Here is a 48,587-nt window from a genome sequence, read left to right as displayed (position 1 = left end):
ACTTCATAAGCAAGGAGCTGAGCTCCTATTTCAAGTGCTTAATTTGTGTTACGAACGGCGAAGTGTAATCGTTACGACAAATCTTCAGTTCGGACAGTGGAATCATATATTCGGAGATCCGATCTTGACGGAAGCGTTTATTGATCGCTTAATTCATTACTCACATTTACTGGTGTTCAATCGAGAAAGTTTTCGACACAAAGAATCATTACTCAATCATTAAAAAAGGGATGTTGGCAAGTAGCTACAATTTTAACTGCCAAATCATACATATTCTACTTGCCAAATACATTGGAATATTATAGGAGTTTGGGTAAATAGATACTTGAATAAACCCTGGAATTCCTCCAAAACCACAATAACCTTTTTGTAATTCGAGCTTCTTCGGGTCAGCTATATACATACCAAATCTCAATTCATCAGCATTAATATTTATATTATTTTTTTCAATAAAATTAATACAATGATTTAAAGTGCTATGTGCTGTTTGAAGAGCCTGAATTTCTTTTAAACTTTCTAATGCTTGTCTTCCAATTTGAGTATCTGATACATTAAGATAACCAAGCATATTTGTAGCCATTATTACATCATACCCATTAGGTTGCTTAGCCTTTAATGGAACATTAATCATATTCCACATCTTTTCAAAGGGCTTCATCATTGAGTACCGATAAAAATTTTCTTTATCTTCTTCCATTGAAAACAATTTTTCGTATTGTTCAATGGTATCCTCAATTATTATTTTCATTGCTACCACCTCTTATTTGATTATTCGTAAAGACCTTCATCGCCTCAATCATGAGTTTTGCTAAACCCTCACCATACTGATCTATATTTTTTGTGAAACGTTCATCATTAATATAGAGTTGACCTAATCCATAAAAGGTATCAAGGGAGTAGTTACTAAAGTTTTTATTTAAAAAGTCATACCATTCTTTAATTGTTGGTTGTACCTTTTAGGATTTGGGGCATTGATCACGAAGCCATGCAAGTTTATTGAAGATCATATCCCATCTATAAGGTAAATCATTTTGTTCATCTTGGACAATCCTTTAGTTTTGTGTATATCTCATCGATAGATTTATTTCCCCAACGGCAACGAGCCTCTTTTTCAAATTTGTTGAATCCAACATTAATTCCCTCAAACCTCTCTTCATTCGTCATTTGTATTTCTCCCGCCATATGTTTAATCGTCTTATCAATGGTTTCAATCATTTTATCGACTTTATGATACGCAATTTATTTAAACATTGTAGTGTTAATGATGTGCTACGAGAAAAAGGATACGTTGTCATTGATAACAGTGACTTAAAACCGTTTAAAAACTATAGTAGCCCTCTTTCAAACGACAATGACGTAAGTTTTTATACACTCGCTAAAAAATATATGGATGAGGACTATTTTGAACGATTCATAAATGGAGAAGGAACTGCAACGGAATCGGGGAAGTTTCTCATGCAGCTTAAAAATAATAAAGAAAAATATAGTAAAGAGATTATAGATGAGTTTGAAATAAACGAACAGCAAGTTGAAGAGCAAATTACAGCAGTAAAATCAATACTTGAATCATTTGTGTGGGAAAACGGACTCGTTACTGGAACAAGTGAAGAACAACCAAATTATTTGGATAAAATATTAAAGTGGAATAAAAACATGTTGAATTTATTTCTATAGGTATCCTTATTCCATTTGATGAATTAAAAGTGAAATTTATAATCAACACGTCTGGCCATATTGAATTGTTAAATAGAACCCCAGGTGGTATTAGTATGACCCCTTAATGCTTATAAAAGGTCAGTTTGATTCTGAAGAAAAGATAAAGAACTTTATGTTGAATCGGGCGTGATTGTTGAAATCAATACTTGATCCCTTAATGCCAGTAGTAAAAGATGAACAATTTGTCAGACCTATTATTCCTACTAGACCTTAAAACAGTTGAACCCCCACAAGAAAATAAAACCGATATGATGTTTAAAGTGGAGGCAATCAAAACACTGAACGTTGTCCCGAATGCGGATTTGACAAATTGTACAAACACAGTTTACGAAAACAACTAATCATGGACTTGCCTATTCGTTTAAAGCGAGTGGGCTTACAAGTAAACCGTAGACGTTACAAGTGTCGTGAGTGTGGTTCCACATTTTGGGAACGCCTTATATCCATTGACGAAAAGCGTAATATGACTAAAAGGTTGGTAGACTCCATTGAAGAACAATCCATGTCTAAGACCTTTGTGGAAGTAGCCGAAAGCGTTGGTGTAGATGAAAAGCCCGTTAGAAACGTTTTTTAAGGATCACGTGGCATTCAGTGCTTTCAACAAAGCTATGTTATACGATACTTTCAATTGGGATGAAGTAACAGACCACTTTTAACAGGAAACTATGGTGTCGATTTTTTCACACTTATTAAGAAATTGGAAAAGGGAGACTTATAAGCCCTTTTCCACCACAAAATCCGAATACCCATTGTTTTTTTGAAATATATCCATTCCCCTACATACGCCTAAACTGATTAATATTAATCAGCCCCAAATTAGCCCCAAAATTAGCCCCAAATACGTTCATTTTCATGCATTATCTTGCAATGCCAAGAAAAACAAAAAAGCCCTAAACCTTTGATGTAACAAGGTTTCTAAGGCTTTTAATACCATGCTTTGCAAAGCGAATTTCCTAACGTGAGTAGAACTCAACGATGAATGCTTCGTTAATTTCTGCTGGAAGCTCTGAACGCTCAGGAAGGCGAGTCAAAGATCCTTCAAGCTTATCTGCATCGAAAGAAACGTAGTCAGGAACAAAGTTTGTTGCTTCTACTGATTCTTTGATGATAGCAAGATTTCTTGATTTTTCACGTACACTCACTGTTTGACCAGGAGTTACTTTGTAAGATGGAATGTCTACACGACGTCCATCAACAAGGATATGACCGTGGTTGACAAGCTGACGAGCTTGACGGCGAGTACGTGCTAAGCCGAGGCGGTAAACGATGTTGTCAAGGCGTTGTTCAAGAAGAATCATGAAGTTAACACCGTGTTTACCTTGCATTTTGCCGGCTTTAAGGAATGTGTTCTTGAATTGGCGCTCAGTCACACCGTACATATGACGGAGTTTTTGTTTTTCTTGCAACTGAAGACCATATTCAGAATGCTTTTTACGTTGGTTAGGACCATGTTGTCCTGGCGCATAAGGGCGCTTCTCTAATTCTTTACCAGTTCCGCTTAGTGAGATTCCGAGACGGCGGGAAATTTTCCAGCTTGGACCAGTATAACGAGCCATAGAAGACTCCTCCTTAGGTTTTATTTTGTTGTAAAATAAAAACCATTGCGAGAATACAATGCTGGGTATTTTGTTTTCATGTACCTTCGCCCTAGCAGCAGCGGGTTACGCGATACACCTCATGGCTCGAGGAACAAAATACGGTCAACAGAATATTCATCAAGGCTGCAATTATTTTACACACAAAGAACATTATAGGGCCGGCCAAAAGAAAAGTCAAGAATGTCTTGAAATCTCGATGATTGCACACTGATTTTAGCAAAATAGGCAAAAATCTGTCGAGTTATTTTCGCAGGAAATCAACCATTTGAAGCTGAATTTATTTATATAAAGAACGAGTCGTGTGCCTATTAATCATAAGGGATTGATCTATGTTTCAAAAGGGAGGGCCCACAATGTCTGGTCAAGGAGGAAAAACGAAGGAGTCCATTATCGAAGCGGCCATAGAACTATTTACAACAAAAGGTTTCAATGGAACGACAATACGCGATATTGCAGCAAGGGCAAAATTGAATCCGGCTAACATTTCATATTATTTCCATGGGAAGCAAGGTCTGTTGGAGGCATGCCTGGTAAGTTTTTTCGAAGCCTATTTATCGTTACTGGACGAAGAAAAAAGGAAGATCGAGTGGGAAGATCCAGAAATTTGCCTGCACAGAGCCATCAGGAAGATCCTTGTATTCCAAAGTGATAATCATTTGCTTACCCGGCTCGTTTGGAGGGAAATCACGATTGACTCGCAAGTGTCGCGGGAGATCATTTCTTCTTATTTGATGAAAGAGAGATATTACCTGAAGGCGTTAACATCCGCGGCGTTAGGGAAAAACTATTCAGCTTTGCCTGTCAGCATGATGATCATCCAATTGAAGGGAATGCTGTCCACACCTTTTCTGAACAGCCATTATGTCAGTGAGGTTTGGGGGATGCATCCGAAAGACCCTTATTTTATAGAAAAATATTATGAATCGGTCATAGACTGGATTCAAGCTACCGTGAATGTTCAAAAGAGCGCTTTGTTTATGGAGCATCTTTCTTCTCCGGTTATTAAGACTGTTTAATAAATGCTGTCCTCCATAAATTAGGGCGGCTTTTTCTATTTATAGCCTAAATTATTTTTTCCTGAGAAATAAAAGAAAAAAACGATAGAAAAATTGCATTTATGCGTCAAAAATTGTCGTTGTCATGGTATCATAGAGGGACATAACTAGACTAATAAAACCGTTTGATATACATATGTTTCGGCTGAATGATGGAAGGAGCAGGGGACAGATAATGAAATATGGTGTTGAACTCGTCATCAGTGCAATCATTTTTATCATAATAATATTCATTATTGGATATATGATGAGGAAAAAATATTATAAAGAAATAGACCAGCTGGAAGCTAAGAAAATGGAAACGATGAACCAGCCTGTTGTTGAGGCGCTGGCTAAAGTAAAACAGTTGAACATGACAGGGAAAACAGAGGAGATGTTCGAAAAGTGGCGACAAGTGTGGGACGATGTTATCACCGTCCAACTTCCACATATCGATGAACTTCTTTTCGAGGCTGAAGAGTATACGGATAAGTTCAATTTTAAAAAAGTAAAAGAGATCCGTATGAAGATTGAAAATGATCTGGCCCGTATCAATGAACAGATTCAAAAAATCCTCGATGAGTTAAAAGAATTAACGGAAAGTGAAGAAAAAAGCAGGACTGATATCGAAAGCTTGAAAGAAAAATACGGTTCGGCCAAAAAACGCCTGCTTACAGAGTCTCATACCTTTGGTGAAGCGGCAAAGAAACTGGAAGAACAGTTGAACTCAGCAGCTGAAAAAATCTCGAAATATGAAACGTTAACTGAAGATGGCGATTATATTGCGGCACGCAGGGAAGTTGTCTCGCTTTCCGAGGAACTGGAAAGCCTGGTTTACAGGATGGAAAAAATCCCTGATTTGCTCACGGACTGCCAAACAATCATTCCTTCACAAAAAGACGAACTTTTCCTAGGTTATAAAGAAATGCTGGAACAGGGATACGTTTTGGACCATATCCAAATGGAAACCTTGATGGAAAAAATGGATAAGGAACTGAAGACGTACAGGGATTTCCTGATCCAGACAGAAGTCGATGAAGTTGCTGAGGGATTGGAAGAGTTGAAGGTACAGATTGAACTCCTTTATGACCTTCTGGAAAAGGAAGTCTACGCAAGACATGATGTCCTTCAGAAGAACGAAAAGACCGAAGCCTATTTGAACAGATTGAAAGAAGCGAACGAACAACTTAAATCTGAGACTGAACTGGTTCAGGAGAGCTATCAACTGTTTGATAACGACCTGAACATACCGCATGATCTCGAAAAAAGCTTAAGCCAGCTTACGAGACGGTATGAATTGATTGAAGGGAAGATCCAAGAGGACCAATCAGCTTTTACTTCCTTAAGTGAGGAATTAAATGAAATCGAAAGCGGGCTGGAGAAATTGGAAACTAAACAGCAATTGTTTGCGGAACGCCTGCAAAGCTTGCGAAAGGATGAGTTGGAGGCAAGGGAGAAGATTGCACTTTTAAAAAAGAAAGTCAGCGAGATCGCCCGGATTGTTCAAAAAAGCAGAATGCCTGGGCTTCCAAGCGATGTCGAATCTTTGTATGAGCAAGCTTCCGAGCAAATTGAGGATGTCTTTAAAAGCCTTCTGGAAAAGCCGCTTAATATGAAATCTGTCCAAAGTCATTTGTTTGAAGCAACTGATACAGTCGACCATTTGTACAGCCGAACGGAGGAACATATTGAAAATGCCCGCCTTGCTGAACGGGTCATCCAATATGGAAACAGGTACAGAGGCCAAGATCCTCATTTAAGAGCGGACCTTGAGAAGGCCGAAAGAGCATTCCGCAATTACGAATACCGTTCATCCCTTGAACAAGCCGCTGCTGCGGTTGAAAAAGTAGAACCAGGAGCTTTGAAAAAGATCGAAGAGATGTTTAATGAAGAAATTCATGTTTAAAAATATTGATAAAAGAGCGCTTCGAAATGAAGGGCTCTTTTTTCTTGCGGAACATATCACCAACGCCTTGATAGTAGACGGAGTCTGATCTTTACGGGAGTAAGTCGCTGGCCCCATAGATAGCACTGGCATGTAGCATCGGTGGTCTGGAAACATCCTGTCCGTCGGCAGGCTCAACCAGCGACGTCCTGCCGCTTCGCTTGCACTAGGACATCCTGTCCGTCGGCAGGCTCAATCGGCGACGTCCTGTCGCTTCGCCTGCACTAGGACATCCTGTCCGTCGAAGCACCCATAAAATAGGGATTCCATCATTTCCTCAACAAGGGTTGAGGTTGGAACAAGCCAAGTCCCTTTTCAAGAAATTTTACGGTCACCAATTATTTAAATTAGAGTCTTCATGTGTTATTATGTATGATTGATTATATTAATGAAACAGGTTAGTGGGTGACCTTATAATGATATATTTTGACAACAGTGCAACAACTAAACCATATGAAGAAGTCCTTCAGGCGTTTGTTCAAGTGAATAAGGAATTTTTTGGAAATCCATCTTCCCTCCATGCTCTTGGTGGAAAGTCGGAGCAGTTGCTGACAACTGCCCGGGAGCAAATTGCCCAATTGGCCGGTGTCCACTCAAATGAAATTATTTTTACATCGGGCGGTTCGGAAGGCAATAATCTTGCGATTAAGGGAACTGCCCTCATGCATCGCAGCAGGGGCAATCATATTATTACAACAAGTGTAGAGCATCCGGCTGTCACGGAAGCATGCGAACAGCTTCGTATGCTCGGATTTGATATCACTTATATTGATGTAGATAAAGATGGACGCGTGTCTTCGGATGATATGATTCGTGCAGTAACAGATAAAACGATTCTTGTGTCCATGATCCATGTGAATAACGAAGTTGGAACGATTCAGCCCGTCGAAGAGGTAGGGCGCCGGTTAAAAGATTTTCCAAAAGTGCTTTTTCATGTTGACAATGTTCAGGGAGCGAGTAAGGTTCCCCTTGATATATACAGATCTAATATTGACTTATGCACCTTTTCCGCACATAAATTTCACGGCTTGAAGGGCAGCGGTTTTCTTTTTGTAAAGAAAGGTGTAAAAATCGCTCCGCTGATTTCAGGAGGAAACCAAGAGAAAAGTCTAAGGAGCGGTACAGAAAATACAGGCGGTATTGTAGCAATGGCCAAGGCTTTCCGGATAGCAGAGAATAAAAGGAAGTCCAACATGGAAAGTTTGTTGGAAATAAAAAAATATATCATCCATCAGCTGGAAGAAGTCCCCGGTCTTGTAATCAATACACCTAGGGATCATGCCGCACCGCATATTGTAAATGTTTCAGCTGTGGGGTTAAAAGGTGAAGTCATTGTTCACGCGCTTGCAGAACAAGGGATTTTTATTTCAACAACAAGCGCATGTTCATCAAAGGACAAAACCCCAAGCGGCACCTTGAGAGCAATGGGAGTCCCAGAGGAAGAAGCAACTGGTGCCATCAGAATCAGCCTTTCCTACGAAAATACGCTGGAAGAAGCCGAGAAGATGGTCCATGCATTCAAACAAGTTTTAGACCGATTAAATAAAGTAATGAGGCGAAACAAATGAAATATGACAGAATTTTAATCAGATATGGAGAGCTGACATTAAAGGGAAGGAACCGTAAATTTTTTGTCAGAAAGCTTAAAAACAACATCCAGATGATGCTTCGCAGGTTCCCGAAGACAAAAATTGAGACATTACATGACAGGATGTATATTCTGTTGAATGGTGAGCCGTATGATCAGGTTAAGGAAAAACTAGCCAAAGTGTTTGGTATTCAATCCTTCAGCCCTGCTATCAGGACTGAAAAAGACCTCGATCAAATCAAAGCTGCAGCCCTTCATGTTGTGGAACAATCCCACATTCCGGGACGAACTTTTAAAATATCAGCCCGAAGGTCTGATAAATCATTTGAATATGATACTCAGCAACTGAATTATGAAATTGGTTCACATATTTTAATCAATGTAGAAGATATTACAGTTGATGTAAAAAAACCTGATATCAATGTTATTGTCGAAGTAAGACGAGAGGGAACGTTTGTTTCGGGGGAAGTTGTTCAAGGACAGGGCGGTTTTCCTGCAAGATCATCAGGTAAAGGGGTGTTGATGCTGTCCGGTGGGATAGACAGCCCTGTTGCAGGGTACTTGGCAATGAAACGGGGAGTGGACATTGAGGCAGTACATTTTCACAGCCCTCCATATACAAGTGAAAGAGCGAAACAAAAGGTGCTCGATATTGCTGCGAAGCTCGCAGAATTTTCCGGTCGGATCAAAGTCCACATTGTCCCTTTTACCGAGATCCAAGAAAAGATCCACGAGAAAATTCCTGAAGGATATACGATGACTTCCACCCGAAGAATGATGCTTCGGATTGCGGATGAAATAAGAAAGAAAAATGATGCGCTTGCCATTTTTAACGGCGAAAGCCTTGGACAGGTGGCGAGCCAAACGATGGAAAGCATGCTGGCAATCAATGAAGTGACAAACACTCCGATTCTTCGCCCTGTAATTGCAATGGACAAAGTGGAGATTATTAAAATCGCTACAGAAATAGATACTTTGGATATTTCCAACAGGCCCTATGAAGACTGCTGTACTATTTTTACACCGCCGGCTCCAAAAACCCGGCCAAAAACGGATAAAATTGTTTCTTTTGAAAGCAAGTTTGATTGGGGACCGCTTCTGGCAAAAGCTGTGGAAGAAACGGAGACACTCGTCATAAAACTTGGCGAAAATGACCCAGTAAATGATAAAAATCTTGATCTTTTTTAAACAAATTTACTAGCTTCCATAAATTAGGAAGAATTACCAACTTTTTATTGAATGATGCCATGTGTTTTCGCACAATATAGGCTTACAAGGAGGTGAAAACACATGGCAAACAACAACAGCAATCAAATCCTTGTTCCTGGTGCAGAGCAAGCGATCGACCAAATGAAAGTTGAAATTGCACAAGAGTTTGGAGTTAATCTTGGAGCAGACACTACTTCACGCGCTAACGGATCTGTAGGTGGTGAAATCACCAAGCGCCTTGTATCAATGGCTCAACAACAAATGGGTGGACAAGTAAGATAACAAATTTAATATGAATGGCTTTAAAGCGGGGACAGATTCCCCGCTTCTTTGATTTTTGAAAGTAAAAAAATTTTTCCATCTATATAGATATTAAGTTTTCTTATAATTTTGTATAATGGTTTGTACTATAGTCATACAAGGGGAGGATGAAAATAAATGAAACGGGAAGATTTAATCGCACCGGATGATTATAACATCATCGACGAGTTTGAAAAATATACTGTTCATTCCGAACGGCCGGCAATCATTTGGGAAGGTGAAAATGGGGAAACGAAAAAGATTACATATAAGGCGCTCATAAAGCAGGCGAATAAAATTGGGAATATATTCCACGATTTTGGTTTGGAAAAAGGCGATACTATACTCATTATGATTCCGCGGCTGATTGAAGCCTATGCAGTTTATATCGCTGCGTTGAAAACAGGGATCATTGTCATTCCAAGTTCCGAAATGCTCAAAACAAAGGATTTGGAATACCGGATCAGTCATGGCGATGCCAAGGCTGTTATCACCTATTATCCTTATGTGGAACAGGTCGACCTGGCAGACAATGCAAAAGATTTGATTAAGTTTTCGGTTGGAGGAGAGGCTGAGGGCTGGACCTGTTTGGAGAAGTTGATGGAAAAGGCCGCTGATACTTTGATAACGGCTGAAACGAAAAGTACGGATACGGCATTTTTATCCTATACATCTGGAACAACTGGCAATCCGAAAGGCGTCGTTCATACGCATGGCTGGGGTTACGCCCATCTAAGGACTGCCGCTGCAAAATGGTTATGCATCGAAGAGAACGATATAGTTTGGGCGACTGCTGGTCCAGGGTGGCAAAAATGGATCTGGAGTCCGTTTCTTTCAGTTCTTGGCATGGGCGCAACAGGGTTTGTATATAATGGAAAATTTGATGCACAAAAGTACCTGTCTTTAATGGATAAATACAAGGTGAACGTATTATGCTGTACGCCAACAGAATACAGACTGATGGCAAAAGTTAATAATCTTGATGATTTTAAACTTGATCATCTGCACAGCGCCGTTTCAGCCGGCGAGCCATTAAACAGAGAGGTCATCGATGTTTTCAAACACCATTTTGGAATCAACGTACGGGATGGATACGGCCAGACAGAAAATACATTGCTCGTCGGTATTACGAAGGAAATGGAATTGAGGCCCGGCTCCATGGGGAAACCAACGCCTGGAAACACGGTTGAAATTGTTAATGAGCAAGGGGGTATTTGCGGTGTCGGAGAGGTTGGCGATATCGCTGTCCATAAAAATACTCCTTCACTGTTTAAAAAATATTACAAAGACCTTGAAAGGACTTCAATGCAATTTAGAGGCGACTACTATATAACGGGCGACAAAGCCAAAAAGGACGAAGACGGTTACTTCTGGTTCGAAGGGCGGCGTGATGACATTATCATCAGTTCAGGATATACCATCGGCCCATTCGAAGTCGAAGATGCCCTGGTTAAGCATCCGGCCGTACAGGAATGTGCAGTTATCGCCGCTCCCGATGAAATTAGAGGGAATATTGTTAAAGCCTTTGTTGTATTGAAGGAAAGTACCGATAATGAAGAATCCTTAAAGAGAGAACTTCAGGGCCATGTCAAACAAATGACTGCGCCATATAAATACCCCCGTGAAATCGAATTTGTATCTGATCTGCCGAAAACAGCATCGGGTAAAATCCGTCGCGTTGAACTTAGGAAACTGGAACAGGAAAGAAAAATGGGTTTAAATAAATAATGGCTAAATAACTCCCCGAATTTCAATTTCGGGGAGTTTTATTTTTTGTAACCTTTTATCCGCTTTAAAGCTTTAATGAACTGTCTACCTTGGTGTTGGTGTGGAACTGTGTTTATAAACAAACAAAGCACTTCTTTTTTTGTGTAGTAACTTCCGTTTATTTTTTATATAATGGAATTATTTCGGGAATCTAAATAGTAGGAGGCAGTTGCAATGAAAAATAAATATGAAGGGGTTATGAATGGCGCTTCCGCTTATTTGCTATGGGGCTTCTTACCGATATATTGGAAAGCTCTTGATCATGTACCACCTGGTGAAGTATTGGCACACCGGATTTTCTGGTCATTCTGGTTTATGTTGGCCCTTATCATCATCGGAAAAAAGACAATCTCCTTCAAAAGCAGCTTAAGGCAAATGGCTGAAAACCCAAGGGCAAGGTTTGCCCTAATTGCAGTCTCCATTCTGATTAGTATCAATTGGCTTATTTTTATTTGGTCCGTGCACGCAGGAAAAATAATTGAGACAAGTCTTGGGTATTATATCAATCCACTGATCAGTATCGTGCTGGGAGTGTTTGTTCTAAAAGAAAAGCTGATGCGCACTCATATCATCGGATTTTTTCTCGCTTTGACCGGTGTGCTTTTTCTTACGGTTTCCTATGGGCAATTTCCGTGGATTTCATTTGCACTTGCTTTGTCGTTCGGTTTATACGGCCTGATCAAAAAAGTGCTCCCGTTTGATTCTTCCATCGGATTAACTTTGGAGACAATGGTTGTCACACCAATTGCTCTTATTTATATCATTATCATTACGATAAAGGGTACCCATGTTTCTTTTTCGGGAGACTTGAAAACAGATGTTCTCGTGATTGCTTCGGGAGTGGCAACTGCCTTGCCTCTGCTGTTCTTTGCCAAGGGAGTCCAAAAGGTGCCACTTTATTTAATAGGGTTTTTACAATATATTGCACCGACAATCATGCTGTTGCTCGGAATATTTTTATACCACGAGCCATTTGGGACCACCAGACTCATTGCATTCACCTTTATATGGGGAGCACTGTTGGTTGTTTCCCTTTCCACAATCAAGTGGTCCAGTTTACATTCCAAACAGCGGGATAAGATTGCTTAAACGGTGTATTGGGAAGAGCCCTTTTATAGTTAAGAAGATAGAATGCCTAAGTGATAGGATGTCCTAGTGCAGCTGAGGCGACAGAACTGCATGCGTCGGCCGACTCCCAACAAAGAATGTTATTGAAGTCACACCTAACATTCTTTAACGCTTGGCTAGTTTTGAGCAGGAATGCTGGACTCTTAAGCTAACTTCCACTCTCTCATTGAAAGTACTTTGTTTAATTTCATGCCCAGTCTTCAAGGTTAATTAGCTCAGTTCCCTTGATGTCTCAAGGAGCTGGGCTCCTTAGGACATCAAGGTGTTTCGTTTTTTGGATGGCCTGTACATTGAAGGCCCTCGATTAGTTCTCAAAGAAATGTTCTTTTCACTTTTTCCCAAAAAGAATTATTTTTAAGTTTGACGGTCTTGATTATTTTATCGCTCAGTTGAATATTCACTTCTTTGACATGCTGGATGCTCAAGGCTTCGTTATCCATTCCCATTGTGGGGAAAACGTTGCCTTCTTGGGCAACCTTCAGTGTAAGCGTCCGTTCTTTGCTTAATAAAAATGGAGCCCCCAATGTCCGGAAGCGGTTGCTGTTCAAGGAGGCCATTTCACTTACCTGGAGACATGGAAGGAGTGGGTCGACGACAGCTCCCCGAACCGACTTATTATAAGCTGTACTGCCTGTTGGTGTGGCAATGACTAAGCCGTCTCCGCGAAATGTCTCAAAATGGAGGTTGTCAATGAATACATCAAGCACCAGTGTTTTGATAATGGCGGAGCGGATAGTGAATTCATTCAGACAATAGAAGGAGGTCTCGTTGTCAATATCGACTTGAATGACAGGGTATTTTCTCACTTCTACTTGATCCATTTTCATGGCTTCGATCATTTCCGGCAAATTGTCGATTTGGAAATCGCAATATAGACCACGGAATTGATCATCATCTATGCCCAAATAAACAACATCCTGGCGGAAACCTGTCCTTCTCACTGCTTGAAGGAAAGTACCGTCCCCTCCAATACTCGCAATGATATCCGCATTTTCCGCATGCTTTACAATAGAAAATCCATAATTTCTGGCGGCTTCATGCAACGCTTCGACTTTCTCTGATAATTTTTTATCATTTTGAAAAAAGATGTGTTTATAGAAAAAGTAGATGTTTTTGCTGTAGTTGTTCATTTTTTCATGCCTCCCGCAAATGGAAACGGTGTACTTTCTTAGTTTTCCTCTTTTTGTTACAATGTTGATTATGTTTTTCAAGTTTAACATGAATATGAAACTCTTTGTAATGTCATCCGTATGAAAAAAGGAAAGGAGGAGTTTATTGTGAATGGAAAGAGATGGGCAGCACTAGGTATAGCAGCAGGTGTATTTTTCTTTTCAATCATCATCAACATGGCGAGCGCGCTCATGTTTGGTGATTTCTCAAAGATGTTCAAGGAAAATATGATAACCGGAGAAACTTTCGGCGAAGAAGTGATTGACTCAGGAAATGCTTTAAAAAGGATTGCAGTTCTTGAGGTGGACGGGGTAATACAGGATACGGGAGATGCAAAGTCTTATCTTACTTCACCCGGGTACTCCCACAGGGATTTCATGAAGCAGTTGAATCAGGTGAAAGAGGACACCAGCATCAAGGGAATTGTTTTACGTGTCAATTCTCCAGGAGGGGGCACGAATGAATCAGCTGAAATTCGCCATAAGCTCGTAGAAATCCAAAAAGAAACGAAAAAGCCAGTATATATTTCCATGGGGTCCATGGCAGCATCAGGCGGTTATTACATATCCGCACCCGCTAATAAAATTTTTGCCAGTCCCGAAACATTGACAGGGTCATTGGGTGTAATCATGCAAGGTGTAAACTACAGCGATTTGACTGATAAGATCGGAATAGACTTTATGACGATTAAAAGCGGAAAGTATAAAGATATCATGAGTGGACATCGGAAAATGACGCCTGAAGAAGTGGAGATTCTTGAAAGCATGCTGACGAATTCCTATGATGAATTTGTCAGGATCATTGCCGAGGGGCGCGATATGAAGGAAGACCAGGTCCGTAAAATTGCTGATGGACGGGTCTATGATGGGCGTCAGGCCAAAGATCTGAACTTGATTGATGATTTCGGTTATACGGAAGATGTCATCGAAGCAATGAAAAAAGACTTTAAGTTACAGGATGCCGAAGTGTTCAAATATTCCTCCTCCGCCGGTCTGGGATCGCTCTTTTCCATGACAGCCCAAAAATTATCCGGTGGCTCCGAGATGGGTGAACTGGTGAATATGTTATCAAAACCGAATTCACCCAGAATGATGTATTTATATGCCCAATGATGGAGGTGTCAAATAATGGATGAAATACAAACGAATGAAACCCGCAGGACAGATCCGCGGCCTCCTTTCCATTACGGCGGTTTTTGGATGAGATTCTGGGCTTATTTACTTGACCTTGCTGTCATAGGAGGAGTGAGCGGAATTTTAGTAAAACCGTTGTTCCGGGCACTGGATCTTCAACTTTCTGCCTCCGGAATATTTACACCTATCAACATTGCCAGTGCACTGATTTTCTACTTGTACTTTGTTCTGATGACAAAGTTTTTTAGACAGACACTTGGTAAAATGGTCTTCGGATTAAAAGTCATTCCGTTGAATGATGATAAGCTGAGCTGGAGCACAGTCCTTTTCAGAGAGTGGATTGGCCGATACATTTCCGCGACCATATGGATTTTATATATCATTGCCGCATTCACTCCCAAGAAGCAGGCATTGCACGATATGTTTGCAGACACTGCTGTTGTTCATGAACGCCGGGAGACGGCCGAACCCGCTTATTCTTAAGCGGGTTTATTTTTTTATCGCTTCGGTGAAACTGATAACCGGAGGCGTGAAATGGATTGGAACATTATTATAATTGTTTTGGCCACCTTCTTATTGGCTATTGCTGCAATACTCATTTCTAAAATCATATTGAAATTTTCTTTTAGAATGAAAAATTTATCTGAATGTACTTTGGACATACATTTAGTGACGGCCTATGGTTTGATAAGGATTAAAAGAACCTTGGACATTAAGGATAAGTTACACAATCTGATGAATGATGAAGGAAAATCGCAGGAAACCGTCGGTAAATGGCAGAAAAAGCTTGAAGATACTACAAATGATATGATGCTGAAAGATTTAAAGGCCCCTATGTTAGAAGCTCTGAAAAACTTAACTATTCACTGTTTTGTATGGAGATCCGGAGCAGGGGTCGGGGAAGCGGCCGCGACGGGGAGGCTGGCGGGCGCTGTCTGGTCTATAAAGGGAATCTTCGAGGCATGGCTGAAACGGTATGTCCCGATGAAAAAAGCTCCTGAGCTTTCTTTTGTGCCTTTCTTTCAAGCTGTTGGATTTGACACTGAAATATCTTGTATGGTATCGATTCGGACTGGAAAAGCTATATTGACGCTACTCAGATTTATTAAAAAGTGGAAGAAGTTGAATAACAGGAGGACCGAAAATAATGGAACATCCAATCAAGGGGTTAATGACGACAGCGATGGAAAATTTGAAGGAAATGATCGATGTGAATACGATCGTTGGAGATCCGGTTGAAACACCGGACGGCGGGGTGATCCTGACTGTATCCAAGGTTGGCTTCGGTTTTGCGATGGGCGGCAGTGAGTTTTCATCTGGAGACGACTCTTCCTCGATGGATTCCCCGGATGATCAATACGCAGGCTTGCCTTTCGGAGGAGGAAGCGGCGGGGGAGTTTCCATCACACCCATTGCTTTTTTGGTTGTCAACTCCCAGGGGGTGAACATGCTGCGACTGGAGCAAAATACTCATTTATTTGAAAAAATGGTGGATATGGCTCCAGTTGCTTTTGACAAAATTCAAACGATAATAAAAAACAGTCAAGCCGGGCAATCAAATAAGCAGAAATCGGAAGGGAAGCAGCAGCTTGATTATGATATCTGATCAAGTTGTTTACATCTTTTTCCTTGCTATTCACAGCGAATTACTGGATGATAAAAAGTGAAAAGAGACAAGGAGGAATGATGTATGCCAGCTGTAACTTTTGCAGGAAATCCTATCACGTTGGAAGGGAATGTTGTAAAACCGGGTGATAAAGCTCCGGATTTTACTGTGTTGGATCAAGATCTTTCGGAAGTGAAGTTAAGCGATTTCACCGGAGTACGTGTAATCAGTGTGGTTCCATCTGTCGATACTGGAGTCTGTGCTGCCCAAACCAAACGGTTTAACGAGGAAGCAGCACTTGAAAACGCCACAATCCTGACAATTTCCGCAGATCTCCCATTCGCCCAAAAGCGCTGGGCAGAAGAAAATGGATTAAGCCAGGCAAAGATTTTTTCGGATCATAGGGATCTGTCATTTGGTGAAGCCTACGGTGTCATCATGAAAGAATTCAGGCTCCTTGCACGAAGTGTTTTTGTCATTGATAGCAATGACCAGGTCATCTATGCGGAATATGTAAGTGAAGGGACAAACCATCCCAATTATGAGGCTGCCATTGAAGCCGTAAAAAATATGTAAAGCTCCGTTTAGAGGGGACAAACTGGAGTCCACAAGGAGAAAATGAAATGTTATCGCTGCGAGCTGGACGAGCTTATAAAGAAGAAGAGGTTACCGTTCACAACAGTTGGAGCCTGTACTGGAACATTCTATACGCCGGCATTGTCAATAGCACTTTTTGTACGTTTCAGCCGGAAAATGGCGACCTAGGAGAGATGCTGACTGAATGTAGTGCCCTGAATCAATATCTTGAAAGATCAAGCAGAGGATATTTTGAGGAAAAAGGGATACATTTGCCGGTCACTGGATAATGAATCAAGAATAGTTATTTTGATAAAATAACAGTATTTCTTCTCAATATAGAATTCTTCCCCGGTATACCGGGGTTTTTTTCTTGTTTAAGATGAAGGACATCGATAAAATATAGGGAGAAGTCTTGTTACGGGGTGGAAAATCATTGAAGAAATTACCGATAGAAAAATTATTTTCACTGTTCAATGATACAGCGGAAATATTGCAGGAAGAATTACAGTGTACATATTTGGAAGCACTCGCAGAAACGGGAGAGAATATTTTTCAACAGCAAATCATGCAGACCGAGGTAAGCGAAATTACAAAAAAGAGGCTCGAAAAGAAATATTCAGATGTCCAATTACCTGCATATAAAAGTGATGACATTCGAAGGGCATACCAATTTGCCATTTTAAAAGGGATGAAAGATAACGTCCAGGCTAACCACCAAATGACGCCTGACACGATAGGTTATTTCATCAGTTATTTAATCGGAAAATTTACAGACGGTAAAACGGATATCTCGATACTTGACCCGGCTGTCGGAACAGGCAATCTCCTTTTTTCCATATTAAATAGGAAAGAGCAGGATGTCCGGCTGGAGGCTTACGGTGTGGATGTAGACGATTTGCTTTTAAAGCTCGGCTATATCGGGGCGAACCTGCAGATGCAGACAGTTGAATTTTTCAATCAGGATGCGTTGAAACCTCTCTTTATTGATCCGGTTGATGTTGTTGTCTGCGACTTGCCGGTCGGATATTATCCGGACGATGCCAACGCGGCAAGTTACTCCCTGAGAAAAGAGGAAGGACATTCATACGCCCATCACCTGTTCATTGAACAAAGCATAAATCATACCAAACCGGGCGGTTATTTGTTTTTCCTTATTCCCAATGATCTGTTTGAGTCGGAAGAAGCTCCAAAATTGCATGAATACCTTAAAGATACGGCATATATACAGGCAGTATTACAGCTCCCGCTTACCATGTTTGCAAGCGGACAGGCGGCCAAAAGCATTTTGGTCCTGCAGAAGAAAAAGCCGGGGATCAAACCTCCGAAAGAGGTTCTGTTGGCTGCTTTTCCAAAGCTCTCCAACAAAGAGGCTATGGACCGGATCCTCATGAAAATGGAGAAATGGTTTGATGAAAACAAATAAACTGGAAGTCAAAGGATGATAAGTTTGGCAAAAGTGATTGCGGTCAATGCGGGGAGTTCCTCCATTAAGTTTCAGCTATTTCAAATGCCTGATGAAAATGTCATTGCAAAAGGAATGATTGAACGGATCGGCTTGCCAGGTTCTTTATTGTCCATGTCTGTTCATGAAAAAAGGTTCAAAGAAAAACTTGAAATCCCCAATCATGAAGAGGCGATTAAACTGCTTTTGGACAGACTTGTAACAAATGGCGCCATTCAATCCCTTGAGGATTTAGAGGGAGTCGGGCACAGGGTTGTCCATGGTGGGGAGAAGTTCAGCGATTCGGTGTTGATCACGGATACAACTTTGAAGGAGATTGAGGATCTCATTGAATTGGCGCCACTTCACAATCCGGCCAATATTGTCGGGATCAAGGAATTTAAAAAGGTTCTTCCGGATATCCCCCAGGTGGCCGTCTTTGACACGGCATTTCACCAGACAATGCCTGAAAGCTCATTTCTGTACAGTTTACCTTATGAGTATTATAGAAAATTTGGCATTCGGAAATACGGCTTTCATGGAACATCGCACAAATATGTCTCGCAGAGGGCGGCTGAAATTCTTGGACGGCCATTAGAGCAATTAAGGCTTATTTCCTGCCACCTGGGAAACGGTGCAAGTATAGCTGCAATCAAGGGAGGAAAATCAATCGATACATCCATGGGTTTTACACCCCTTGCGGGCGTTACTATGGGAACAAGATCAGGGAATATTGATCCGGCACTCATCCCTTATTTAATGGAAAAAACCGATAAGACAGCGGATGAAGTGCTGGACATTTTGAATAAGAAATCCGGGATGCTCGGTGTATCAGGCTTTTCCAGTGATCTGCGCGATATCGAACTTGAGGCGGCAAATGGTAACCACCGGGCAGAACTGGCTCTGGACATATTTGCAGATCGGATCCATAAATATTTGGGATCATATGCAGCACGAATGTCTGGCGTAGATGCCATCATTTTTACAGCCGGGATCGGAGAGAACAGCAGTTTTATCCGGGCAAAAGTATTGAAAGGGCTTCAATTTATGGGGGTATATTGGGATCCTGACCTGAACAAAATTACAGGGAAAGAGGCTTTCCTGAATTATTCCTACTCACCTGTAAAAGTGCTTGTGATTCCTACAAATGAAGAAATTATGATAGCACGCGATGTTATGCGGTTTATATCCGCCTGATATTCCTGCTTTGAGTTTTAGTGGCAGCTTCTCTATACTAAGTAAATAAAATGACGAAAGGGTGCTTGCAGTGGATTGGACTAAGAGAGACGAACAAATGTGGGAAGATTTGCAGGAATGGCGCCAAACTTTATTTGAGTATGAAACTACAGATATCGAGAATGCCTATGATAAGTGGATGGAACAAGCTTTTTCACTTTTGCCCGATTCATTGCAAATCCAATTTTTTGAAAAACTTGATGGATGGCTATTCCATTTGAATTCTATGCTTAGGGAGTCACAATTGCAAACAGATGCGGAGGAACGGATCTTGCGCACTGCACGTTCCATGGATAGTGACATCAATACTTTGGAAGATTTGCGGAAATTATCGATTGATCAACTTACATTCCTGGCTGAACAACAAGCGGCGAGACACAGACTCTATTCTTTTGCACAGGGAGGAATGATCGGTACGGGTAAAACTGTCTTGGTTGGAAGCGATTTAGTCGCAATGGCTGTGATAAATTTAAGGGCCGTACAATTAATGGCGATGTCTTTCGGGTATAACGTCAAGTCGCCAGCAGGGTTGCTTGAAACCTTAAAAGTTTTCCATACGGCGACATTGCCTGAACGATTGAAAATGTTCGGATGGGAAGATTTGATCCATGATCTTCAAAAAGGTGACGAACAATTTTATTATCACGAACAAGAACGGATGACGGACTCATCATGGATTGATGAGCCTTTAAAACATTTATTAAAAGTCAGCCTTATTTTAATGTTGTCCAAAAAGAAGGTTTCAGGCTTGCCCCTGGCATCCATGTTCATCGGAGCCGGCGTCAACTACAAAACAACGAGAAAAATAACAGATTTTACATTAAAATACTATCAATATAAATTTTTGCTGATTAAAAGCGGTGATATTTAATGAGCGTGCATCAACATAAGAAGCAGGCCCCGGCATCGGTCAATTGTGCGGTTATTACAGTGAGCGATACGAGGACGGAAGAAACGGACAAGAGCGGTAAACTGATGAAAAGCTTGCTTCAGGAAAATGGACATGAAATTGGATCTTATTCAATCGTTAAAGACGATAAAGATGCTATCATTTCTTCATTCCGCGAAGCGGCAGACAGCCCGGATATCCAGGCTGTCTTAATAAATGGGGGTACAGGAATTGCGAAAAGGGATATTACCATTGAAACTATTTCCCCTTTCTTTGAAAAAGAGATTATTGGTTTTGGCGAACTATTCCGCATGATCAGCTATCTGGAAGACATCGGATCGGCAGCCATCATGTCAAGAGCGACAGCCGGAACATACAAAAACAAAGCAGTCTTTGTTACACCGGGGTCAAGCGGTGCTGTCCGTACAGCTATGGAAAAATTAATTCTAAAAGAATTGGGCCATGTGATCAGGGAACTGAAGAAATAGAATAAAAGGGGTCTGACCCCCGCTGCGTTAATTCGTTAACGCTTTAGTGTGATGGGGGTCAGACCCCATCTTTTTTATTTTTATACATTTTCATGAATATGTATTGAACTCCATAAAAATGTGTGTTATTATCCTTATATTAAATGATTAAATATTAACTTTTATGTATAATAATACATCTAAAACGGAGGGTTTCTTGTGAAAAAGAAAGTTGTTCTTGCTTATTCAGGCGGGTTAGATACATCTGTTGCCGTAAAATGGTTTATTGATAAAGGGTACGAAGTCATTGCATGTTGTCTTGATGTTGGAGAAGGAAAAGACTTGCAATTTATTAAAGAGAAGGCTTTGGATATGGGGGCAACTAAAAGCTACATGATTGATGCGAAGGAAGAGTTCGCTCATGAATTTGTTCTTCCGGCATTGCAGGCACATGCAATGTATGAAAATAAATATCCTCTTGTTTCGGCTTTGTCCAGACCATTGATTGCAAAAAAATTGGTTGAAGTGGCTGAAAAGGAAAACGCGGATGCAGTCGCTCACGGTTGTACAGGAAAAGGTAACGACCAAGTGCGCTTTGAAGTTTCCATAAAAGCATTGAACCCTGATTTGGAAGTTTTGGCACCTGTTCGTGACTGGAGCTGGTCACGTGAAGAAGAAATTGAATATGCAAAAGAGAAGGGTGTACCGATTCCGATCGATTTGGACAGCCCGTATTCCATTGACCAAAATCTATGGGGAAGAAGTAACGAATGTGGAATTTTGGAAGATCCCTGGGCTGCTCCTCCAGAAGATGCTTATGATCTTACAGCAGCTCTTGAAAATACACCGGATCAGCCTGATGTTGTTGAAATTGAATTTGAAAAAGGTGTTCCTGTTGCAATAGACGGTAAGAAATATAATTTGAGTGACTTAATCCTTCATTTGAATTCTGTTGCTGGAAAGCACGGCGTTGGAAGAATTGATCATGTCGAAAACAGACTTGTCGGCATTAAATCGCGTGAAGTGTATGAATGCCCAGGAGCGATCACTTTGTTGACGGCACATAAAGAACTGGAAGACCTGACGCTTGTAAAAGATATCGGTCACTTCAAGCCGGTTATCAGCAAAAAGTTGACTGAAATGATCTATGAAGGCTTATGGTTCTCACCACTTACACCAGCACTTGAAGCATTTCTTCAAGAAACACAGCAGTATGTCAACGGTACTGTCCGTGTAAAACTGTTCAAAGGCCATGCCATTGTAGAAGGAAGAAAATCACCGAATTCTTTATATGACGAAAAACTTGCAACATATACATCAGAAGACGAATTTGATCAATCTGCCTCTGTCGGTTTCATTAAGCTCTGGGGATTACCGACCGAAGTTCACAGCTCAGTGAATAAAAAGGATACAGTGAAACAATGAAAAAATTATGGGGAGGCCGCTTTTCCAAGACACCAGAGCAATGGATCGAGGAGTTTGGGGCCTCCATCTCCTTTGACCAGCAATTAGTCTTGGAAGATATCGAAGGTTCACTTGCACATGTAAAAATGCTTGGCAAGACAGGCATTTTAACACAGGAAGAAAGCGAGCAGATTCAAGCCGGTCTTTTGAAGCTGAAGGAAAAAGCACAGGCAGGAGAATTGGAGTATTCCATTTCTGAAGAGGACATCCACTTGAATCTGGAAAAGATGTTGATTGATGAAATCGGACCGGTAGGCGGCAAGCTTCACACAGGAAGAAGCCGTAACGACCAGGTGGCCACTGACATGCATTTGTACTTGAAAAAACAGGTACAAGTGATTATCGATCATATCAAGGAAATGCAAATATCTCTTGTTGGACAGGCGGAAAAAAACGTGGAGACCATTTTACCTGGCTACACACATTTGCAAAGAGCTCAGCCTGTTTCATTCGGCCATCACCTTCTAGCTTATTTTTGGATGCTTGAACGCGACAAACAGCGCTTTGAGGAAAGTCTTAAAAGAATCGATATTTCACCGCTGGGCGCAAGTGCTCTCGCAGGGACGACTTTCCCGATAGACCGCCATTATTCAGCGGAATTGCTCGGCTTTTCCAGTGTATATGAAAACAGCATGGACGCCGTGAGCGACCGTGACTTCATCGTGGAATTTTTGAGCAATTCGGCTTTGACTATCACTCATTTGACAAGATTGGCTGAAGAAATCATTCTTTGGTCAAGCAAAGAGTTCAGCTTTATTGAGCTGGATGATACGTATGCAACCGGAAGCAGCATCATGCCTCAGAAGAAAAACCCCGACATGGCAGAACTGATCCGTGGAAAAAGCGGCAGAGTCTTTGGGAATCTTATTTCCATGCTCACGATTTTAAAAGGACTTCCTATGACATATAACAAAGATATGCAGGAAGATAAAGAAGGAATGTTTGATACAGTTCATACGATGATCGGTTCTTTGAAAATTTTTGCGGGAATGATTGAAACGATGACGGTCAAGACAGACGTTATGGAAGAAGCAGTTAATCAGGATTTCTCCAATGCGACTGAGCTTGCAGATTATTTGGCGGCAAAAGGGATACCATTCCGTGAAGCACATGAAATCGTTGGAAAGCTTGTGCTTTATTGCATCAACAAAAACTGTTATTTATTGGACTTATCTTTGGAAGAGTTCAAGGATGCCTGCGGTGAAATTTCAGACGACGTTTATGCTGTGCTTTCTCCGACAGAAGCGGTGAGAAGGAGAAACTCATACGGCGGAACAGGATTTGACCAAGTTGAAATTCAATTGGAACACGCAAAAAAGCTGATATAAAAAGAGCGTTTCCCGATTCGGGATAACGCTCTTTTCATAAAAATAAGCATGTTACTCTTCCGTCCTGACAACGAGGACATCACATTGAGCTGAGCGAGTAATATTTTCGGACACACTTCCGATCAGCAGACGCTCAACTGCATTAAGTCCTGTAGCTCCACAAACAATCAAATCGGCACTTACTTCTTTGGCTGCCTGCTTGGAGATGACAACTTTAGGAGACCCGTGTTCAATCAGTGTCTCTACATTTGTAAGTCCTTCTGATTCGGCCTCCTTCCTGTAGGCGTCCAGAAGTTCCTCTGCATATGCTTTTGCACGTTCAGCCATGGTGACATCGTATGCTTCAACGGAACCATATGACCTTGTGTCGACGACATGGATGAGTATCAACTTTGCATCATTGTTTCTTTTGGCAACCTGTACGGCTTTTTTAAATGCCCATTCCGCTTGTTTTGAACCATCTACAGCAACTAATATGTTTTTGTAAGACAAATCCATAAAACCGCCTCCTTTTCTATATTTTAACATTTTTGTAGGAGTATATCTTTGTTCAACCGTTTAAAATATAGTTAGAGGAAAATGGAGAAGATATATTTTAAAATAAAAAATTATATAAAAATAAAGATTTTGTATAAAAATGCATAAAAATCATTGATTATAAGTTCAATACAAGCTATTCTTTAATAGTAAGATATACTTGTACAGAAATCGTTATCATACAAATTGCAACAAGTGAAAGAGGGGCATTAAGTTGAAAACATCAATTAAGAAAACACTACTGTCTATTATTGCTGGATCAGCTCTTGTTTTATCAGCCTGTGGGGGAAGTGGAGAAGAAAAGGATTCAGCAAATAAAGACGGTGCAAAAACTGAAGAAAAGAAAGTATTGAATGTTGGTACAGAAGCAACATTTGCGCCTTTCGAATTTATGGACAAAGGCGAAGTGACTGGGTTTGACGTAGATTTGTTGAACGCGGTGGCTGAAGAAGCCGGATATGAAGTGAAAATCGATAATACTGGTTGGGACGCCATGTTCGCAGGCCTTCAAAGCAAGCAGCTTGATCTCGGTATGGCAGGAGTCACAATTACTGATGAGAGAGTTGAATCATATGATTTTTCACATCCTTATTTTGAATCAAAAACAATGATCGCTTTCAAAGATAAAGTGGATATTAAAAAGGCGGAAGATTTAAAAGGGAAAAAACTAGGAGTTCAAAACGGTACTACGGGCCAATTTTCCGCTGAAAAAGTGGTAGGGAAAAATTCTCCTGACATTTCCAAATACGAAACTGCTGCCCTCATGTTCCAGGCATTGCAAGGTGACAACGTCGAAGCTGCAGTAACAGACATTGCTGTTGCTTTGGAATATCAAAAGAAAAATCCGGATGCAGGAATCCAAACGGTCTCTGATGATAAGGCATTCGAGCCTGAATATTACGGAATTGTTTTTCCAAAAGGAAGCGAACTTGTAGATGAATTTAATACAGCATTAAATACTGTCCTGGACAACGGAAAATATGCTGAGATCTATAAAAAGTGGTTTGATGAAGAGCCGGATGTCGAGGCTTTAAAAAAAGCTGCTGAGAAATAATATATCAAAACGGCTGTCCAATAATGTGTTCACATTGGATAGCCGTTTTTGCATAGGCAAACAAAGAAAGGTGACATCTAATGAACATTCGGTATGATATTATATTAGATTATTTGCCGTTATTTATTAAAGGGACTTTGTTGACGCTTGGACTGACAGTTGCAGGCGTGGCACTTGGGCTAACGATTGGTCTTTTTATCGGGCTAGGGAAAATGGCCAACAGGGTATGGATCAGGATGCCATTCATTTGGTACATTAATTTTTTCAGAGGAACCCCGTTTTTAGTTCAAATCCTCCTCATTCATTTTGGTGTCGTACCTTTGTTTATGACACCTGCCAACCCGATTGTCTCTGCTATTATCGCCCTGGCTCTTAACTCGGCGGCGTATATGGCTGAAATTTTCAGGGCAGGTATTCAATCAATTGATAAAGGGCAGATGGAAGCAGCCCGGTCCCTTGGTATGACCCATAGACAAGCTATGAAGCTTGTCATTTTACCGCAAGCTTTTAAACGAATGATCCCGCCCCTTGGAAATGAATTTATCTCGTTGCTGAAGGAAACTTCATTGGCAGCAATTATTGCAGCACCTGAACTCATGTATTGGGGCCGTGCAGCACAAGGGCAGTATATCCGTGTATGGGAGCCATACATTACAGTGGCGATTATCTATCTGATCCTTACTTTGTCTTTGACATACCTGATGAACTTCATTGAAAGGAGGATGAAGACTGAATGATCTCTGTAAAAAAACTGAAAAAATCCTTCGGAGACAATGAAGTGCTCAAAGATATATCATTAGAAGTGAAGCCTCAGGAAGTCGTGGTAATTATCGGCCCCTCAGGGTCAGGGAAGTCTACATTCATCCGCTGCTTGAATCTTCTTGAGTCTGTGACCGGCGGCCATGTTTATTTGACAGGAAAAGATCTTACAAATAAAAAGACGGATATTAACGAAATCCGTAAAGATGTCGGAATGGTGTTCCAGCATTTCAACCTGTTTCCTCATAAAACGGTTTTGGAAAATATTACAATGGCCCCGGTCAATGTTAAAGGTTTATCCAAACAGGAAGCTAATGATAAAGCGATGGATCTTCTCCATAAAGTCGGTTTGGCCGATAAGGCGGTTGTTTATCCAGACTCTCTTTCAGGAGGACAGAAACAGCGCGTGGCTATTGCCAGAGCTCTGGCAATGGAGCCGAAAGTCATGCTGTTTGATGAACCAACATCAGCACTGGACCCTGAAATGGTCGGAGAAGTCCTCGAAGTTATGAAGCAACTTGCCAAGGACGGTATGACAATGATTGTTGTCACCCATGAAATGGGCTTCGCCCGTGAAGTCGGCGATCGAGTCATTTTTATGGACAACGGCTATATCGTTGAAGAGAATGAACCTGCGGAACTATTTTCAAACCCGCAGCACGAACGTACGAAAGCTTTTTTGGGAAAAGTTTTATAAAAATGCAAGCCTGTATCCAGTTTGGAACAGGCTTTTTTGTATTTGAAGAATTCGCTCCCTTTGACTCAGGGATATTTTTTTTTCGATTAAGGTTGTGTAAAAAAATATAAATATGGTATATTCGCTTCAGGTGGATAATTTCAAAAATTTACAATCTTTTGTGAAACCGGTTTCACATAAGGAGTATGAAAAAATGAAAATAACAATCCTCGATGTGGCCAGGCATGCCGGGGTTTCTAAAGCGACCGTGTCCAGAGTGATCAATCACAATCCAAAGGTGAACGAGCAAATAAAGGAGAGGGTGCTTCATTCAATCAAAGAGCTCGGCTATCAGCCGAATGCCATAGCCAGAAGTTTGGCCAATAGCAGATCAAATGTTTTGGGGCTGATACTTCCCGATATTGTAAACCCATATTTTCCTGTTCTTGCCAGAGGCATTGAGGACTCCGCCCGACAAATGGGGTTTTCATTATTTATAAGCAATACTGATAATGACCCGGAAAATGAACAGGACTACATAAAAAAAATGTACAGTCAACAGGTTGGCGGAATTATTCTGGTCACTTCAACTTTGGATGAAGCCAAGGCGGAAAAACTTGATAAGTTGAATATACCGATTGTTCTTTGTGACCGGCTGATAGAAAATACTCCTTTTGACACCGTTTCGATTGATCATTACAAGGCAGCCTATGAAGCGGTTCTTTATTTCATTCGGAAAGGGCATAAAAAGATTTGCCATTTAGCAGGCCCAAGTTTTGTGCAATCAGCTGATATGAGGCGACAGGCATATATTGACGCCATGCAGGAGTTTGGTCTTCATCCTTTGTACAGGATTGGGGATTTCAGTTATCAATCAGGGTATGAGTTAATGAATTCTGTACTCAATGAAGCAGATGTATCGGCTGTTTTTGGAGCAAACGATTTAATTGCGCTTGGTGCAATAAATGCAATACAGGAAAAAGGCTTGAAAGTACCCGATGATGTTTCAGTCATTGGATGCGATGATATTTCATTTGCACAGATGAGCAATCCGAAATTAAGCAGCATTATGGTACCGGCTTATGAGATTGGACAACGCGCGGTAGAGTTGATCCTGGAGCGCATAAAGGGGGTGAGGTCCAAAACAAAAAATTTGATCCTGGAGCACAGGTTCATCAAAAGAGAAACGTGAGCGGGAGGACTAATTGAATGAAGGCAGATGTTGTTGTTGTAGGAAGTCTGAACATGGACCTGGTCGTAAAGGTTGGCCGGAGACCCGAATGGGGGGAGACGGTTATTGGTAGTGATTTTTTTGTCAGTCCAGGTGGGAAGGGGGGGAACCAGGCCTATGCTGCAAGTAAACTGGGGGCATCCGTGGCCTTGTTGGGGTGTGTCGGATATGATTTGTTTGGAGAGCAATTGATAAACAATTTAAAGAAGACCGGGACAGATACGACCTATGTTGAAAAGGTGAAAGCCGAATCGACAGGGGTAGCAATGATCAATGTCAACCATGAAGGCGAGAACAGCATTATTGTCGCTCCTGGTGCCAATAATTTTGTAACACCTGAATATATAAGAAAGCATGAGCAGGTGATTGGCCGTGCAAAAGTCATCATGATTCAACTTGAAATACCAATGGAAACAGTGATGGAAACAGCAAAAATAGCTAAGGAACATCGCGTTCCATTAATGCTGGATCCTGCTCCTGCCAGAGAACTGCCGAAAGACTTATATGAACTGGTTCATTATATCCTTCCAAACGAAAACGAAATAACCGAATTAACCAATATTAAAGTAACAGATACCGAAACAGCCGAAAAAGCCGGCCAACTCCTTATATCGAGAGGAGTCAAAACAGTTTTTTCAAAACTGGGCGGGAAAGGTGTGACGGTAACTGACAAAGGGGAGACCTTCACATTAAAGGGGCATGATGTTCCGGTAGAAGATACAACAGCAGCAGGGGATGCTTTTGCAGGTGCATTGGCCGCTGCTTTGGTCAGCGGGGAAAATCTTCTTTCAGCAACCAAGTTTGCAAATGCGGTTGGGGCGTTGACAGTAACCCGAGAAGGGGCGCAAGCTTCCATGCCCGATTTGGATGAAACTCTGCAGTTTATAGAAAGTCTACAAAATAAATGATAACAAGGGGTGTCGGATATGGGGAAAATGTCTAATTCAACATTATTAATTTCAATTTTTGTCAGTATCATGCTCATTCTTGCTGCCTGCGGAGGCAATAAATCATCCGGTGATAAAGGTGGCGGCAATGGAGACGGGGATGGAAAATCAGGAGGCAAACTTTCCGTCGGCTATTATGTAAACGCTACACTTGGTGATAAGTCATTCTTTGACTCTGTCAAACGCGGGGTTGATAAAGCGGAAAAAGAATTAGGCTATGAGGTTAAAACAATTGAAGGCGGGACAAACCAAGGTGACTGGCACGCCGGTATTGAATCGATGGTTTCAAGCGGAAAATATGATGTCATTCTGGTCGGGACAAGCCAAACTGTGGAAATGGTAGACGAACTGGCACAAAAATATCCGGATCAAAAATTCATTTTTTTCGATGATGTTGTAGATCAGCCAAATGTTTATTCTATGACTTATTCCCAGAGTGAAGGATCTTTCCTTGCAGGTGCTTTCGCCGGGCTGGTGACCATTAACGAAGAGCTTGAAGGAGCAAACCCTGAAAAAGTTATCGGATTTGTAGGTGGAATGGACATTCCGATCATCAATGACTTCAAGTCAGGTTATGAACAAGGGGCGCATTATGTAGATAAGGATATTAAAGTTGTTTCATCAATTATTGGGAACTTTGCGGATGCTCCAAAAGCGAAGGAGCTTACCCTTTCCCAAATCAATTCGCAAAAAGCCGATGTTGTCTATCAGGTAGCGGCTGCCGCTGGCCTTGGAGTATTGGAGGCGGCAAATGAAAAGGGTGTCTATTCTATCGGTGTGGACAGTAACCAAAATGATATCCATCCAGGAAGTGTTCTTACGTCCATGATGAAAAACCTGGACAGTTCGACGTTCCGAGCTTTGGAGCTGTTCCAAGGAGGAGAGCTGCCCTTTGGAACCCATGAAGAACTTGGAGTAAAAGAAGAAGGGGTAGGACTTGCTCAGGATGATCTTTATAACGAGCATGTTCCTCAGTCGATCCGTGATCAAATGGAAGATATTACGAAAAAGCTCGCAGACGGAGAAATAGAGGTAAAATCAACCTTGAAATAATAGATGGCATGGACTGGCAGGGACAGGATAAATATTCCCGGCATTTCCAAAATAGGGGGTTCAAAACATGGCTGCATTGTTGGAAATGAAAAACATTCACAAAGTGTACCCTAATGGAACCGTGGCGAATAGAGGGGTGAATCTGGAAGTTCATGAAGGGGAAATCCACGCCCTAGTAGGAGAAAATGGTGCAGGGAAATCGACACTTATGAAGATTCTTTTCGGGCTAGAAACTCCTACCGAAGGTGAGGTCATTTTTAAAGGTCAAAAAGTACATTTTCATGGGCCGCGCGATGCTATCAGTCAAGGTCTTGGCATGGTTCATCAACACTTTATGCTTGCTCCATCGCTCACCGTTTCAGAAAATATCGTATTGGGTGATGAACCGAGAAAAGGATTTCTTCATTTATTTCGAGACAGAAAAAAAGAGAAGGAAGAAATTCAGGAGCTGATTTGTCGATTCGGTTTTAAGTTAAATCCTGAAGAATTGGTGGAATCCATTTCGGTTGGACAGAAACAGAGGGTCGAAATCCTGAAAGTCCTATACCGAGGGGCGAAACTCATCATTTTGGATGAACCGACCGCTGTATTGACGCCGCAAGAAACAGATGAACTGTTTGATTCGATCAAATCGCTCGTCGACCAAAATTACACAATTATTTTTATCACTCATAAACTGAGGGAAGTAATGGAAATTTCGAATCGGATCACTGTTCTTAAAGCTGGCAAGACGATCGAAACTCTCTTCACGAAAAATACTAATCAGGAAGAAATATCACGACTGATGGTAGGAAGGGACGTGTTATTCAGGGTTGAAAAGCAGGAGAAAGAACCGGAAGATACGATTTTAGAGCTTCGTGATGTGTCAGTTAAAAATGAAAAGGGGTTAAAACTGCTTAACAGTGTGTCTTTTAAAATCAGAGGTGGAGAAATCCTGGGCATTGCTGGAGTGGAGGGAAACGGCCAGAGGGAATTGGTTGAAGTAATTACAGGCCTTACAAAAGCGAGCAGCGGTCAGGTACTCTACTTGAATGAGAATATCCTTGGGAAAAGCATTGGAGATATCCGGAGCATGAGAATAGGGCATATTCCTGAAGACCGGCAAACAACAGGAGCCTGTCTAACATCAACGATTGAGGAAAATTTGATCTTGGACATTTATAACGACCCTCAATTCAGGACAGGCCCATTTTTAAATAAAAAGAAATTGAAGGAATTTGCCAGGAATTATATAAGGATGTATGACGTTCGAACAGACAGTGAATTGGCATTGGCCGGCTCGCTGTCTGGCGGTAATCTTCAAAAGGTTGTTATTGCCAGGGAAATGGCAAAAAATCCGAAGCTGCTCATTGCTGCTCAGCCGACAAGGGGAGTAGATATCGGAGCAATCGAATTTATTCACCAAGAAATTATTAAAAAACGGGATGAAGGAACTGCGGTATTGCTCGTCTCGGCCGAGTTGTCCGAGATTATCAGTTTAAGTGACCGTATTGGAGTCTTGTATAATGGGGAGCTGGTTGCATTATTGAATAATGCCGAGGAACTGACGGAACAGGAAATTGGATATTACATGCTGGGTATTAAGAGAGCTGTCGAAGAGGTGGCTGCGCATGAATAAAAGACATTTTTTATACCTTGATTTATTAGGTATTATTGGAGCAATATTCTTTGCAGTCTTATGCGGTTTCATCATCATTTTCTTTGTCAGCGAAGAACCGAATGCGGCTATTGCATCTTTTGTACTTGGTCCTTTTTCGAGCCCTTTCAATATCAGTACAATTCTCAACAAAGCGACGCCGCTCATATTTACGGGATTGGCCTTGGCTGTTGTTTTCCAGACGAATATATTCAGTATGGGTGCTGAAGGCCAGTTGTATGTAGGAGGGTTTGTAGGTGCATTGGCAGCCACCTATATCCATGGATTGCCGGCAACAATCCATATACTTGTCATTTTAATTTTTGCATTGGCGGGCGGAGCCATCTTTGGCTTTATCCCCGGGTACCTTAAAGCCAATTGGAATGCAAATGAAGTTGTTACGACCTTGATGCTGAATTATGTGGCAATCATCTCTACATCTTATTTGATCAATAATGTCTTTAAGGACCCAGAGAGCGGGGGATTTGCAAGAATGCCATTTTTTGACAAGGATATTCTGCTCGGGAAAATATCAGGAACTTTTCCAGTTCATTATGGAATTTTCATAGCTGCTGCAGCGGTTGTCTTCGTTTATATGATGTTATATAAAACAAGACTTGGCTATGAAATGCGTCTAGTAGGCCAGAATATTGACTTTGCCCGCTACGGCGGTATAAAAACAAGACGGATCATTATCTTGAGTGTCATGATCAGCGGTGCACTTGCGGGCCTCGGGGGCATCATTGAACTGATGGGGGTTCACGGAACATACAAAGATAGCTTTTCTATTAATCTTGCTTTCGATGGAATCATCATTGCCTTGTTAGCCCGTAATAATCCAATAGCCGTTTTATTGGCAGCTTTATTCTATGCCTATTTACAGGTGGGAGGACAGGTCATGCAGGCGGAAAGCGATGTATCGAGGGAACTGGCGGTTATTATACAAGTGCTTCTAGTACTCTTTGTATCCGCACAAGCCGTCTTTAACTATTTAAAACAAAGGTCAATCATGAAAAACAAAAGCGGTAATATTTCCGGGGATAAGGCGGTGAAAGCAAATGTGGTCTAGTTTATGGAGCCAGATTATTGATTTGAGCATCGTTGTCATCCTTCTTCGTTCCACTACACCGATTCTGCTTGCTTCCCTGGGAGGACTGATATCTGATGTGACTGGGGTGACAAATATTGGACTGGAAGGCTTGATGTTGGTCTCTGCTTTCACTTCAATCGCCATCGGTTCTGTTACAGGCTACTGGTCCATCGGGGTGGTTTCCGGTGTCATTATTTGTGTCCTGCTTTCTTACGCAATGGGTTTTTTCCATCTGAAAATGAAGGTGGATATAATCATAACTGGATTTGCGGTCAATATGTTCGGATCAAGTGTGACCATCTTTTTGATGAGCAAGTTTTTCGATGCAACGGGAAGCTTTAATCCATCCGGTTTGGATAAAATTCCCGTCGTGAATATACCTTTAATCAAAGACATCCCGATCCTCGGAAAAATATTCAGCGGACACAGTTTAATGGTATGGATTGGCCTGTTATGTGTAGGTTTTGTGTTTATCATGCTATATAGGACACCTTACGGTGTTCATTTACGTGCGATAGGAGAGTCGCCCCAGGCAGCGGGATCCTTGGGGATACCAGTAAGAAGGCTTCAGTATTCCGCGCTAGCATGGAGTGGTGTGTTCGTTGGCCTTGCTGGTTCTTTCATGTCAATGGGGATGACTGGAATGTTTGTAAAAGATATGACAGCGGGTACCGGGTTTCTGGCGTTGGCGGTCGTTTTGCTTGGTAACCGGAATCCGATCGGTATATTGATAGGATCACTGATTTTTGGATTTGCCAAAGCGCTGGAAACACTCCTTCAAACAATACCAAATAGCCCAATCCCCAGCCAATTTGTTCAAATGCTGCCTTATGTTGTAACCATATTGGCCTTGGTCGTTTATGCGGTGCGAAAGCAAGGAAGGCAAATCGATTCGTTAAGTGAGGCTTCTACGGGTCCCGCATCTGCGGTAGCCCCCAAATAGGATGGTATAGCTAACGGTCCCGAGCAGGCAGTCTAAAAGGGAATAGGAATATGCTCTTAACTTCGAAGGGCAAGGAGCTGGAACCGCCTCAAAGCGCCAAATCTTGCAGCCTCGACAAGCTTTCGCTTTGATTGTCAGGGACCGAAATTGGACAGGTATAAAGGAAGGTAGTAATCATGCAGAATAATATAAAAAGAAAGATCATATTGGATTGTGATCCAGGCCACGATGATGCAATTGCCATTTTACTCGCTGCCGGAAACCCGAATATTGAGCTTGTTGGGATTACAACAGTCGCCGGCAATGCGGAAGTGGACAAAACGACAAAAAATGCTTTGAAGGTTTGCGAAATCGCCGGCACCGATGTCCCTGTATACAAAGGCTGTGCTCACCCCTTGATAAGGAGGCGTGAAACTGCTCCGTCTATCCACGGAGATTCCGGCATGGACGGTCCTGTGCTTCCAGAACCTGAAAGAACGTCTACAGACGTGCATGCAGTGGATTTCATCATACAAAAATTGATGGAATCGGACAGGGACGTTTCGTTGGTTCCAGTTGCTCCGCTAACGAATATCGCGATGGCTATGCGAAAAGAGCCGGCGATTTTATCAAAGATTCAAGAAATTGTATTGATGGGCGGAGGTACATTTGGAAATTGGACCCCTGCCGCAGAATTTAATATTTTCGTAGATGCAGAAGCAGCAAAGGTCGTTTTTGAGAGCGGCGTACCTATTACGATGATGGGTTTGGACCTGACTCACCAGGCTTTGGCTACTGCAGAGGTTTGTAGGCGGATTGCACAAATCGATAATCACGCGGGAATGTTTGTAAGTGAGTTGTTGGAGTTTTTCCGTCAAACTTATCATGATGTATTTGGATTTGAACATCCGCCTGTACATGATGTCTGCAGTGTAGCCTATTGCATAGATCCTTCTGTGGTTAAAACAAAAAAGGTTCGTGTTGATATTGAAACGAAGGGTGAGTTTACGTATGGGATGACAGCGGTGGACCTTCTTGGAACCACTTGCCGAGAGCCGAATGTAAATTTTGCCGTTGAATTGGATCATACAAAATTTTGGAACCTGGTCATCCAGGCCTTGAAGAACTTATCCAAATGATAACTGATAGGAGTGAAGAATTTGAAGGCGGTCATTTTTGATGTCGATACGGGAATTGATGATGCTCTCGCTATAGCATATGCCTTAAGCTCTCCGGAATTGGAGCTGCTGGGGTTTACAACCTGCTTCGGAAATGTGCCTGTTCAAGAAGCAACCCGAAATACCCTTGCCGTCCTGGAAATGGTTGAAAAAGACGTTCCTGTATACGAAGGAGTAAGCCAGACTTTCAAGCGCGGTATGAAACCTCAATGGGCGAGGCTGGTTCATGGGAAAGACGGTCTGGGCAATGTTTTGAAAGCGGAACCATTAAAGCGTGCTGCCAGCGGATCGGCAGAGGATTTCATGATTAAGCAAGTTAAAGAACGTCCTAATGAAATCACGATCATAGCCGTCGGACCTCTGACAAATGTCGCACGGGCTATAAATAAAGCTCCTGAAATTATACCGCTTATCAAAAATGTAGTCATTATGGGCGGGGCTGTTAATGTTCCGGGTAATGTTACACCTTATGGAGAGGCAAATATTGTTGCTGATCCTGAAGCTGCAGATTGTGTCTTCTCTTCGGGGTTATCTGTCACTCTTGTCGGCCTTGACGTTACGATGGAGACTTTGCTGCCATTGGCCAAGATGGATGAATGGAGGGATGTTCACAGTAAAACTGCCCACTTTTTCGCGGACATGACTGAACATTATATTGGTGCCTATGAATCTTTTTATCCGGGAATAGGAGGCTGTGCCTTACATGACCCGCTTGCAGTTGGTGTAGTGATCGATCCCAGTTTCGTTCGGACTCGTTTAATGAACATAAGTGTAATAACAGATGGTGAAGAAGTTGGTAATACTGTCGGGAACAAAGAGGGAGAAACCAAAATACATGTGTGCACTGAAGTGGAAGCATCCCGTTTCTTGGATCATTTCCTAGACAGGATGTCAAAAGTGATGCATTCTTCTGAATTCGAAATGGAGGGATAAAGTGAACCCTTTATACATTAATCATAATAGGCTGGAAAAAAGAATCGCGAGTTGTCCAAAATTGGGAGAATTGGTGAAACAGGTGTAAGCCGTCTTGCACATTCAGAAGAGGATAAGTTGGCCGTATTAAAAGTAAAAAGCTGGATGGAGGAAGCCGGCTTGACTGCAAGGATCGATCATTTTGAAAATTTAATCGGCAGACTTGAGGGCAAGGATCCAAACGCTCAAATACTCATGGTCGGTTCCCATATAGATTCCCAGCCGTATGGTGGCAGATATGACGGTACCATTGGGGTTTTAGGAGCTCTTGAAGCAATTCAAACATTGAAGGATAAAGGCATGCAGCCAAATTGCACTATTGAAGTCATAGCCTTTGCGGATGAGGAAGGCAGCCGCTTCAATAAAGGTTTGTTTGGTGTCAGGGGGCTTTTTGGGAGATTGGAAGAAGGTGAGCTGCAAAGAACAGACAAAAATGGAGTGACAAGAAGAGAAGCCTTGGTCGCCTTCGGGTGCGACCCCTCCAGATTTAAAGAATCGGAATATGACCCGGAACATATTTATGCCTTTTTGGAACTACATATAGAACAAGGTACGGTTTTGGAGGTAATGGACGAACCAATCGGAATTGTGACAGGGATATCCGGGCCATTATGGCTGACAGTGGAATTAACGGGATTTGCTGGCCACGCGGGATCGGTCCCCATGCAGATACGCCAAGACGCCCTCGTTGGAGCAGCAAAAATCATAACAGCTGTCAATGAATTGGCAAGCATGGACAAAGATGCACCTACAGTGGGGACTGTCGGGAGTTTGCAGGTGTTTCCCGATTCCAGGAATATAATCCCTGAAAAAGTCAGTTTTACAATCGATTTGCGTGATATAGATGAAAAACGGAGAGATTTAATAGAAAGAAAGCTGCGGGATATTATTGGAGAAACAGCCGAAGAACATCAGTTGACGTACACCTTAATAGAAGATACGCGCAGTGAACCGCGATTCTGCTCCAAAGATATCATGCAAATCATGAGGAATGAGAGCAGGAAAATGGGCCTGCAACCTCCAGAACTGAAGAGCGGTCCGTTTCATGACTCCTTAATCATGTCCTATATTTGTGATTATGGAATGATTTTTGTCCGATCCAAAGACGGAATCAGCCACAATCCTGAAGAATTCTCCGCACAGGAAGACATCTCTTTAGGAACAGAACTATTGTATAGAACCATTTAAAAAATGATATGAAGTGGAGGGCTAACATTGAGTGTTCTAATTAAAAATGGGACGATTATAACTGCAGTGGACGAATATAAGGCGGACATTTATATAGAGGGAGAGAGGATTTCTGCCATTGGCGAAAATTTGAGTATGAAGGCGGAAAAAGTTATTGATGCAGCCGGCAAGTTCGTATTGCCTGGCGGTGTCGACCAGCATGTGCATTATTCATTTGATTATAAGGGAGAAAAAGTAAGGGGATTTGAAACGACAAATGCTGCCATTGCCGGGGGAACAACGACAGTGATTGAATTCGTCAATCAGGAACCCGGGAAAGGGATTGCAGAAACGATTGAGGAATATGACCGGATTGAAGCAGCTCCACAGGCGATGGCTGATTATTCGTTCCATGGAGTCATCTGCGATCCTTCAGACAAAGTGTTTGAAGAGATTAAAAGCCTTCCGGACAAAGGCATCTCCACGGTCAAGCTGTTTATGGCATATAAAGGCCTTCCTTTTCATAGCAATGACGAGTCCATTTTTAAAGCGTTGAAAGCTTCAAAGGATGCAGGTGTAACTGTCATGGTTCATGCAGAAAATGCGGATGTTATTGATGTACTGCAAAATGAGTGCCTAGGAAAAGGCCAGACAGAACCGTATTACCACGCGGTTTCAAGGCCGGTGACAGCAGAAGTGGAAGCCACGCAAAGGGCCATTCACTTGGCGAGTTTGGCAGGAGCGCCAATTTATATTGTTCATGTAACGGCGAGAAAGGTTATGGAATCAATTAGAGAAGCTTATAACGGCGGAATTGGCGTCTATGCAGAAACTTGCACCCAATATCTCGTCCTCGACAAGGAGGATTTGGCCAAACCAAATTTTGAAGGTGCGAAATATGTTTGTTCCCCGCCATTAAGAACAAAAGAGGATCAGGAGGTACTATGGGAGGCAGTCGATAAGGGTTGGCTGAATGCTGTAAGCTCTGACCATTGCGGCTTTAACTGGAAAGAACAGAAGCATATGGGGATTAACGACTTTACAAATATTCCAAACGGGTGTCCAGGTGTACAAGACCGTTTGGCAATCCTTTGGACATACGGAGTAGAAAAAGGAAGAATATCAAGACAGAAACTCGTTGACCTTTTTGCAACGACTCCAGCAAAGGTCAACGGATTGGATCATCGAAAAGGTCATATCGGAATAGGTCTTGATGCTGATATAGTCATATACGACCCTGACCATACATCCACCATATCAAATGAAACAAGTTTGCACGGGGTGGACTTCAATATATATGAAGGTTTTCAACAGATCGGGAAGATCGACCAGGTTTTGCTAAGAGGAAACATGGTTTTGAAAGATGGAAAATATGTTGGAAAACAAGGGCAAGGAAGGTTTATTCCAGGCATGCCTTTTGGATTATGCTATGGTGATAAAAAATGACTGTTTAGAGTTAGTCACATAAGCGGCGGATCCCTTCCCGTTGGCTCGTTTCTGCGCTGTTCGAAATTTCACCGCTTCGAGCTTTTTCTTCCAATTTAACAACATTTACTGAAAGGGCCGCCTGGTCTGACACGTGAGGCGGCCCTTTTATCTTTATAAGGGGTGATATTTTCCGGAAACTGAATCGACCATTAAGGTAAATCCTTTTTTGTTTTTTTGTTCAGCATTCAGGATCAAGTATGGGCGGTGAAATAATAGGTATTTTGTCAACCTCATCTTGGGTGTCAGTAAAATTTTAATCTTCATTGAGATTGTCTGGAACAAGAAATCCTCAGCAATTATTTTTGCCTTCTCCTCATCCACTTTAGGGGAAATAATCTGTTTTGAATCAACAGATGCCTTAATAAACGACGGTGCTTTGTCTACAAGCGCGGCAATCCCGGAGATCGCGTCTACTGTGCATGCGACATTCCCTTTTAAAGGCGAGAATGGATTTTTTCTTTCAAAAGAATACTCATGGAAAAGGTAGGGATAGTAAATTAAATGGCTGACTGTGAAAGCCACATCCGGTTGCATCCTTTGAAATGATTGCTCCGTTTCCTCTTCAGAAAAAATGGTTTCCAGTGTAAATACTTCCGTAACCATTATTCACTCCTTCAATAAATTTCTTTCTAAAAGGAATTTGGAAATGTTTTTGGATTCAGGGCTTAGATCCCGTGCGATACTTTTTTCGATTTTTTGTGGGATTTGCCTAATGCCTTTGGCCTTTTCAAACGTTTTCAGTATCGGATCCGAAGGTCTTCGGCCAAATCTGCTTCCGATCACCATTCCCAAAATGGAAATGGAAAGACCTGCCAGGAACGGATGGATGGCCGTCAAACCTTCCAATTCCATGGATGTCCAGATGACATTTGTGGCCCCGCCCCCGATCATGGCGCATAGCGCTCCGACATGGTTTGCCTTTCTTGAATATACTGATGCAATGTAAGGTACTAAAAAGCTGTTGCCAAGAACTCCGAAGGCAAATACAACAAGCGTAAATACAGAAGGAGGTTCATAAATGGCAACAACGACACCAATGATTCCAGCGAATAAAATACAAAGCCTTGAAATTAGGATCATTTTTGGCTGACTGGCGTTCCTATTGATGAACCTTTGATAGACATCCCTCGAAAGGATAGTGCCTGCCTGCATTAGGATTGAGTCTGATGTGGACATGATGGCAGCCATTACAGCAGATAGTAAAATGGCTGCAAAGATTCCAGGAAAAAATGTATACGCCAATGTAGGGATGACCATTTCAGGATCCGTTAAATTCGGGAGCATAATGATGCCGATCAGGCCTAGAATATACGGTGTGAAAACAAACATCTGGTTCCAAAGTGCAGACCACAAAATGGCACCTTTTACTGTTTTTGTATTTTTCATTGACATATGGCGTACGACCACGTGCGGCAACCCCATATAGCCGATGGAATAAATTAATATAGCTCCAAGGACAACGCCCCATTGGCCGTAATAAGCCAGATCTTTCCCCCAAATACTGAGATAGGTTATATCGATTGTTGCCAATTTTTCGTTTAACGCGGATAATCCGCCTACATGTATAAGGGCGATGAAAAATATTGCGGCAACCCCAACAACCATGATGATACCTTGAATAAAGTCTGTCCAAGCGACAGCCAGGTAACCTCCGGTCACCGTATAGATGATGATGACTCCGACACCGAGAATAAGAGCGGTCTGGTAAGAAAGCCCAGTTAATGTTGCCAAGGCTTTTCCAGATGCGATGAATTGGGCAAATACATAGGCGAACAGAAAAATAATTGAAATGATGGAACTGACAACACGGACAGCAGGGCTTTCGTATCTTTTCTCAAGATATTCAATCGGCGACAATGCCCCAAGCATTTCAGACATTCTCCGCATCCGTTTGCCCAGAACAGATAAATTGACGATCGATCCGCCGGCATCACCAATGGCGTACCATAAAGCATACCATCCTTGTTGGAATGCAAGTGCAGGTCCTCCCATAAACATATAACCGCTCATTGCGGTACTCTGCATCGTCAATGCGGTAACAGCAGGACCCAACTTTCTTCCCCCAAGAAGATACTCATCAACTGACTTTGCTGCTCTTCTGGAAAAATAAAGTCCAACCCCCAGTAAGCCCAACAGGTAAATGATAAAGACAATCATATCTGATTTCATCTGGTTTGCCCCCTGGAATTACTTTTCTATTCGTTCATCTCTTCCTTGTCATCTTCTCTTTTTAATTTTAAATACATGCCAAAGGCAAGAGCCAGCCATATAAATGGCCAAGGAACGAGTAGCCAAAAGGTTTCTGCCGGTAAATTAAACATTTTCTCTCTCCTTTCCTAGAGTGGTAAGCGTTTGTATTGAAATTTAAACAAGCACCGTCCTTCATTCTATATTTATTAAAAAATTCAAGAAATATATTTTAAATCTTTAGACGATGTGTAAAATGAAAAAATAGAACATTTTACATATTGTAGACTGTCGATTTCAGACAATGTGAAGAAACAAAAAAAAGCGCAGGCTCCCAATAGGTGAAACCGGCGCTGCTTATAATTGATTACCCGTGAATTTGCACGCTGAATTTGGAAAATATATGTTGAATTTGATCATTTACGGATATGCCCATCTCATCCGCAAAAAACTGTTTCATGTCATTTGCCACTTTATTTGCTTTGGTAACAAGGTTCTTCTTTAATAGCATTTCGAGATAGTCAAAGTAAATGTCCTCCTGATAAGGATCCTTATCCAGAATCCTCTCAAAATGCAAAAAGCATTTTTGGTAATTGTTTTGCTGGAAATAATGCTGAGCAAGCATTTGGCTAGTTTTTACGAATAAATGTCTTATTCGTTCACGTTCATTTTCCAGCATTGCTTCGTAAGGATATTCCTCAAAAAAATCCCCCTGAAACAGCGTAATGCCTTTTTCGAGTTTTTTTATATCGCAATCAGAGTCTTCTTTAGTCAAGTTCAGAAACGTTTCTACATCCAAGTCTATGTCAGTTGTATCAAAAATATATTGGTTGCCGAACCTTTTAATGAAACGGGAATGGACACCGGACTTCAAATCGGGCTCCAATGTCTTGCGCAGAACGGACAAAGAAACGTTGAAGTGATTTTCGATATTGTGGAGAGAGCCGTCAGGAAAGACAGTGTCAATGATCATGTCCTTTTCTATTTTTTTATTTCTATGTGTAATAAAATATTGTAACAGGCGCAGACTTGATTGGCGTTTTATGATAATAGGCTTATTTTTATAGGTCACTTTAAAACTTCCAAGCGTTTGAATAGAGAGAGGTTTCATTTGCTCTTTGGCATCTTTAGATGCTTTCTTTGGCTTCAAACTATCCAAAAGCCAATAAAAATCATATTTTTCACAAGTGCTTTTTATTTCCTTGTACACTTTTTCAGCATGAGCTCCATCACCGATAACACTATATATTTGGTACATCGATATGCCAACCATGCACTGATAATGCGTAAATAGGGAAAATGCATGAAAGGCTTGTTCGAAACACCTCTTTGCTTTTTCATATTTTTGGCTTTTAAAATAGGTTTTCCCAAGCTCATGTTTGGACCATCCGTTATCAAAGTCATTATTATAACTTTCGGCAAGGCTGACAGCTTTTTCTCCCCATTCAATGGCCTTGGCGCTGTCGTTTTTCACACTGTATAATCTTCCCATCGTTGTATAAACGAAAATCAAGGTTGATTTGTCGTGCTCTTTAGCTAAATTCAGGGCCAATTCAATGTAAGGGGCAGCTTTATCCACTTTCTCTTTATCAAGATAGATGGTTGCGAGAGTATCCAGCGCATGGATTTGAGTATGTCTGATTCTGTATTTGTCGGAAATGAAAACGGCCTTCCTTACAAGTTCAATCGCTTTTTCGTAATTCCCTAGATATCTGTAAATCTCAGCCATTAATATTAGATTCAAAGCACTCATAGGGTGATCATGAAATTGTTCGGATCCCTTTAGTGAATCGCTGAAAAGCTGCTTGGCTTGTACAATATCCCCACGCATAAGATAAATGGTGGCAAGACGGTGCTGCAGGTTGCAAAGCCAAAGTTCGTTCTTCTTTTTCTTTAAAAGAGAAATGTTTTCCTCAAATAGGGTGGTTAACTCTTTTAATGTGGCAAGCGGTACGCATCGAATCAGAAACAACGTATTAATGGCAAATGAGTCACCCGCGGATATCTCTTCAAGCCAGCCATCCAAGAAAAGCATGGATTCCACCGGATTATACAAATCCCTGATCAACCCCATAATTCTCGCTGCCATTAAATAATCCTTGCCAATAGTGTAATGAGCAAAGGCGTTGATCAATTGATAGCGTTTTTCGTAAATGCCTGCAAGCCTCAAATGTTCCTTCATATAATCATTTTTTATATTACCTTTATAGTTTTGATACAAATATTGTCTAAACAATCGATGATAGCGGATTATTCCCTGTTGGTCCCGATATACAAATAAATGCTGGGTTAGGAGACGGTTTAATATTTTTTCAGAATGATCGATGCCAAGAAATTCATCGATTACTACTGGATCAAGTTCAGACAGGATGCTCGTTTTATATAAAAAATCTTTGATTTCTTCAGGCTGTGCCTGCAGAACTTCCACGGATAAATAGTCATATATGTCCTGAACATAAGGAAAAGTGGACCACAGCAATAAGCGCTCCTTGCCGTTCATTTTGGCTATGACACCAAGAATGAGCTGATAGCTTGCAATCCAGCCTTCAGTCCTTTCGAAAATGAACTGTACTTCCTGATCTTCAAGATTCATTTGATTCATTTCATTGAAAAATTGGCATGTTTCATCAAGGGTGAAGGCCAGATCGGCAGTTGTAAGTTCTTTATATTTCCGTTCCACTTTTAGCTTGGTTATCGGTAAGCGAGGGAGACCCCTGCTGATAATGATGACTGTTACTGCCGGAGAGGAGTTGATCAATCCATTGATGATCGGCTCTATTTCGGGGCTTGGATCTACAAGCTGGTAGTCGTCAAAGACCAGCAGCAGCGGCTGGTTTCTGTCCGCCAATAAAGAAATGACATTGGCCAGCTCTGCATCCGCATCTTCAGCTTCTATAATTTGAGGTGAGTGGTCTATCCCAAGTTGACGGTATATACCTGTTTTGACATAGCTGAGAAATATATGGGCGTAGCGGTCCGAACTTCCCAACTGATACCAGACTGCCGGAATGTTTTTTTCACGGATGTAGCTGGAAATCAGCATTGTTTTTCCATAGCCACTGTCACCCGTAACAAGGAGCAATGAAACAGTTTCATATTGATCCAGCTCATTGAATAATCGCTTTCTTTTCAAAGATGGAGAGTAATTAGGCATTTGCAGCTTATTTTCCTCAATATTCATGATTATCTCCCCCTCATTATAAAACGTACATCCGCAGTGAAGATATGTAACCGCTGTCTTTTTTGGACGTTCACCGTTTCCGCCAATCCAAAATGTATATCATAATCTATCTTTTAAAAAGTAAGAAAGTTTGTAAGTTTCCAGTAAGTCTTTTGGTCTATCATTTAGTTTAAGTTAAATCCTCATAATATTCAATATGACTTTGAAGGGAGATTGACGATGACTAAGGAATACAAATTATTCATTGATGGTAAGTGGACAGATGCTGTTTCAGGAAGAACATTTGAAACATTTAATCCTGGGACAGGAGAAGTGAATGCTGTCGTTGCAGAAGCTGGGAAGGAAGATGTGGACCGTGCAGTCCAAGCGGCAAGAAAGGCATTTGAATCCGATAAATGGAAAAACATGCCGCCGGGTGAAAGAGGAAGGCTTTTGTTCCTGGCTGCCCTTAAAATGAGGGAAAAAATTGAATTCCTTGCTGAGGTAGAGTCAAAAGAATGCGGTTTGACGATAAAAGAGACTCAATTCATCGCTATGCCGGCAACCATTGATGTGCTTGAATTTTACGCAGGGCTTGCCAACAAAGTTCAAGGGGAAACACTGGCTTCGCCGCCTGATAGGTTGAACTACACGATCCGTGAACCGCTTGGTGTGATAGGAGCAGTTGTACCTTGGAATTTCCCATTGATGCTTGCCATGTGGAAAATCGCGCCTGCTCTGGCGGCCGGAAATACAATTGTTCTTAAGCCGGCGGAACAGACACCTTCAAGCTTGCTTGAATTAATGAAAATCTTCCAGGAAGTCGGTCTTCCGGATGGAGTCATAAACGTTATTCCTGGATTTGGGAAAGAAGCAGGAAGCGCATTGGTGTCACACCCCGGCATAGACAAAATTGCCTTTACGGGATCAACTTCAACTGGAAGATTCATCATGCAGGCCGCCAGCGAGAATTTGAAACCGTTATCACTTGAGCTTGGAGGGAAGTCACCGAATATTATTTTTGAAGATGCCAATCTTGCAAATGCAGTGAAAATGGCTGCGTTCGGCATTTACTTTGCCCAGGGACAGGTTTGTGCGGCTGGTTCCCGTATATTTGTCCAGGATTCCATTTACGATGATTTTATGGATGCATTTGTCAAACAGGCAAAATCGATTAAGGTCGGCAACCAATTGGATATGGCCACACAGATGGGACCACAAATTTCACAAACACAGCTTGAAAGAATAGAAAATTATGTGGCAGCGGGATTGGATGAAGGAGCCAACTTGCTGACAGGAGGAGAGAGACTTGCTTCAGAAAATGGATATTTCTATTCTCCGACCATTTTGGAAAACGTATCCAATGAAATGAGAATTGCACAGGAAGAGATTTTCGGCCCAGTCGCTTCCGTCATCCGATTCAAGGATGAGGAGGATGCCTTAAGGAAAGCGAATGATACTATTTACGGATTGGCTGCAGGCGTCTGGACGAACAACATCAAACGCGGACATCGGATGGCGAGAGGACTCAAATCCGGAACTGTATGGATCAATACGTACAGTCTCTTGGATAGTGCCGCTCCATTCGGGGGAACAAAACAGAGCGGGTTCGGACGCGAATTGGGTACCCAAGCGATGGATATGTATACGGAAACAAAGCATGTCTGGGTTGACTTGAATCCTGATGCTATTGATTGGTACGGCGCATAAGCCGTATCTGTCCATAGATAATTTTTATATAAGAAATGATAGGGAGGAATTTACGAATGACTAAATCTGCAGCAGCTGAAAACAGTGTAAAAGAATTAAGAGAACTGGATAAAAAACACTTTTTACATCCGACCACTCCAATCAAAGAGCAGCAGGTCGAAGGACCTGAACTCATTTTTGAATCTGGAAAAGGTATTCGCATCACCGATGTAAAAGGCGATGAGTATATTGACGGGGTATCTTCTTTATGGAATGTCAATGTCGGTTATGGAAGAAAAGAGCTCGCTGAGACGGCAAGTGAACAGATCATGAAGCTTTCTTATGGATCTTCTTTCTTCAACCAATCTCATGAAGTAGTCATCCGTTTGGCAACAAAGCTGGCAAGCATCGCACCAGGCGACCTGGATGTAAGTTTCTTTACATCCGGCGGATCGGAATCTAACGAAACAGCCATCAAAATCGTTCGCCATTATTGGAAGTTGAAAGGGCAGCCCGAAAAAAGACTGATCATCGGCCTGGAAAATGGATACCACGGAGTAACGATGGGAACAACGAGTGCCACTGGTGTTCCGGAATTTAAAAACATGATCACAGAAATCGCCCCTGGTTTCTTACATGCATTACCACATCAAACTGAATGCGAAAAAGGGGACAAGTTACATCCCAACTACGAAAGAAGCATCAGGGGGATCATCGAGAAGGAAGGTCCGGAAAATATTGCGGCCGTCATTCTTGAGCCAATACAGGGAGTCGGTGGTGTGAATATTCCACCAGAAGGATATTTGAAAGCGGTCCGCGAGCTTTGTGATGAGCATGATATTTTCATGATTACAGATGAAGTGATCACGGGATTCGGAAGAACCGGAAAAATGTTCGGGGTTGAACACTGGGATGTTGTTCCTGACCTGATGAGCGTTGCTAAAGGGATTACGAGCGGCTACATCCAGCTAGGAGCGGTAATGATGTCAAGCAGGCTGAGGGATGAATTGGCAGATATGTCTGAAGGACCCATGTTCCATGGATTCACATACAGTGGACATCCTACAGCTTGTGCAGTGGCATTGAAAAATATTGAAATTGTTGAAAAAGAAGGGCTTGTTGAGAATGCCCGTGAAATGGGTGAGGAACTGTTAAAAGGCCTGAAGTATTTGGAGGAAAATCACAAAATTACTGCAAAAGCCAGAGGAATGGGTCTGATGGCAGGAATTGAACTGTTCAAAGACCGCGATAGAGGGGAAGGCTTTGCACCTGAATTGTTTGCAGCGCCAACAGTTGTCGCCGCTTGTAAGCAACGCAACCTGATTTTGAGACCGCTTATCTTCGGAGGAATGAATGCAGTGGCCATTGCACCTCCGTTAATCTCACAAAAGCAAGATATTGAAACAATCATCGAAATTTTATCGGATTCCATTAACGAGTTCGAGCAAAAAGTTCTTTAAGCCATTGATCAAAGGACTGCCCCAAAATTGAAAAGTTGGAAGTAGACCTTTGGGGTGGTCTCTCTTCTATTGATTGGAAAGGTATTTACCTCAATCAATTTAATGAAATCGGTTTCATTCTAGGTGTAATACAGAGAAAAATAGAGAAATGAATTAAGAAAGGAGTGTTAGTGTGGAAGCTAGCAGGACCTCCGAAGCGGTTTTACAACCTGCTGATACGAATACCGGAACCGACGAATTGAAGAAAGTATTTAAAACAAGAGATTTGGTCGTCTTTGGACTTGTTTTCATGGCTCCGGTATCAGCACAGACATTATTTGGAGAATTATCGTTGATCTCACAAGGCCATGCCGTGTTATCTTATCTCGTTGCCCTTGTTGCCATGATTTTCACGGCCGCTAGTTACGGGAAAATGGCGAGTGCTTTCCCTGCCGCTGGTTCAACGTATAGTTATACGGCACGTGCGATTCACCCGGCTGTTGGGTTTGTTGCAGGCTGGACCATTCTACTGGACTACTTAATGATGCCTATTTTATTGACAAAGCTGAGTGCATTATTTTCTTTAGAGCTTTTTCCGAACATTCCATATTGGATGATGCTGCTCGTCTTTTTTGTTCCGATCACTCTTTTCAATTATTACGGAACTAAAATTACAGCTCGTGTAAATATGGCCATGACTGCTGCTATGCTGTTTAGTCTAGTCATTTTTATTATCTTTGCGATGTCAAGCCTTGTGCGCTCTGATGGGTTTGGAAGTCTCTTTTCAATCACCGGAATCTTTAATGCCGGCACATTTTCAATGGACGCTTTAATAGCGGGGGCTTCCATTGCTGTTTTATCGTACCTGGGATTTGATGCGGTAACGACAATGGCGGAAGATTCTAGGGAATCCGGGAATATAGTGGGTAGAGCAGCGGTGATTGCTTTGTTGTTTGCTTCCCTTTTCTATATTATGCAAGTTTATTTTGCGACCTTGGTTGCTCCGGATTTCAATTCCTTCCAATCTCCCGATACAGCCTTTTTTGAGATTGCCACAGCAGTCGGCGGCAGTGGATTAGCTACTATTTGTACTGTTATCATCGCTTTAACTGGGATTGCTACAGGATTAGCTGGGCAATCCTCTGGATCAAGAATTCTGTTTGGCATGGGGCGCGACAGGGTGCTTCCATCAATCTTTGCTAAACTTCATCCGAAACATAAAAGCCCATATGCCAGCATCATTATTTTGGCTATAACCGGATATTTAGGAGCGCTATTACTTTCATTGTCACTCATTTTTTCGATTATGGTCTTTGGAGCATTAATTGGATTTACTTCCGTTAATATCTCCGTATTTTTGGAATTCTTTATTAAAAGAAAGGAACGTTCAGGAAAGTATATTTTGCTACACTTGTTATTCCCCGCATTAGGGGTGTTTGTCTGCTTGAATATTCTTTTCGGAATGGATGCTATCGGAATTACGGTAGGATTTTCTTGGATGATTATCGGCATAATTGTGCTATTGCTTAGAATGAACTCCGTAAAACGAGCCGGCGGGGCAGATCCTTTTAAATTGGAAATGTGATTAGAAAAGCGTAGGGTGGCTGCTTAGGGGCGACAAGCGCTGGAGGGCAATCCTGTGAAGTCGTTCTTTGGCTTCATTGGATTGACCGAAGCGACCTCGAGCCCCTGCCGCCCGTAGCTGGACATAAGAAAAGCGTAAGCGCCTGTCCATCGACGTATGTGGTGGACTGAAACGAGTGAGATAAAGGAGAGTCGAAAGAAGTTAGTCTTTCGTTCTCGA

General features: G+C 41.8%; 46 protein-coding genes and 2 pseudogenes. 38 read left to right on the top strand and 10 right to left on the bottom strand.

The annotated features are described in order from the left end of the window. Positions 1–223 (top strand): ATP-binding protein (locus C509_RS25780; RefSeq protein WP_169509275.1); only part of this gene is annotated, 223 nt, incomplete at its 5' end. Positions 224–292: 69 nt separating this feature from the next. Here the strand turns inward: C509_RS25780 and C509_RS24355 are convergent. The 3 genes and pseudogenes from C509_RS24355 to C509_RS27380 form a co-directional block, all read right to left on the bottom strand. Next, positions 293–748: pseudogene (locus tag C509_RS24355) on the bottom strand (DUF2268 domain-containing putative Zn-dependent protease); the annotation flags it as partial. After that, entirely contained in the window at positions 732–941 is a 210-nt protein-coding gene (locus C509_RS27385; protein ID WP_342664529.1) for a TipAS antibiotic-recognition domain-containing protein, read from the bottom strand. The pseudogene C509_RS24355 and the gene C509_RS27385, both read right to left, overlap by 17 nt. A gap of 94 nt (positions 942–1,035) precedes the next feature. Further along, entirely contained in the window at positions 1,036–1,164 is a 129-nt protein-coding gene (locus tag C509_RS27380) for a hypothetical protein (protein WP_018708802.1), read from the bottom strand. 18 nt (positions 1,165–1,182) lie between these two features. Here C509_RS27380 and C509_RS0120455 point away from each other — a divergent pair, with 18 nt between their 5' ends. Beyond that, positions 1,183–1,674 (top strand): hypothetical protein, encoded by a 492-nt coding sequence (locus tag C509_RS0120455; protein ID WP_211214300.1) that lies wholly within the window; start codon positions 1,183–1,185, stop codon positions 1,672–1,674. Between the two features lie 224 nt (positions 1,675–1,898). Further along, a pseudogene (locus C509_RS25770) lies at positions 1,899–2,287 on the top strand (transposase family protein); the annotation flags it as partial. A 382-nt stretch (positions 2,288–2,669) separates the two neighbouring features. Here C509_RS25770 and rpsD read toward each other — a convergent pair. Continuing rightward, on the bottom strand, positions 2,670–3,272 hold the full coding sequence (rpsD, locus tag C509_RS0120450; RefSeq protein WP_018708800.1) for a 30S ribosomal protein S4: 603 nt from the start codon (positions 3,270–3,272) through the stop codon (positions 2,670–2,672). Positions 3,273–3,667: 395 nt separating this feature from the next. Between rpsD and refZ the strand changes: the two genes are divergently transcribed. The 7 genes from refZ (at position 3,668) to rarD (ending at position 12,246) form a co-directional block, all read left to right on the top strand. Continuing rightward, positions 3,668–4,330, top strand: a complete 663-nt coding sequence (gene refZ, locus C509_RS0120445; protein ID WP_018708799.1) for a forespore capture DNA-binding protein RefZ — start codon at positions 3,668–3,670, stop codon at positions 4,328–4,330. 214 nt (positions 4,331–4,544) lie between these two features. Next, positions 4,545–6,254, top strand: a complete 1,710-nt coding sequence (gene ezrA, locus C509_RS0120440; RefSeq protein ID WP_018708798.1) for a septation ring formation regulator EzrA — start codon at positions 4,545–4,547, stop codon at positions 6,252–6,254. A gap of 455 nt (positions 6,255–6,709) precedes the next feature. After that, positions 6,710–7,861 carry a cysteine desulfurase family protein gene (locus tag C509_RS0120430; RefSeq protein ID WP_018708796.1) on the top strand — a complete coding sequence of 384 codons (1,152 nt, stop codon included), beginning with the start codon at positions 6,710–6,712 and terminating at the stop codon, positions 7,859–7,861. Next, a complete protein-coding gene (gene thiI, locus C509_RS0120425; RefSeq protein ID WP_018708795.1) occupies positions 7,858–9,069 on the top strand; it encodes a tRNA uracil 4-sulfurtransferase ThiI in 1,212 nt (403 codons plus the stop codon). The genes C509_RS0120430 and thiI overlap by 4 nt, the downstream gene beginning before the upstream one ends. A gap of 102 nt (positions 9,070–9,171) precedes the next feature. Further along, positions 9,172–9,372, top strand: a complete 201-nt coding sequence (locus C509_RS0120420; RefSeq protein WP_018708794.1) for an alpha/beta-type small acid-soluble spore protein — start codon at positions 9,172–9,174, stop codon at positions 9,370–9,372. A gap of 156 nt (positions 9,373–9,528) precedes the next feature. Beyond that, entirely contained in the window at positions 9,529–11,118 is a 1,590-nt protein-coding gene (mbcS, locus tag C509_RS0120415; protein WP_018708793.1) for an acyl-CoA synthetase MbcS, read from the top strand. 213 nt (positions 11,119–11,331) lie between these two features. Further along, positions 11,332–12,246 (top strand): EamA family transporter RarD, encoded by a 915-nt coding sequence (gene rarD, locus C509_RS0120410; RefSeq protein WP_018708792.1) that lies wholly within the window; start codon positions 11,332–11,334, stop codon positions 12,244–12,246. A gap of 350 nt (positions 12,247–12,596) precedes the next feature. On the opposite strand, the gene C509_RS0120405 is transcribed toward rarD, so the two are convergent. Beyond that, positions 12,597–13,415, bottom strand: a complete 819-nt coding sequence (locus tag C509_RS0120405) for an NAD kinase (protein WP_033370476.1) — start codon at positions 13,413–13,415, stop codon at positions 12,597–12,599. 147 nt (positions 13,416–13,562) lie between these two features. Here C509_RS0120405 and sppA point away from each other — a divergent pair, with 147 nt between their 5' ends. The 12 genes from sppA (at position 13,563) to argH (ending at position 23,598) form a co-directional block, all read left to right on the top strand. Beyond that, positions 13,563–14,567, top strand: coding sequence for a signal peptide peptidase SppA (gene sppA, locus C509_RS0120400; RefSeq protein ID WP_018708790.1), 1,005 nt, complete (start codon positions 13,563–13,565; stop codon positions 14,565–14,567). Between the two features lie 15 nt (positions 14,568–14,582). Next, positions 14,583–15,071: an RDD family protein gene (locus C509_RS24345; RefSeq protein WP_018708789.1), complete on the top strand. Its 489-nt coding sequence runs from the start codon at positions 14,583–14,585 to the stop codon at positions 15,069–15,071. Between the two features lie 51 nt (positions 15,072–15,122). Then, a complete protein-coding gene (locus C509_RS25230; protein ID WP_018708788.1) occupies positions 15,123–15,827 on the top strand; it encodes a DUF2953 domain-containing protein in 705 nt (234 codons plus the stop codon). After that, on the top strand, positions 15,733–16,194 hold the full coding sequence (gene ytfJ, locus C509_RS0120385; RefSeq protein ID WP_026319996.1) for a GerW family sporulation protein: 462 nt from the start codon (positions 15,733–15,735) through the stop codon (positions 16,192–16,194). Before C509_RS25230 ends, ytfJ begins: the two co-directional genes overlap by 95 nt. Before the next feature lie 84 nt (positions 16,195–16,278). Continuing rightward, the gene (gene tpx, locus C509_RS0120380) at positions 16,279–16,770 is read left to right on the top strand and encodes a thiol peroxidase (protein ID WP_018708786.1); all 492 of its coding nucleotides are present in this window, start codon (positions 16,279–16,281) and stop codon (positions 16,768–16,770) included. Positions 16,771–16,817: 47 nt separating this feature from the next. After that, complete coding sequence (locus tag C509_RS0120375; RefSeq protein WP_018708785.1) at positions 16,818–17,060, top strand: hypothetical protein; 243 nt, start codon at positions 16,818–16,820, stop codon at positions 17,058–17,060. 146 nt (positions 17,061–17,206) lie between these two features. After that, positions 17,207–18,196 carry a class I SAM-dependent methyltransferase gene (locus tag C509_RS0120370; RefSeq protein WP_018708784.1) on the top strand — a complete coding sequence of 330 codons (990 nt, stop codon included), beginning with the start codon at positions 17,207–17,209 and terminating at the stop codon, positions 18,194–18,196. Between the two features lie 24 nt (positions 18,197–18,220). Continuing rightward, positions 18,221–19,411, top strand: a complete 1,191-nt coding sequence (locus C509_RS0120365) for an acetate kinase (RefSeq protein ID WP_026319995.1) — start codon at positions 18,221–18,223, stop codon at positions 19,409–19,411. Positions 19,412–19,481: 70 nt separating this feature from the next. Then, a complete protein-coding gene (locus C509_RS0120360) occupies positions 19,482–20,321 on the top strand; it encodes an EcsC family protein (protein WP_026319994.1) in 840 nt (279 codons plus the stop codon). Further along, entirely contained in the window at positions 20,321–20,827 is a 507-nt protein-coding gene (locus C509_RS0120355) for a MogA/MoaB family molybdenum cofactor biosynthesis protein (protein WP_018708781.1), read from the top strand. The genes C509_RS0120360 and C509_RS0120355 overlap by 1 nt, the downstream gene beginning before the upstream one ends. A gap of 198 nt (positions 20,828–21,025) precedes the next feature. Beyond that, positions 21,026–22,231: an argininosuccinate synthase gene (locus C509_RS0120350; RefSeq protein ID WP_018708780.1), complete on the top strand. Its 1,206-nt coding sequence runs from the start codon at positions 21,026–21,028 to the stop codon at positions 22,229–22,231. Beyond that, complete coding sequence (gene argH, locus C509_RS0120345) at positions 22,228–23,598, top strand: argininosuccinate lyase (protein WP_018708779.1); 1,371 nt, start codon at positions 22,228–22,230, stop codon at positions 23,596–23,598. Before C509_RS0120350 ends, argH begins: the two co-directional genes overlap by 4 nt. Before the next feature lie 51 nt (positions 23,599–23,649). On the opposite strand, the gene C509_RS0120340 is transcribed toward argH, so the two are convergent. After that, positions 23,650–24,096, bottom strand: a complete 447-nt coding sequence (locus tag C509_RS0120340) for a universal stress protein (RefSeq protein WP_018708778.1) — start codon at positions 24,094–24,096, stop codon at positions 23,650–23,652. A gap of 253 nt (positions 24,097–24,349) precedes the next feature. Here C509_RS0120340 and C509_RS0120335 point away from each other — a divergent pair, with 253 nt between their 5' ends. The 13 genes from C509_RS0120335 (at position 24,350) to hydA (ending at position 38,266) form a co-directional block, all read left to right on the top strand. Then, positions 24,350–25,189: a basic amino acid ABC transporter substrate-binding protein gene (locus C509_RS0120335; protein ID WP_018708777.1), complete on the top strand. Its 840-nt coding sequence runs from the start codon at positions 24,350–24,352 to the stop codon at positions 25,187–25,189. Between the two features lie 80 nt (positions 25,190–25,269). After that, positions 25,270–25,926 carry an amino acid ABC transporter permease gene (locus tag C509_RS0120330; protein ID WP_018708776.1) on the top strand — a complete coding sequence of 219 codons (657 nt, stop codon included), beginning with the start codon at positions 25,270–25,272 and terminating at the stop codon, positions 25,924–25,926. Beyond that, complete coding sequence (locus C509_RS0120325) at positions 25,923–26,645, top strand: amino acid ABC transporter ATP-binding protein (RefSeq protein ID WP_018708775.1); 723 nt, start codon at positions 25,923–25,925, stop codon at positions 26,643–26,645. Before C509_RS0120330 ends, C509_RS0120325 begins: the two co-directional genes overlap by 4 nt. Before the next feature lie 193 nt (positions 26,646–26,838). Next, entirely contained in the window at positions 26,839–27,816 is a 978-nt protein-coding gene (locus C509_RS0120320) for a LacI family DNA-binding transcriptional regulator (protein ID WP_018708774.1), read from the top strand. Between the two features lie 17 nt (positions 27,817–27,833). Next, positions 27,834–28,763 (top strand): ribokinase, encoded by a 930-nt coding sequence (rbsK, locus tag C509_RS0120315; protein WP_018708773.1) that lies wholly within the window; start codon positions 27,834–27,836, stop codon positions 28,761–28,763. An 18-nt stretch (positions 28,764–28,781) separates the two neighbouring features. Continuing rightward, on the top strand, positions 28,782–29,855 hold the full coding sequence (locus C509_RS0120310; protein ID WP_018708772.1) for a BMP family ABC transporter substrate-binding protein: 1,074 nt from the start codon (positions 28,782–28,784) through the stop codon (positions 29,853–29,855). A 67-nt stretch (positions 29,856–29,922) separates the two neighbouring features. Further along, on the top strand, positions 29,923–31,473 hold the full coding sequence (locus C509_RS0120305; RefSeq protein WP_018708771.1) for an ABC transporter ATP-binding protein: 1,551 nt from the start codon (positions 29,923–29,925) through the stop codon (positions 31,471–31,473). After that, the gene (locus tag C509_RS0120300; protein ID WP_018708770.1) at positions 31,466–32,560 is read left to right on the top strand and encodes an ABC transporter permease; all 1,095 of its coding nucleotides are present in this window, start codon (positions 31,466–31,468) and stop codon (positions 32,558–32,560) included. The genes C509_RS0120305 and C509_RS0120300 overlap by 8 nt, the downstream gene beginning before the upstream one ends. Then, a complete protein-coding gene (locus tag C509_RS0120295; RefSeq protein ID WP_018708769.1) occupies positions 32,550–33,524 on the top strand; it encodes an ABC transporter permease in 975 nt (324 codons plus the stop codon). The genes C509_RS0120300 and C509_RS0120295 overlap by 11 nt, the downstream gene beginning before the upstream one ends. Before the next feature lie 176 nt (positions 33,525–33,700). Beyond that, on the top strand, positions 33,701–34,642 hold the full coding sequence (locus tag C509_RS0120290; protein ID WP_018708768.1) for a nucleoside hydrolase: 942 nt from the start codon (positions 33,701–33,703) through the stop codon (positions 34,640–34,642). Positions 34,643–34,663: 21 nt separating this feature from the next. Beyond that, complete coding sequence (locus C509_RS0120285) at positions 34,664–35,614, top strand: nucleoside hydrolase (protein WP_018708767.1); 951 nt, start codon at positions 34,664–34,666, stop codon at positions 35,612–35,614. 51 nt (positions 35,615–35,665) lie between these two features. Then, positions 35,666–36,841 (top strand): M20 family metallo-hydrolase, encoded by a 1,176-nt coding sequence (locus tag C509_RS24925; RefSeq protein ID WP_018708766.1) that lies wholly within the window; start codon positions 35,666–35,668, stop codon positions 36,839–36,841. A 27-nt stretch (positions 36,842–36,868) separates the two neighbouring features. Beyond that, positions 36,869–38,266 (top strand): dihydropyrimidinase, encoded by a 1,398-nt coding sequence (gene hydA, locus C509_RS0120275; protein WP_018708765.1) that lies wholly within the window; start codon positions 36,869–36,871, stop codon positions 38,264–38,266. Positions 38,267–38,419: 153 nt separating this feature from the next. On the opposite strand, the gene C509_RS0120265 is transcribed toward hydA, so the two are convergent. The 4 genes from C509_RS0120265 to C509_RS0120250 form a co-directional block, all read right to left on the bottom strand. Beyond that, positions 38,420–38,911 carry a hypothetical protein gene (locus C509_RS0120265; protein ID WP_018708763.1) on the bottom strand — a complete coding sequence of 164 codons (492 nt, stop codon included), beginning with the start codon at positions 38,909–38,911 and terminating at the stop codon, positions 38,420–38,422. A 3-nt stretch (positions 38,912–38,914) separates the two neighbouring features. Next, entirely contained in the window at positions 38,915–40,477 is a 1,563-nt protein-coding gene (locus C509_RS0120260) for a sodium/proline symporter (RefSeq protein WP_018708762.1), read from the bottom strand. 26 nt (positions 40,478–40,503) lie between these two features. Beyond that, complete coding sequence (locus C509_RS27275; RefSeq protein ID WP_018708761.1) at positions 40,504–40,629, bottom strand: hypothetical protein; 126 nt, start codon at positions 40,627–40,629, stop codon at positions 40,504–40,506. 233 nt (positions 40,630–40,862) lie between these two features. Next, a complete protein-coding gene (locus tag C509_RS0120250) occupies positions 40,863–43,676 on the bottom strand; it encodes an AfsR/SARP family transcriptional regulator (RefSeq protein ID WP_018708760.1) in 2,814 nt (937 codons plus the stop codon). Positions 43,677–43,895: 219 nt separating this feature from the next. Here C509_RS0120250 and C509_RS0120245 point away from each other — a divergent pair, with 219 nt between their 5' ends. From C509_RS0120245 to C509_RS0120235, 3 genes are all read left to right on the top strand, one after another. Next, positions 43,896–45,365 (top strand): aldehyde dehydrogenase family protein, encoded by a 1,470-nt coding sequence (locus tag C509_RS0120245; protein WP_018708759.1) that lies wholly within the window; start codon positions 43,896–43,898, stop codon positions 45,363–45,365. Positions 45,366–45,421: 56 nt separating this feature from the next. Beyond that, complete coding sequence (locus tag C509_RS0120240; protein WP_018708758.1) at positions 45,422–46,804, top strand: aminotransferase family protein; 1,383 nt, start codon at positions 45,422–45,424, stop codon at positions 46,802–46,804. A 172-nt stretch (positions 46,805–46,976) separates the two neighbouring features. Further along, positions 46,977–48,368: an APC family permease gene (locus C509_RS0120235; RefSeq protein WP_018708757.1), complete on the top strand. Its 1,392-nt coding sequence runs from the start codon at positions 46,977–46,979 to the stop codon at positions 48,366–48,368. Positions 48,369–48,587: the final 219 nt, after the last annotated feature.

Origin of the sequence: Siminovitchia fordii DSM 16014 = CIP 108821 (genome assembly GCF_000374565.1) — a bacterium.
In the GTDB taxonomy this organism is placed as follows: Bacteria; Bacillota; Bacilli; order Bacillales; family Bacillaceae_C; genus Siminovitchia; species Siminovitchia fordii.
This window is presented reverse-complemented; position numbering and strand designations above follow the sequence as displayed.

Coding starts and splice junctions, on each gene's coding strand:
- C509_RS27380 (WP_018708802.1), bottom strand. CDS start 1,164: ATGACGAATGAAGAGAGGTTTGAGGGAATTAATGTTGGATTCAACAAA.
- C509_RS0120455 (WP_211214300.1), top strand. CDS start 1,183: ATGTTTAATCGTCTTATCAATGGTTTCAATCATTTTATCGACTTTATG.
- rpsD (WP_018708800.1), bottom strand. CDS start 3,272: ATGGCTCGTTATACTGGTCCAAGCTGGAAAATTTCCCGCCGTCTCGGA.
- refZ (WP_018708799.1), top strand. CDS start 3,668: ATGTCTGGTCAAGGAGGAAAAACGAAGGAGTCCATTATCGAAGCGGCC.
- ezrA (WP_018708798.1), top strand. CDS start 4,545: ATGAAATATGGTGTTGAACTCGTCATCAGTGCAATCATTTTTATCATA.
- C509_RS0120430 (WP_018708796.1), top strand. CDS start 6,710: ATGATATATTTTGACAACAGTGCAACAACTAAACCATATGAAGAAGTC.
- thiI (WP_018708795.1), top strand. CDS start 7,858: ATGAAATATGACAGAATTTTAATCAGATATGGAGAGCTGACATTAAAG.
- C509_RS0120420 (WP_018708794.1), top strand. CDS start 9,172: ATGGCAAACAACAACAGCAATCAAATCCTTGTTCCTGGTGCAGAGCAA.
- mbcS (WP_018708793.1), top strand. CDS start 9,529: ATGAAACGGGAAGATTTAATCGCACCGGATGATTATAACATCATCGAC.
- rarD (WP_018708792.1), top strand. CDS start 11,332: ATGAAAAATAAATATGAAGGGGTTATGAATGGCGCTTCCGCTTATTTG.
- C509_RS0120405 (WP_033370476.1), bottom strand. CDS start 13,415: ATGAACAACTACAGCAAAAACATCTACTTTTTCTATAAACACATCTTT.
- C509_RS24345 (WP_018708789.1), top strand. CDS start 14,583: ATGGATGAAATACAAACGAATGAAACCCGCAGGACAGATCCGCGGCCT.
- C509_RS25230 (WP_018708788.1), top strand. CDS start 15,123: ATGGATTGGAACATTATTATAATTGTTTTGGCCACCTTCTTATTGGCT.
- tpx (WP_018708786.1), top strand. CDS start 16,279: ATGCCAGCTGTAACTTTTGCAGGAAATCCTATCACGTTGGAAGGGAAT.
- C509_RS0120375 (WP_018708785.1), top strand. CDS start 16,818: ATGTTATCGCTGCGAGCTGGACGAGCTTATAAAGAAGAAGAGGTTACC.
- C509_RS0120355 (WP_018708781.1), top strand. CDS start 20,321: ATGAGCGTGCATCAACATAAGAAGCAGGCCCCGGCATCGGTCAATTGT.
- argH (WP_018708779.1), top strand. CDS start 22,228: ATGAAAAAATTATGGGGAGGCCGCTTTTCCAAGACACCAGAGCAATGG.
- C509_RS0120340 (WP_018708778.1), bottom strand. CDS start 24,096: ATGGATTTGTCTTACAAAAACATATTAGTTGCTGTAGATGGTTCAAAA.
- C509_RS0120330 (WP_018708776.1), top strand. CDS start 25,270: ATGAACATTCGGTATGATATTATATTAGATTATTTGCCGTTATTTATT.
- C509_RS0120325 (WP_018708775.1), top strand. CDS start 25,923: ATGATCTCTGTAAAAAAACTGAAAAAATCCTTCGGAGACAATGAAGTG.
- C509_RS0120320 (WP_018708774.1), top strand. CDS start 26,839: ATGAAAATAACAATCCTCGATGTGGCCAGGCATGCCGGGGTTTCTAAA.
- rbsK (WP_018708773.1), top strand. CDS start 27,834: ATGAAGGCAGATGTTGTTGTTGTAGGAAGTCTGAACATGGACCTGGTC.
- C509_RS0120310 (WP_018708772.1), top strand. CDS start 28,782: ATGGGGAAAATGTCTAATTCAACATTATTAATTTCAATTTTTGTCAGT.
- C509_RS0120305 (WP_018708771.1), top strand. CDS start 29,923: ATGGCTGCATTGTTGGAAATGAAAAACATTCACAAAGTGTACCCTAAT.
- C509_RS0120300 (WP_018708770.1), top strand. CDS start 31,466: ATGAATAAAAGACATTTTTTATACCTTGATTTATTAGGTATTATTGGA.
- C509_RS0120295 (WP_018708769.1), top strand. CDS start 32,550: ATGTGGTCTAGTTTATGGAGCCAGATTATTGATTTGAGCATCGTTGTC.
- C509_RS0120290 (WP_018708768.1), top strand. CDS start 33,701: ATGCAGAATAATATAAAAAGAAAGATCATATTGGATTGTGATCCAGGC.
- C509_RS0120265 (WP_018708763.1), bottom strand. CDS start 38,911: ATGGTTACGGAAGTATTTACACTGGAAACCATTTTTTCTGAAGAGGAA.
- C509_RS0120260 (WP_018708762.1), bottom strand. CDS start 40,477: ATGAAATCAGATATGATTGTCTTTATCATTTACCTGTTGGGCTTACTG.
- C509_RS27275 (WP_018708761.1), bottom strand. CDS start 40,629: ATGTTTAATTTACCGGCAGAAACCTTTTGGCTACTCGTTCCTTGGCCA.
- C509_RS0120250 (WP_018708760.1), bottom strand. CDS start 43,676: ATGAATATTGAGGAAAATAAGCTGCAAATGCCTAATTACTCTCCATCT.
- C509_RS0120245 (WP_018708759.1), top strand. CDS start 43,896: ATGACTAAGGAATACAAATTATTCATTGATGGTAAGTGGACAGATGCT.
- C509_RS0120240 (WP_018708758.1), top strand. CDS start 45,422: ATGACTAAATCTGCAGCAGCTGAAAACAGTGTAAAAGAATTAAGAGAA.